The sequence below is a fragment of the Glutamicibacter sp. AGC84 genome (assembly GCF_053543575.1).
This window is the reverse complement of record NZ_JBLVOC010000027.1, coordinates 190,865-246,457: the sequence shown is the minus strand read 5'-3', so window position 1 is coordinate 246,457 and position 55,593 is coordinate 190,865. Positions and strand designations below refer to the sequence as shown.

The 55,593-nt window shown below is 61.3% G+C and carries 53 protein-coding genes, 3 tRNA genes and 1 riboswitch; of the genes, 31 read left to right on the top strand and 25 right to left on the bottom strand.

What is annotated here, in order from left to right; translation table 11 throughout:
- Positions 1-62: 62 nt before the first annotated feature.
- A riboswitch (SAM riboswitch) is annotated at positions 63-182 on the top strand.
- Between the two features lie 91 nt (positions 183-273).
- Both ACNPN0_RS17605 and metX read left to right on the top strand, forming a co-directional pair.
- Positions 274-1,617 (top strand): bifunctional o-acetylhomoserine/o-acetylserine sulfhydrylase, encoded by a 1,344-nt coding sequence (locus tag ACNPN0_RS17605; protein ID WP_105657299.1) that lies wholly within the window; start codon positions 274-276, stop codon positions 1,615-1,617.
- 2 nt (positions 1,618-1,619) lie between these two features.
- Complete coding sequence (gene metX, locus ACNPN0_RS17600; RefSeq protein ID WP_332498746.1) at positions 1,620-2,765, top strand: homoserine O-acetyltransferase MetX; 1,146 nt, start codon at positions 1,620-1,622, stop codon at positions 2,763-2,765.
- Between the two features lie 82 nt (positions 2,766-2,847).
- Here the strand turns inward: metX and ACNPN0_RS17595 are convergent, their stop codons facing one another.
- A complete protein-coding gene (locus ACNPN0_RS17595) occupies positions 2,848-3,705 on the bottom strand; it encodes an SGNH/GDSL hydrolase family protein (RefSeq protein WP_402472421.1) in 858 nt (285 codons plus the stop codon).
- 68 nt (positions 3,706-3,773) lie between these two features.
- The gene (locus tag ACNPN0_RS17590; RefSeq protein WP_402735536.1) at positions 3,774-4,172 is read right to left on the bottom strand and encodes an SHOCT domain-containing protein; all 399 of its coding nucleotides are present in this window, start codon (positions 4,170-4,172) and stop codon (positions 3,774-3,776) included.
- A gap of 350 nt (positions 4,173-4,522) precedes the next feature.
- Here ACNPN0_RS17590 and ACNPN0_RS17585 point away from each other — a divergent pair, with 350 nt between their 5' ends.
- A complete protein-coding gene (locus ACNPN0_RS17585; RefSeq protein ID WP_402735537.1) occupies positions 4,523-5,173 on the top strand; it encodes an alpha/beta hydrolase in 651 nt (216 codons plus the stop codon).
- Here ACNPN0_RS17585 and ACNPN0_RS17580 read toward each other — a convergent pair whose 3' ends face one another.
- Positions 5,174-5,404, bottom strand: a complete 231-nt coding sequence (locus ACNPN0_RS17580) for an RNA-binding S4 domain-containing protein (RefSeq protein ID WP_181148825.1) — start codon at positions 5,402-5,404, stop codon at positions 5,174-5,176.
- Between the two features lie 180 nt (positions 5,405-5,584).
- On the opposite strand from ACNPN0_RS17580, the gene ACNPN0_RS17575 reads away from it, so the two are divergent.
- The 4 genes from ACNPN0_RS17575 (at position 5,585) to chrA (ending at position 10,262) form a co-directional block, all read left to right on the top strand.
- The gene (locus ACNPN0_RS17575; protein WP_105657203.1) at positions 5,585-6,970 is read left to right on the top strand and encodes a glycine--tRNA ligase; all 1,386 of its coding nucleotides are present in this window, start codon (positions 5,585-5,587) and stop codon (positions 6,968-6,970) included.
- Between the two features lie 6 nt (positions 6,971-6,976).
- A complete protein-coding gene (locus ACNPN0_RS17570) occupies positions 6,977-7,906 on the top strand; it encodes a GNAT family N-acetyltransferase (protein WP_105657204.1) in 930 nt (309 codons plus the stop codon).
- Positions 7,907-7,985: 79 nt separating this feature from the next.
- Positions 7,986-8,999 carry a DMT family transporter gene (locus tag ACNPN0_RS17565; protein ID WP_448937478.1) on the top strand — a complete coding sequence of 338 codons (1,014 nt, stop codon included), beginning with the start codon at positions 7,986-7,988 and terminating at the stop codon, positions 8,997-8,999.
- Between the two features lie 57 nt (positions 9,000-9,056).
- Positions 9,057-10,262, top strand: coding sequence for a chromate efflux transporter (gene chrA, locus ACNPN0_RS17560; RefSeq protein ID WP_448937477.1), 1,206 nt, complete (start codon positions 9,057-9,059; stop codon positions 10,260-10,262).
- Between the two features lie 78 nt (positions 10,263-10,340).
- Here the strand turns inward: chrA and ACNPN0_RS17555 are convergent, their stop codons facing one another.
- The 6 genes from ACNPN0_RS17555 to ACNPN0_RS17530 form a co-directional block, all read right to left on the bottom strand.
- A complete protein-coding gene (locus ACNPN0_RS17555) occupies positions 10,341-11,309 on the bottom strand; it encodes an ABC transporter substrate-binding protein (protein ID WP_434691668.1) in 969 nt (322 codons plus the stop codon).
- 13 nt (positions 11,310-11,322) lie between these two features.
- A complete protein-coding gene (locus ACNPN0_RS17550) occupies positions 11,323-12,123 on the bottom strand; it encodes an ABC transporter ATP-binding protein (RefSeq protein WP_448937476.1) in 801 nt (266 codons plus the stop codon).
- Complete coding sequence (locus ACNPN0_RS17545; protein ID WP_434691662.1) at positions 12,120-13,166, bottom strand: iron chelate uptake ABC transporter family permease subunit; 1,047 nt, start codon at positions 13,164-13,166, stop codon at positions 12,120-12,122. The genes ACNPN0_RS17550 and ACNPN0_RS17545 overlap by 4 nt, the downstream gene beginning before the upstream one ends.
- Entirely contained in the window at positions 13,163-14,239 is a 1,077-nt protein-coding gene (locus ACNPN0_RS17540; RefSeq protein ID WP_400342716.1) for a FecCD family ABC transporter permease, read from the bottom strand. The genes ACNPN0_RS17545 and ACNPN0_RS17540 overlap by 4 nt, the downstream gene beginning before the upstream one ends.
- Positions 14,240-14,374: 135 nt before the next feature.
- Positions 14,375-16,021: a DUF5671 domain-containing protein gene (locus ACNPN0_RS17535; protein WP_434691658.1), complete on the bottom strand. Its 1,647-nt coding sequence runs from the start codon at positions 16,019-16,021 to the stop codon at positions 14,375-14,377.
- The gene (locus ACNPN0_RS17530; protein ID WP_434691655.1) at positions 16,021-16,485 is read right to left on the bottom strand and encodes a hypothetical protein; all 465 of its coding nucleotides are present in this window, start codon (positions 16,483-16,485) and stop codon (positions 16,021-16,023) included. Before ACNPN0_RS17530 ends, ACNPN0_RS17535 begins: the two co-directional genes overlap by 1 nt.
- Before the next feature lie 103 nt (positions 16,486-16,588).
- On the opposite strand from ACNPN0_RS17530, the gene dusB reads away from it, so the two are divergent.
- The 4 genes from dusB to ACNPN0_RS17510 all read left to right on the top strand — a co-directional run bounded on the left by dusB (position 16,589) and on the right by ACNPN0_RS17510 (position 21,150).
- The gene (gene dusB, locus ACNPN0_RS17525) at positions 16,589-17,773 is read left to right on the top strand and encodes a tRNA dihydrouridine synthase DusB (protein WP_105657211.1); all 1,185 of its coding nucleotides are present in this window, start codon (positions 16,589-16,591) and stop codon (positions 17,771-17,773) included.
- A 77-nt stretch (positions 17,774-17,850) separates the two neighbouring features.
- Positions 17,851-19,134, top strand: coding sequence for a deoxyguanosinetriphosphate triphosphohydrolase (locus tag ACNPN0_RS17520; protein ID WP_448937475.1), 1,284 nt, complete (start codon positions 17,851-17,853; stop codon positions 19,132-19,134).
- A 9-nt stretch (positions 19,135-19,143) separates the two neighbouring features.
- The gene (gene dnaG / locus ACNPN0_RS17515; RefSeq protein ID WP_105657213.1) at positions 19,144-21,024 is read left to right on the top strand and encodes a DNA primase; all 1,881 of its coding nucleotides are present in this window, start codon (positions 19,144-19,146) and stop codon (positions 21,022-21,024) included.
- A 53-nt stretch (positions 21,025-21,077) separates the two neighbouring features.
- A tRNA-Asn gene (locus ACNPN0_RS17510) sits at positions 21,078-21,150 on the top strand.
- A 162-nt stretch (positions 21,151-21,312) separates the two neighbouring features.
- Here the strand turns inward: ACNPN0_RS17510 and ACNPN0_RS17505 are convergent.
- The gene (locus tag ACNPN0_RS17505) at positions 21,313-22,140 is read right to left on the bottom strand and encodes a hypothetical protein (RefSeq protein ID WP_388024002.1); all 828 of its coding nucleotides are present in this window, start codon (positions 22,138-22,140) and stop codon (positions 21,313-21,315) included.
- A 456-nt stretch (positions 22,141-22,596) separates the two neighbouring features.
- Between ACNPN0_RS17505 and ACNPN0_RS17500 the strand changes: the two genes are divergently transcribed.
- From ACNPN0_RS17500 to ACNPN0_RS17485, 4 genes are read left to right on the top strand one after another with little or no spacing between them, the layout of a single operon-like run.
- Complete coding sequence (locus ACNPN0_RS17500; protein WP_133833006.1) at positions 22,597-22,788, top strand: hypothetical protein; 192 nt, start codon at positions 22,597-22,599, stop codon at positions 22,786-22,788.
- On the top strand, positions 22,781-24,301 hold the full coding sequence (locus tag ACNPN0_RS17495; protein WP_448937474.1) for an ATP-binding protein: 1,521 nt from the start codon (positions 22,781-22,783) through the stop codon (positions 24,299-24,301). The genes ACNPN0_RS17500 and ACNPN0_RS17495 overlap by 8 nt, the downstream gene beginning before the upstream one ends.
- A complete protein-coding gene (locus tag ACNPN0_RS17490; RefSeq protein WP_448937473.1) occupies positions 24,298-25,857 on the top strand; it encodes an SLC13 family permease in 1,560 nt (519 codons plus the stop codon). The genes ACNPN0_RS17495 and ACNPN0_RS17490 overlap by 4 nt, the downstream gene beginning before the upstream one ends.
- A 58-nt stretch (positions 25,858-25,915) precedes the next feature.
- Positions 25,916-27,142: a glycerate kinase family protein gene (locus tag ACNPN0_RS17485; RefSeq protein WP_448937472.1), complete on the top strand. Its 1,227-nt coding sequence runs from the start codon at positions 25,916-25,918 to the stop codon at positions 27,140-27,142.
- A 44-nt stretch (positions 27,143-27,186) separates the two neighbouring features.
- Here the strand turns inward: ACNPN0_RS17485 and ACNPN0_RS17480 are convergent, their stop codons facing one another.
- Positions 27,187-27,561, bottom strand: coding sequence for a PH domain-containing protein (locus tag ACNPN0_RS17480; protein ID WP_448937471.1), 375 nt, complete (start codon positions 27,559-27,561; stop codon positions 27,187-27,189).
- Positions 27,562-27,697: 136 nt separating this feature from the next.
- Here ACNPN0_RS17480 and ACNPN0_RS17475 point away from each other — a divergent pair, with 136 nt between their 5' ends.
- Positions 27,698-28,354 (top strand): DUF6308 family protein, encoded by a 657-nt coding sequence (locus ACNPN0_RS17475; RefSeq protein WP_448937470.1) that lies wholly within the window; start codon positions 27,698-27,700, stop codon positions 28,352-28,354.
- A gap of 95 nt (positions 28,355-28,449) precedes the next feature.
- Here the strand turns inward: ACNPN0_RS17475 and ACNPN0_RS17470 are convergent, their stop codons facing one another.
- The 5 genes from ACNPN0_RS17470 to ACNPN0_RS17450 form a co-directional block, all read right to left on the bottom strand.
- Positions 28,450-28,887 carry a 6,7-dimethyl-8-ribityllumazine synthase gene (locus tag ACNPN0_RS17470; protein WP_448937469.1) on the bottom strand — a complete coding sequence of 146 codons (438 nt, stop codon included), beginning with the start codon at positions 28,885-28,887 and terminating at the stop codon, positions 28,450-28,452.
- Between the two features lie 110 nt (positions 28,888-28,997).
- A complete protein-coding gene (locus ACNPN0_RS17465; RefSeq protein WP_448937468.1) occupies positions 28,998-30,020 on the bottom strand; it encodes an LLM class flavin-dependent oxidoreductase in 1,023 nt (340 codons plus the stop codon).
- 55 nt (positions 30,021-30,075) lie between these two features.
- Positions 30,076-30,828 (bottom strand): NADPH-dependent F420 reductase, encoded by a 753-nt coding sequence (locus ACNPN0_RS17460; RefSeq protein WP_448937526.1) that lies wholly within the window; start codon positions 30,826-30,828, stop codon positions 30,076-30,078.
- A 16-nt stretch (positions 30,829-30,844) separates the two neighbouring features.
- Positions 30,845-31,171 carry an ArsR/SmtB family transcription factor gene (locus ACNPN0_RS17455; protein ID WP_105657301.1) on the bottom strand — a complete coding sequence of 109 codons (327 nt, stop codon included), beginning with the start codon at positions 31,169-31,171 and terminating at the stop codon, positions 30,845-30,847.
- A gap of 104 nt (positions 31,172-31,275) precedes the next feature.
- Positions 31,276-31,569 (bottom strand): helix-turn-helix domain-containing protein, encoded by a 294-nt coding sequence (locus ACNPN0_RS17450; protein ID WP_332486659.1) that lies wholly within the window; start codon positions 31,567-31,569, stop codon positions 31,276-31,278.
- 46 nt (positions 31,570-31,615) lie between these two features.
- On the opposite strand from ACNPN0_RS17450, the gene map reads away from it, so the two are divergent.
- Positions 31,616-32,398 carry a type I methionyl aminopeptidase gene (gene map / locus ACNPN0_RS17445; protein WP_332594826.1) on the top strand — a complete coding sequence of 261 codons (783 nt, stop codon included), beginning with the start codon at positions 31,616-31,618 and terminating at the stop codon, positions 32,396-32,398.
- A gap of 21 nt (positions 32,399-32,419) precedes the next feature.
- Here map and bioB read toward each other — a convergent pair whose 3' ends face one another.
- From bioB to ACNPN0_RS17420, 5 genes are all read right to left on the bottom strand, one after another.
- Positions 32,420-33,652, bottom strand: coding sequence for a biotin synthase BioB (gene bioB / locus ACNPN0_RS17440; protein WP_448937467.1), 1,233 nt, complete (start codon positions 33,650-33,652; stop codon positions 32,420-32,422).
- A gap of 180 nt (positions 33,653-33,832) precedes the next feature.
- Entirely contained in the window at positions 33,833-34,600 is a 768-nt protein-coding gene (locus ACNPN0_RS17435) for an ABC transporter permease (RefSeq protein WP_448937466.1), read from the bottom strand.
- Positions 34,597-35,388 carry an ABC transporter ATP-binding protein gene (locus ACNPN0_RS17430; protein WP_448937465.1) on the bottom strand — a complete coding sequence of 264 codons (792 nt, stop codon included), beginning with the start codon at positions 35,386-35,388 and terminating at the stop codon, positions 34,597-34,599. The genes ACNPN0_RS17435 and ACNPN0_RS17430 overlap by 4 nt, the downstream gene beginning before the upstream one ends.
- A gap of 1 nt (position 35,389) precedes the next feature.
- Entirely contained in the window at positions 35,390-35,761 is a 372-nt protein-coding gene (locus ACNPN0_RS17425) for a DUF1048 domain-containing protein (protein ID WP_448937464.1), read from the bottom strand.
- Between the two features lie 2 nt (positions 35,762-35,763).
- The gene (locus ACNPN0_RS17420; protein ID WP_105661795.1) at positions 35,764-36,108 is read right to left on the bottom strand and encodes a PadR family transcriptional regulator; all 345 of its coding nucleotides are present in this window, start codon (positions 36,106-36,108) and stop codon (positions 35,764-35,766) included.
- A gap of 208 nt (positions 36,109-36,316) precedes the next feature.
- Here ACNPN0_RS17420 and ACNPN0_RS17415 point away from each other — a divergent pair, with 208 nt between their 5' ends.
- The gene (locus tag ACNPN0_RS17415) at positions 36,317-36,964 is read left to right on the top strand and encodes a maleylpyruvate isomerase family mycothiol-dependent enzyme (RefSeq protein ID WP_448937463.1); all 648 of its coding nucleotides are present in this window, start codon (positions 36,317-36,319) and stop codon (positions 36,962-36,964) included.
- A 54-nt stretch (positions 36,965-37,018) separates the two neighbouring features.
- Here ACNPN0_RS17415 and ACNPN0_RS17410 read toward each other — a convergent pair whose 3' ends face one another.
- The 3 genes from ACNPN0_RS17410 to ACNPN0_RS17400 are packed head-to-tail and all read right to left on the bottom strand — an operon-like array spanning position 37,019 to position 42,214.
- Positions 37,019-39,367 (bottom strand): GNAT family N-acetyltransferase, encoded by a 2,349-nt coding sequence (locus ACNPN0_RS17410; protein ID WP_448937462.1) that lies wholly within the window; start codon positions 39,365-39,367, stop codon positions 37,019-37,021.
- A gap of 10 nt (positions 39,368-39,377) precedes the next feature.
- Positions 39,378-40,724, bottom strand: coding sequence for a lysine N(6)-hydroxylase/L-ornithine N(5)-oxygenase family protein (locus ACNPN0_RS17405; protein ID WP_448937461.1), 1,347 nt, complete (start codon positions 40,722-40,724; stop codon positions 39,378-39,380).
- A complete protein-coding gene (locus tag ACNPN0_RS17400; RefSeq protein ID WP_448937460.1) occupies positions 40,721-42,214 on the bottom strand; it encodes a pyridoxal phosphate-dependent decarboxylase family protein in 1,494 nt (497 codons plus the stop codon). The genes ACNPN0_RS17405 and ACNPN0_RS17400 overlap by 4 nt, the downstream gene beginning before the upstream one ends.
- 353 nt (positions 42,215-42,567) lie before the next feature.
- Here ACNPN0_RS17400 and ACNPN0_RS17395 point away from each other — a divergent pair, with 353 nt between their 5' ends.
- The 7 genes from ACNPN0_RS17395 to ACNPN0_RS17365 all read left to right on the top strand — a co-directional run bounded on the left by ACNPN0_RS17395 (position 42,568) and on the right by ACNPN0_RS17365 (position 48,684).
- Positions 42,568-43,821, top strand: coding sequence for an MFS transporter (locus tag ACNPN0_RS17395; protein ID WP_448937459.1), 1,254 nt, complete (start codon positions 42,568-42,570; stop codon positions 43,819-43,821).
- Positions 43,822-43,863: 42 nt separating this feature from the next.
- Entirely contained in the window at positions 43,864-44,937 is a 1,074-nt protein-coding gene (locus tag ACNPN0_RS17390) for a glycosyltransferase family 4 protein (protein ID WP_448937458.1), read from the top strand.
- A 139-nt stretch (positions 44,938-45,076) separates the two neighbouring features.
- Positions 45,077-45,152, top strand: a tRNA-Asn gene (locus tag ACNPN0_RS17385).
- Positions 45,153-45,425: 273 nt separating this feature from the next.
- Entirely contained in the window at positions 45,426-46,271 is an 846-nt protein-coding gene (locus ACNPN0_RS17380; RefSeq protein ID WP_181149034.1) for a phage holin family protein, read from the top strand.
- An 86-nt stretch (positions 46,272-46,357) separates the two neighbouring features.
- Complete coding sequence (locus tag ACNPN0_RS17375; RefSeq protein ID WP_105657236.1) at positions 46,358-47,269, top strand: DMT family transporter; 912 nt, start codon at positions 46,358-46,360, stop codon at positions 47,267-47,269.
- Between the two features lie 51 nt (positions 47,270-47,320).
- Positions 47,321-48,508, top strand: a complete 1,188-nt coding sequence (locus tag ACNPN0_RS17370) for a glycosyltransferase (protein ID WP_388023972.1) — start codon at positions 47,321-47,323, stop codon at positions 48,506-48,508.
- Between the two features lie 99 nt (positions 48,509-48,607).
- A tRNA-Ile gene (locus ACNPN0_RS17365) sits at positions 48,608-48,684 on the top strand.
- 258 nt (positions 48,685-48,942) lie between these two features.
- On the opposite strand, the gene ACNPN0_RS17360 is transcribed toward ACNPN0_RS17365, so the two are convergent.
- Positions 48,943-49,476: a M23 family metallopeptidase gene (locus ACNPN0_RS17360; protein WP_448937457.1), complete on the bottom strand. Its 534-nt coding sequence runs from the start codon at positions 49,474-49,476 to the stop codon at positions 48,943-48,945.
- Between the two features lie 396 nt (positions 49,477-49,872).
- On the opposite strand from ACNPN0_RS17360, the gene rpsB reads away from it, so the two are divergent.
- The 6 genes from rpsB to ACNPN0_RS17330 all read left to right on the top strand — a co-directional run bounded on the left by rpsB (position 49,873) and on the right by ACNPN0_RS17330 (position 55,547).
- A complete protein-coding gene (rpsB, locus tag ACNPN0_RS17355) occupies positions 49,873-50,724 on the top strand; it encodes a 30S ribosomal protein S2 (protein ID WP_105661810.1) in 852 nt (283 codons plus the stop codon).
- Positions 50,725-50,869: 145 nt separating this feature from the next.
- On the top strand, positions 50,870-51,706 hold the full coding sequence (tsf, locus tag ACNPN0_RS17350; protein ID WP_105657303.1) for a translation elongation factor Ts: 837 nt from the start codon (positions 50,870-50,872) through the stop codon (positions 51,704-51,706).
- Between the two features lie 204 nt (positions 51,707-51,910).
- A complete protein-coding gene (pyrH, locus tag ACNPN0_RS17345) occupies positions 51,911-52,633 on the top strand; it encodes a UMP kinase (protein WP_105657240.1) in 723 nt (240 codons plus the stop codon).
- Between the two features lie 78 nt (positions 52,634-52,711).
- Positions 52,712-53,269: a ribosome recycling factor gene (gene frr, locus ACNPN0_RS17340; protein WP_105657241.1), complete on the top strand. Its 558-nt coding sequence runs from the start codon at positions 52,712-52,714 to the stop codon at positions 53,267-53,269.
- Positions 53,269-54,825, top strand: a complete 1,557-nt coding sequence (locus ACNPN0_RS17335) for a phosphatidate cytidylyltransferase (RefSeq protein WP_434691605.1) — start codon at positions 53,269-53,271, stop codon at positions 54,823-54,825. The genes frr and ACNPN0_RS17335 overlap by 1 nt, the downstream gene beginning before the upstream one ends.
- Before the next feature lie 149 nt (positions 54,826-54,974).
- The gene (locus ACNPN0_RS17330) at positions 54,975-55,547 is read left to right on the top strand and encodes a DivIVA domain-containing protein (protein WP_105657242.1); all 573 of its coding nucleotides are present in this window, start codon (positions 54,975-54,977) and stop codon (positions 55,545-55,547) included.
- The last annotated feature ends 46 nt before the right edge of the window (positions 55,548-55,593 follow it).

The following is a 55,593-nucleotide window of genomic DNA, read 5'->3' as shown; positions in this document are numbered from 1 at the left end:
TTGAGTCCAATCACCAGCCCTTGCGTTGCAAAGATCTTCGGTTTTCGGGCAAACTGGTACCAGGTCATGAGTCCCAGTAACAAGCCCCGGCTTACTGGGCGGCAACCCTCCAACCGCGGTGGGGTGCCCCGGGTGAAGACCTGGCCCTTGAACGCACAAGGCATCAAGGACAAGCGCGGGTTACCCCTGGAAGTTCTCTCGATATGGTGCTTCCTGTCGGTGTCTTTTCAGTGGCGTACCCCCATAGTCATGAAACGCTATTTGGAGGAAACCATGAGCAATAACTGGTCATTTGAAACCCGTCAGATCCACTCCGGCCAGACCCCGGATCCGACGACCGGGGCACGGGCTCTCCCGATTTTCCAAACCACCTCTTTCGTCTTCCCCAGCGCCCAGAGCGCTGCTGCACGTTTCGCGCTGCAGGAACTGGAGCCGATCTACACCCGTATCGGCAACCCGACCACCGACGCGGTGGAAACCCGCATCGCTGACCTGGAGGGCGGCGTTGGAGCACTGCTGCTCTCCTCGGGACAGGCTGCCACCACTTTCGCCATCTTGAATTTGGCCGAAGCCGGCGACCACCTGGTGGCCAGCCCCAGCCTGTACGGCGGAACCCAGAACCTGCTCAAGCACACACTCAAGCGCCTGGGCATCGAGGTCACCTTCGTTTCCGACCCGGACAACCTGGATGATTGGCGCGCCGCGGTGCGTCCGAACACCAAGGCCTTCTTCGGGGAAACCATCTCCAATCCGCGACAGGACGTCCTGGACATCGAGGGCATCTCGGCGATCGCCCACGAAGCTGGCGTGCCGCTGCTGGTGGACAACACCCTGGCCACCCCGTACTTGATCCGCCCGATCGAGTGGGGCGCGGATATCGTGATCCATTCAGCCACCAAGTTCCTCGGCGGACACGGCAGTGCCATTGCCGGTGTCATCGTGGACTCGGGCAACTTCGACTTCGCCAAGGACGCCGACCGCTTCCCGGGCTTCAACACCCCGGACGAGTCCTACAACGGCCTGGTCTTCGCCCGCGACCTGGGTGTCAACGGCATCCTGGGCGCCAATCTGGCCTACATCCTCAAGGCCCGCGTGCAGTTGCTGCGCGATTTGGGTTCCTCGGTTGCGCCGTTCAACGCGTTCTTGATCGCACAGGGCCTGGAAACCTTGTCGCTGCGCATTGAACGCCACGGCCAGAATGCCGTAGAAGTTGCCAACTGGCTCGAAGCCCGCGAGGAAGTGCAGAAGGTCGCCTACGCAGGCCTGAAGTCCTCGCCTTGGCATGAGCGTGCGCAGAAGTACAGCGATCAGGGCGCCGGCTCGATCATCGCGTTCGAACTGGAGGGCGGTTCGGAAGCCGGCCAGGCCTTCGTGGACGCACTGGTATTGCACTCCAATGTCGCGAACATCGGCGACGTGCGCTCATTGGTCATCCACCCGGCCTCCACCACCCACGCCCAGCTCTCCGAAGCTGAGCAGGTTGCGGCCGGCGTGAGCCCGGGACTGGTGCGGCTGAGCGTCGGACTGGAGAATATCAAGGATATTCTGGCCGATCTGGAACTGGGCTTCCAAGCAGTTGCAGCCCTCGAGAACAAGGAACTGCAGGAAACCCTCTAGGCATGGCATCCATTGTGACTACTGAAGATACTCTGCGCGCCGAAGAGCTCGCCGGCGGGCAAGACGGCATTTTGCGCCGTAAGTCCGTGGGGGAGCACCACTTCGAATTCGGTGGATTCCTTCCGGACGTGGTGCTGGCCTATGAAACGTGGGGGACGCTAGCAGCTGATGGCTCCAACGCGGTGCTCGTGATGCATGCGCTCACCGGTGACGCCCACGTTGCGCAAGGCGATTCGCAAAGCGCCGGCTGGTGGGAAGAGCTCGTAGGCCCCGGCGCCACGGTTGACACCAATGAGTACTTTGTCGTGTCCATCAACATGGTGGGTGGTTGCAATGGTTCCACCGGCCCCTCGTCCTTGGGCGACCAGGGCCTGCCCTACGGTTCGAGCTTTCCCTTCGTCACCATCAAGGACTCGGTGCGCCTTGAAGCGCGGCTGGCCAAGCAACTGGGAATTGATTCCTGGCATGCGGTCATTGGCGGTTCGATGGGCGGTGCGCGCGCGTTGGAATACGCCGTCGAGTTCCCCGACCAGGTCAAGAATCTCGTAGTGATGGCCTCGAGCGCGCAGGCGACTGCCGAGCAAATTGCCTTTGCACAGGTGCAAACCCAATCCATCCGGTTGGACCCGCACTTCTGCAATGGCGACTACTACGGCAACGATGCCCGCCCGGACGCCGGTCTTGGCTTGGCTCGCCGCCTGGCCCACATCACCTATCGTTCCGAGGCCGAGCTTGAAACCCGTTTCTCGCGCAACCCGCAGGATGGCGAGAAGCCGACGGGTCTGCTCGAGGGGCCTCGCGGGCGGTACCAGGTGGAAAGCTATCTTGACCATCAGGCCAGCAAGCTGGTGAATCGTTTCGACGCCAACAGCTACCTGGTGCTCACCGAGGCGCTGATGAGCCATGATGTGGCTCGCGGCCATGAATCCCTGGAAGCCGCCTTGGCGCGACTGGCGAAGATCAACGTGGTGGTTGCCGCGGTAACCACTGACCGGTTGTACTTTCCTGAGCAGTCAGTGAAGCTGGCCTCGTCGCTGGCCAAGCCAAAACCGGTGCACTACATTGATTCGCCGATTGGCCACGATGGATTCCTGACCGACGCCACGCAGCTCGATGGCGTGCTTCGGACCTTGGTGTTCGGAGACTGAGCCCCGGAAGGGGCTCGGGAAGATTTCAAAGCCTGAAGCAGTTCCGCCAGTAATCGGTGGAACTGCTTCAGGCTTTTCGTGCCTACTTGGCGCTGTCGCCGGCGCCGAGCGAGTCGTTTGGCTTGGTCTGCGCAAACGGCGTGGCCGAGGGCCGTTTCGGGGTGATGCCGTCGCCGGAGGACTGGTGGCGCAGGCGGCGCAATACCCAGGGAGCAAGATGCTCACGCGCCCACTGCAGATCCTCCTTGCGGGCTTCCCTCCAGCTGCGTTCATCCACGGCCGGAACGATTTCGGTGTCCAGCGGATGCGCGACGTTCAGCGAGTCCAGTGCCATGGCGGCAATGCGCTGGTGCCCGGCGGGGGAGAAGTGCAGGCGATCCGGTGCCCACATCTGGGATTGGTGCAACTCCTGCAAGGCCCACATGTCCGCCACGATGGCGTCGTGGCGGGCGGCTACGGTGCGCACGTTTTCGTTGTAGATCGCCACCTTGCCTCGGATGCTTCCCAAAACCGGGGTATCGCGAATATCGGGCCCGGTGAAGAGCAAGAGCGTGGCGCCCGTATCGGTGAGCTTGGCTACCGCATTGTCGAGGATATCTGCAATCTTGTCTGGATCCCCGCCCGGGCGCAGGACGTCGTTGCCGCCTGCGCAGAGCGAGATCAGATCGGGCTTCAGGTCAATGCAGGGATCGAGCTGTTCGGCAACGATCTGGCCAATCAGCCGGCCTCGAATGGCGAGATTGGCATACGAGAAGTCCGGGACGGTGCGGCTGAGCTCATGGGCCAAGCGGTCGGCCCAGCCAAGGTGGCGGCCGGTGCTCGACGGGTCGGGGTCGCCGATGCCCTCGGTGAACGAGTCCCCAATGGCGACATAGCGGCGCCACGGATGCAGTGGGGCATTGGCGGATGTTGATGGTTCAGAAGCAGAATCGTTTGGCACGAATCTATTGTTACCAAAGGGTAACTTATAGTCAATCATTCCCGAGGATGATTCCATGAGCCGCCGTGCTAGTCACTCAAAGCGTCCCGGCGCGCCTGCAAGTACTCGTCGCGGGTAATGATTCCTCGCGAGTGCAGGGAATCGAGTTCGGCAAGCTTGTCCTCAAGGGATTTTTCCGGCGTCAGCATAGCTGAATTAGCGGCTCTTGCCATCAGTTCGGTTTCCAGGGTCAGCGGATCAAAACCGGCGCTCTTGGCTTTGCGGTAATTGCGCACCGCTACGAAGATGATCAATCCGATAACGGCGATAAAGAGCATGGCGAACAGGGGAGTGCCGACTGAAAATACGGTGTCCACGTTATCGAATAGGGACGAAGCGCTTCCCGGGTCCGGTTCGATGTACCCGAAACTATCGAGATCCTCTTGCAGCTGCCCCGGAATATTTTCGCTGTATTCAATTTCGTCCATGGCGCCTATTCCTAACTCTGTCACTGTCGCTGTCGCTGTCGCCGTCTCGTCCGGCGAGAGCGGCGTTCCGGAGGACCGTGAGGCCGTTGGTCCAGTTGAACACGAAAAGCTTGGAAAGCTAAGCAATTTTTACAAGATTTATAATCTTGTAACATGTCAACTGGATTTCCAGGCCTTGGAAGACCAAGGTTCCAGGACAGTGCCGGCCAACGCCTTCAGCAGATTCGACGGCGATTACGGGAAGTTCTGCTGTACCCGGGCGCTGCCATCGCCGGTGGACGGGGACTTGATGGAATCGGGCCGCGGAAGCGCAGAGCTAGCGAGGTCCTGTTCGATAGTCTTGGGGAACTATGACTATCCCGGACCAGGCTCCAGTGGCCATCATCTCCCGTAACGACGAATCCCGCCTTGGAACTCCGCTGCTGGTGTTCCTGCACGGCTATGGCTCGAATGAACAAGACCTCATGGGGCTCTCGCAGCATCTGCCCGAAGAGTTCACTTACCTCTCGGTGCGCGCACCGCTGCAAGCAGGCCCGGGGTACAGCTGGTTCCCGCTGACCCAGGAAATCGACTACTCCATCGAGTCGGTGGCACGCAGCGTCGAAGCGCTATGGGCATTGCTGGAACCGCTGGTAAAGCAGCACTCCTCGATCACCCTGCTCGGTTTCTCCCAGGGCATGGCCATGGCCACTTCATTGGCACGCTACCAGCCCGATTCCATTGAAGCCGTCGTCGGGCTCTCGGGCTTCGCCGTGGATCCCGGGCCCCTGGAAATATTCGACGACGCGAAGCTGGCAGAAAAGCCGCTGCCGCTGTTCTGGGGCCGCGACCTGGCTGACCCGGTAATCACCCGGGACAAGATCGAATACACCCTGGGATGGGTCCTGGGGCACACCGAATTGGCCAGCGAAACCTACCGGCAGATTGGCCATTCGGTGTGCATGGAAGAACTGCAGGATGTGGCCGAGTTCCTCAACAGGGTCGTCCTGGGGAAAAGCTGACTACTGCTGCGCGGTGACCTTCACGCATTCACCATTCACGCACACCACGTCGCCGGGGCGGATCTGCGCCCCGCGACGGGTGTCCACCTCTCCATTGACGGTGACGATTCCGTCGGAAATCATTTCCTTGGCGTGGATGCCATCCTCGGCCAGGGAGGCAAGCTTGAGCAACTGGCCCAAGCGGATGGACTCGTCGCGGATTTCTAGGTCAAAAGCTTCATTGGCACTCATGGCTTCCATTCTTCCCTAAATAAGTGCGCTGCATCGTAAGAATCGGCCAAAGGCGTGGAAGTTCACGTCGGCGTTACCTGATTCGGCTTCGTCTGCAGGCCGCGGAAACGATACCCTTGGAAGGTATGTATTTTTCTACGGACCGCAACCAGCGGCCTCGTAATTCCCATTGGAGTTGATATGGCGCCACAGTCCAAGCTAGACCAGGTTATTTCCCTCGCAAAGCGTCGAGGATTCGTTTTCCAGGCTGGTGAAATCTACGGTGGTTCCCGTTCGGCATGGGATTACGGTCCCCTGGGCACCGAACTGAAGGAAAACATCAAGCGCGAGTGGTGGCAGAACTTCGTTCGCGGCCGCGAGGACATGGTTGGCCTGGACTCGTCGATCATCTTGCCCAAGGCCGTCTGGGAAGCATCGGGCCACGTGGCCACCTTCACCGACCCGCTGGTCGAATGCATCCAGTGCCACAAGCGCCACCGCCAGGACCACCTGATCGAGGCTTTCGAGGCCAAGAAGGGCCGTGCGGCCAAGGACGGGATGAGCGAGATCGCCTGCCCTGACTGCGGCACCAAGGGCCAGTTCACCGAGCCGCAGATGTTCTCCGGCCTGATGAAGACCTTCCTGGGCCCAGTGGATACCGAAGCCGGCCTGGCCTACATGCGTCCGGAGACCGCCCAGGGCATCTTCGTGAACTTCGCCAACGTGCTCACCGCCTCGCGCAAGAAGCCGCCATTCGGCATCGGCCAGATCGGCAAGGCTTTCCGCAACGAAATCACCCCGGGCAACTTCATCTTCCGCACCCGCGAGTTCGAGCAGATGGAAATCGAGTTCTTCACCGCTCCAGAAGATGCCCCCGCCTTCTTCGACCAGTGGGTCAAGGATTGCTGGGCATGGTTCCTGGATCTGGGCATCAAGGAAGAGAACCTGCGCCAGTTCGACGTGCCAGAAGACGAGCGCGCGCACTACTCGGCCGGCACCATCGACTTCGAGTACCGCTTCGGCTTCCAGGGTTCGGAGTGGGGCGAGCTCATGGGCGTTGCCAACCGCACCGACTACGACCTGTCCAGCCATGCGAAGGCTTCGGGCTCCGAGCTGTCCTACTTCAACCAGGCCACCGGTGAGCGCTACACCCCCTACGTGATCGAGCCTTCCTTCGGCCTGACCCGTTCCATGATGGCTTTCCTGGTCGATGCCTACACCGAGGACGAAGCACCGAACACCAAGGGCGGCGTAGACAAGCGCACCGTGCTCAAGCTCGATCCGCGCCTGGCTCCGGTCAAGGCCGCGGTGCTGCCGCTGAGCCGCAATGAGAACCTTTCCCCGAAGGCCAAGGACCTGGCTGCCGAGCTGCGCAAGCGCTGGAACATCGACTTCGATGACGCCGGTGCCATTGGCCGCCGCTACCGCCGCCAGGATGAGATCGGCACCCCGTTCTGCATCACCGTGGACTTCGACACCCTCGAGGACCAGGCCGTGACCATCCGCGAACGCGACACCATGTCCCAGGAACGTGTTTCCCTGGACCAGGTCACCGCTTACCTTTCCGAGCGCCTGAACGGAGCCTAGAGCCCGATGAACGAACTGGAATTCCGCCTGTGGCGCTCCGGGGACGACCTCCAGCTGCTGCAGATCTTCGGCGACCCGCGTTCCCCGCAGGCCCACCAGGACCGCACCATGCTGCGCGAAAACAGCGATGCACCGTTCTCCCGCACGCTGGTAGCCACCGTTGACCAGGTGGCTATCGGCGCCGGCGTGGTGTTCGCTTCCTCGCTGCATCCGCAGCGCCTGTGGCTCTATGTCGAGGTAGCCGCCGAGCAGCGCCGGTCCGGCGTGGGCACCGCCCTGGTGGAACAGCTGCGCAAGCAGATTCCGGCCGGCCAGGCGCAGGAGCTCAAGGCCCGCTACACGGTGACCGCGGGCGATCCTGCTGCCGCGGCGGCTGGCTTCTGCCAGTCGCTGGGCCTGGGAGAAATCCAGGTCTCGCGCGATGTCATCCTGGAGCCGGGGGCTCTGGCTGAACCGGTTTTCGACACCAATGACCGGGTGATCGAGGACCTGTCCACCGGCAGTGTCGAGCTGACCCAGCTGGTGATGGATTTCTACAACGCGGTGCACACCGGTTGGGATCCAGCCAAGATGACCGTGGGTTCGGCGCAGCGCATGCTGCTCGACGAGCACACCGGCGCGCAGGGCGCCCTGGTGCTGCGCGACAAGCCGAAGCGCGAGGGCGGTGTTCCGCTGGCTTTCGCGGTCAGCTACGTGCCCGCCCGCGAGAACGCCCCGACCGACGTGCTGGTAGGCCACAACCCGGCCTTCAGCGATGACGAAGTGGCAGAAGCGGTGCGCGACATGGTCGCCATGCTGATCCACCAGTACCCGGTGAAGCTGGAAGTCGACTCGTCGATGTTCATCCTCTCCTCGCTGATTGATGCGTTGGCCGTGGTTGACCAGGCCACCGTCATATCCACGACGCATATCCTCGCCAGCGACGCGGCGAAGTAATGCCAGCAAGAACGGGACCCGCCTGGCGGGTCCCGTTTTTGCCATTCTGCACCAACCTCCACTTATTGAAAGAACTCCGTTGACCACCAGCACCACCATGACCGCGCAGGTCCGCTCCGGCGGAAAGATCCTGTTCATCCTGCTTGCCATCGCTTCGGGCCTGCTGCTGTGCGTGCAGTCTCGCATCAACGGGGCGCTGGGCGCGAAGCTGGGGGACGCCATCGCGGCATCAACCATCAGCTTCGGTGTCGGCTTGGCGGCATTGGTACTGCTGGCCATCTTTGTTCCCGCGGTGCGCGGCTCGGTGGCGCAAGTGCCGCGCGCCTTGGCCCAGGGCCGTTTCCCGCGCTGGTACCTGGTGGCCGGCGCGGTAGGTGCCCTGATTGTCTTCAGCCAGGCTGCAGCGGTGCCGCTCATTGGGGTGGCGCTGTTCACCGTCTGCCTGGTGACCGGCCAGGCAATCGGTTCCATGTTCATGGACCGGGTGGGCTTTGGCGGGGCCGCGCCGCGCAAGATCAATGCCTTGCGCATCCTCGGCGTGGTGCTGACCATTATCGGCGTGGTTTGGGCGGTCAGCCCGCGCGGAGCCGACGCGGACCTTTCCGCGTTGCTCCTGCCAATGGCGCTTTCGGCAGCCGTCGGCATGCTCATGGGCTTCCAAGCAGCTGCCAACGGCGCGCAAGCGGCGGCTTATGGCGGCGCCACGGCGGCGACCCTGGTGAACTTTGCCGTCGGGTTCGTGGTCCTGGCGATGGTGATGCTGGTGCGGTTGCCTGCCGGCATCGGCCTGGACCCGCTGCCAGGCACCTGGTGGTACTACATCGGCGGACTGCTCGGTTGCCTGTTCGTCGGCATCACCGCCCTGGTGGTCAAGCGGCTCGGAGTGCTGGTCACCAGCCTCGCGGCCGTTGGCGGCCAGCTGGTGGGCTCGCTGCTCCTGGACGTTTTCTTCCCGGCTCCCGGTTCGTCCGTCACCCCCGCAACTGTCATGGGTACCTTGCTGACACTGCTCGCCGTTGGCCTGGCCTCGATCTCCGGAGCGCGGAACGCGAAGAGCACCAGCCCCCGGATCCCGGTGGCATCACGCAATTAGCGTGGCGCGCTATCGCTGTTTACCTTCCGTTTTCCTCCACGACTTATGCTGGAATCCATGGAATCACAGCGCATGGCACAGGGCTCGGCCAGGGAAGTCTTCAAGGTCTTCCTGAAGCTCGGCTTGACCTCTTTTGGCGGTCCCATCGCCCACTTGGGATACTTCCGCACCGAACTGGTTGATCGCCGCCGCTGGCTCGATGACCAGCAGTACGCCCAACTGGTCGCATTGAGCCAGTTCCTGCCGGGCCCGGCATCCAGCCAGGTCGGTTTCGGCTTGGGCTTGCACCGGGCCGGAATGCGCGGTGCCCTGGCGGCATTCCTGGCTTTCACCCTGCCCTCTGCGGTGGTGATGGCGGTCTTCGCCTTCGGCGCTTCGCTGTTCAGCGGCCCCATCGGTACCGGGCTGCTGGCCGGCCTGAAAATCGTTGCGGTCGCCATCATCGCCCACGCGGTACTGGGCATGGCAAGGAACCTGGCCCCGGATCGTGCCCGTGCCGCCATTGCGGTTGTCGCTGCCGGATCGGCGCTGCTTTTGGCCGGAAGCTTCGGGCAGGTCCTGGCCATTGCCTTCGGCGCATTGGCAGGATATTTCTGGTGCCGCGGCAAGGATGCCGGAGCAGCGGGGGCTATGCAGTTTCCGGTATCAAGGACCGTGGGCATCAGCTGCCTGTCGCTGTTCGCCATCCTGCTTTTCGGGTTGCCGGTGGCGGCCCTTGCCACCGGCTGGGATCTGTTGGGCTTCATCGACGCGTTCTACCGCTCCGGCGCCCTGGTCTTTGGCGGCGGGCACGTGGTCCTGCCGTTGCTCCAAAGCGCAGTCGTGGATCCCGGGCTGATCAGTTCCCAAGAGTTCCTCGCCGGCTACGGCGCGGCCCAGGCCATGCCCGGACCGCTCTTCACTTTCGCCGCGTTCCTTGGCGTCCTCGTCGATTCGGGTCCCGGCGGCGCAGCCGGAGCGCTCATCGCCTTGCTTGCCATTTTCCTTCCGGGCTTCCTGCTGCTGCTTGGCGTGCTGCCGTTCTGGAACCGGGTGAGCCACTGGCCTGCCGCCAGGGCCATCATGCATGGCGCCAACGCGGCAGTGGTCGGGGTGCTCGCCGCCGCACTGTACAACCCGGTCTTCACCTCGGCGATTACTTCGGCTCCCGCTTTCGTCCTGGCCTTGCTCTGCTTTGTTTTGCTGACCGCCTGGAAGATGGCCCCATGGATTGTCGTGGCCATCGGTGCGCTCGGGGGAGTGCTGCTGGGCGTGCTGGCTTAGGCAGGCTCAGTGAACGGCTGGGGCCGGCACCCCGGTGCGCCTCGTGGCGCCCGGGTACCGGACCTCGGCGCAATGGCCCTAGTTCAGGCTCTTGGCTGTGTTGAGCACTGCGATCAGCTCGTCGAACCATTGCGCATAGCTGCTGTAGGTGAACGGACGCTTATCATCCCATTCGACCACCTGGCTGGCCTCTACCGCTGGCAAAGACGCGAAGACGGGATGGTCCTTGACCTGCTGCGCGGTGCCCGAATAGCTCAGCACCACGTCGGCAGGGTAGTCGGCAACCTTCTCCCAGCTCATTGAAGCCCAGCCGCTGTCCTCGGTCTGGCCGACAATATCGAATCCGAGTTCATCCAGCAGGGCCAGCTGGCCCAGTGATTTCTGGCCGACGTACAGGTCGTCATACCCATTGAGCGCGATGATCCGCAACGGCTGGTCCTTGGCCAAGGCACGCAACTGTTCAAGTTTGGCTTGGTAGTCGGCCTTGGCGGCGGACTGCGAGGCAATATCCCCGCCCAATGACTTGGCCAATGATTCATAGTCCTCGATGACCTCCAGGACAGGCCGGTTGCCAAATTTGATGCCCAGGAATGGTGCCGTGGCAGTGGCCTCTGCCTGGACCTTGTCATCCCACCAGGTCCAGCCCGTGCCTTCGGCATTGCCGAAGCCCACGATCAGATCCGGGTCGAGGCCAAGCAACTTCTCCAGGCTGAACTCTCCGTCCTGGCCGATGATGGCCATCTCTGCTGGATCCGCACTGCCAAGGGCCAGGCTGCCCGACTCGTCCAAACCGTATCCGAAGACGCCCGAGGGGCGGATGCCGTAGTCCCAGAGTGCCGCAGCCGAATAGGAATCGGTGACCAGCGTTTGCGGTGCGGCATCCATGGAGATGGTTTTTCCATAGCCGGAATCGGTGAAGCTCCACGCTGCGCTGGCTTCGCCGCTTGAAGGGGAAGCGGCCTGGGTGCTCGGGCTGCAGGCGGCCAGGGCCAGGGCTGCGGCCAGCGAAGCTGCGCCGAAAAAGACGCGTCGGGTCATTGGTTGCATGTTCTTTTCCTTCTTAGTTGGCCTCGTGGCCCAGCGGGATCACGAGTGGTGTGTGCGAGACGGGATCCTGGATGATGGTGCAGGGCAAGGCGAAAACCTCGCGGATCAGTTCCTCGGTGACAATCTGCGAGGGAGGTCCTGCGGCGACGATCTCACCGGATTTCATCGCGATCAGGTGGGTGGCGTAGCGGCACGCTTGGTTCAAGTCATGGAGCACCGCAACTACCGTATTGCCCTGTTGCTCGTTGAGCCTGCGGCACAGCTCCATGATTTCGATCTGGTGGGAGATGTCCAAGAAGGTGGTCGGTTCATCGAGCAGCAGCAAAGGAGTCTGCTGGGCCAGTACCATGGCGATCCAGACGCGTTGGCGTTGCCCGCCGGATAGTTCGTCGACCAGCCGCCGGGAGAGCCCGGTGGTGCCTGTGGCGTGCATGGCACTGAGCACGGCTTGCTCGTCCGCGGCAGACCATTGGGAGAACAAGCCTTGGTGCGGGCTGCGGCCGCGGGCGATCAGATCCGCAACGGTGATGCCATCCGGGGCGATGGAGGACTGCGGCAGCAGCCCCAGCCGCTGGGCTACCTGCTTGGCTGGCAGGGACAGGATCGGTTTGCCATCCAGGATGATCCGGCCGGAGGAAGGCTTCAGCACCCGGGACAGGGCGCGCAGCAAGGTCGATTTGCCGCAGGCGTTGGGTCCAACGACGACCGTGAACGAGCCCGGGGGGATGGATAGCGAGAGGTTTTCGGAGATGGCCGATGGCCCGTAGCCCAAGGTGAGCCGGTCGGCGGATAGCTGTGGATGGGTCATGCTCATTGGCGTCGTGCCTCACGAAGTAGTAGCCAGATCAGGTAGACCCCGCCGATGCTGACGGTGACTACGCCAACCGGCAGGGAAGTGTTATCCAAAACGCGCTGGGCCAGCACATCGCTGGCCAGCAGCAGCACGGCGCCGAGCAATGCCGAGTAAGCCAACGACACGCCTGCGCTGCCCATGAGCCGGCGCGCGATTTGCGGAGCAGCTAGCGAGATGAAGGCGATGGGGCCTGCCGCCGCGGTGGCCAGGGCAGTCAACGCCACCCCGATCACCAGCAAGGACAGCTTGCTGGATTCGGTGTTGATGCCCAGCGCCACAGCGGCGTCATCGCCCAGTTCCAGCAGGCGCATCCTGCGCGTGCAGGCCAGGGCGCCCAGCGCGAGAGGCAGCGCGACCGCTGCGGCCGGTATGGCCTGGTCCCAGCCGATGGCATTGAGCGAGCCGGCACCCCAGATGGCCGCCGACATGGCGTCCTCCAGCTCGCTGCGCAAGATCAGCCAGGTGTTGGCCGACGCGAGGATCGCGCTGACCGCGATCCCGACGATGATCAGCCGGAATCCCTCAGAGCCGTTCCTGTAGGACAAGGCATACACCACGGCTGCGGTGGCCAAGCCACCGGCCAATGCACCGAGTGCCACCTGGAAATACCCGCCGCCGAAGACCAGCATGACGGCCAGAGCACCGGTATAGGCACCGGTATTGAATCCGATAATGTCTGGAGAACCCAGCGGATTGCGGGTCATGGATTGGAAAATTGCCCCGCTGGCGCCTAGCGCTGCGCCCAATAGCAGTGCCATCAGAACGCGGGGCAGACGCCATTGCAGCACCACCCGTTGGCTGCTGGCCTCCCCGGCTCCAGCCAGGGTCTTGAGCACTTCGCCCAAGCCCAGCGTGTAGTCGCCAGTAGCCAACGCGTAGAGGCCCAGGGCGGCCGCCAACGCTGAGAGCAGTGCGGCGAGAAGCAGCTGACGTGGTTGCACGCGCAACCAGATGCGTCCAATGCGCAGTACCCGGTGGCCCGGGCCGAAATCCACAGCACTCATAGTCCGCTAGCCTGCTTGCGCCGAACCAGCCAAATCAGCACCGGAGCGCCAAGCAAGGCCGTGACGACCCCCACCTGCATTTCGCCGGGCGGGACAACGATGCGGCCGAGCACATCGGAAACGAGCAACAGCACCGGGCCGAGGATCATCGAAAAACACAGGATCCATCGCTGATCCGGTCCGACGATCCAACGGCTGATATGCGGGATCATCAAGCCCACGAAGCCGATCGGGCCGGCGGCGGCGGTCGCTGCGCCGCAGAGCAGGGTGACCGCCACGATCACCACTGCGCGGGTCAGGCCGATATTGGTACCCAGCGCGAGGCTGGCCTCATCGCCCAAGGCCAATGTGTTCAGCGAGCGGGTGCACAGCACCGCCAAGACCAGCCCCAGGATAACGAAAGGGGCGATGACGCCCACCATGGGCAGGGTGCGGTTGTTCAAGGTTCCCGCGCCCCAATAGCGCATGCGGTCAAAAGCCTCGGGGTTGAGCAGGGTCATCCCATTGGAAATTCCTCCCAGCACGGCGCCCAGTGCGACGCCGGACAGGGTCAGCCTGGCCGGTGTCGCTCCACCGCGGCCACGCGATCCAATGAGGTATACCGCGAGGGTGGCCAGCACGGCCCCGGCGAAGGCGAACCAGATGTACTGGGAAATGTGGGTGATGCCCAGGAATGCCACGGCGAGCACGACGGCGAATCCGGCGCCCGCGTTGACCCCGAGGATACCGGGATCTGCCAGCGGATTGCGGGTCAGTGCCTGAATCAATGCGCCGCCAACAGCCAGGGACATTCCTGCCAGGAGCCCAATCGCGGTGCGCGGCAGGCGCAGCTCGTTGATGATCACCAGTGTTTCGGGTGTGCCAATTCCCCATAGCGCCTGCCCGGCAGCCAGCGGCGCAATCGCCTTTGCTCCAATGCCCAAAGACGCGAAGAGGGCGACTGCGAGCAAGCCGAGGCACAGGGCCAAGGCCGCTGACTTCCAAGCATTGCTGGCGGCCAATCCTGCTGATCCATGGGCGGCTTTGGTTTGATCGGACTTGTTGGCGGGTTGATGCGGCGCAAGGAGGGTCATGCGACTTTCCGTAATTAGGGAACACTCACTGAATCGCGAGCACAAAAAGTCACACTACCATGATGTTTTTAGGTTAGGGCAAAATAAGTCACAATAGACGCACCTATTTACAGATTGGTGATGAATGCGTTCCGACTAGGCGAGATTGATAAAACGCACCGACCCGTCAGCTTCGGCAAGGACCATGAAGGAATCATGATGAGTTGCCAGGTATTCCTCGATGCGCGCCAGCACCGACACCTCGGCCCGGTCGTCCAGCGCAGGGCCGGACGAAGCCATCCACGTCACCGCTAGCTCCGGGCGCGCTTTGAGCTGAGCCGCCATCGGCTCGGAAGCCGCCGGGCCAACGATCACCACTGCTCGACGTGTTATCGGCCCCTGAGAGGCAATGGATTTTCCGGAAGAACCGGCTCTGGAATCCTTATCCGAACGCCACAGCGCAAAGTGGTAGCCGGCCACGGCAGCGGTCGCAACCAGCCAGCCCAGCGGGGCTCGAACGGTGTCCAGCAGGGAATCAAGACGAGAATCGGGTTCCAGGTAGAACGCGAAAATCCGGTACCCGAAGACCAACAGGGAAACCAGCGCGACGACGGAACTGGCTCCGAAGAACAGGACCAAATAGGCGCTGCGCGAGTCTGCCGGCGAGGGCTTCCAGGGCTTGAAGTACCAAAGCCATGCGGCGGTTCCGAAGGCGAGCAAGCCGAGACCATGGCCCAGCAAACCCGCGGAGTAGCCCACCGAGACGCTGGACCCCAGTGCTGCGAAGAGCGCATTGACCACCATGCCCAGCCCGGTAGCCAGCACAGCCAGGCTGACACCGCTCAGCGCCAGGTGCGCTGCGCCAACCACGGCGGCAGGGTGCAGCCCGGAACGCAGCTGGGACTGGTGGTAGATCCAGAGAACCGCGGCCGCCACAATGGTGGCCAGCAGGCTTGGACCGCCGTCGAGGAACAGCCCGGTGCGTTCCTGCGCCGTCCATGCCTGCGGCCACACCCAGGAAACCAGCTCGGCGATCGCCAGCAGGAACGCCAACGCCGGTGCGGCCAGGCCCAATACAACCAGCAGGATGCTGTTCAGGAGATTGGACATCTTCTGGACTCTGCGCAGTTTCCAATGCCAGAACCACAGGGCCGAGGAACCTGCCAGCCAGACCAGCGCCATCAGCAGATTCGGCATGCCGGTCGGGCCCACCAGCGTGTTTTCCGGCACGACCAGGATTTCCAACGCGACCGTCAGCGTGGCAACCAGCGAAAGCGAGAAGAGCACCATGCTGAAGTAATTTCCCACGGTGGCCGCCAGCTGGGCGAATTGCCGCGGTGCAGTACGCGATGAAGTGATTTGGCGGTGCTGCCAGGCGCACACCGTGCCCCAGCCCAAGGCCACCGCCAGCGTCGACTGCCATGCACCGTCGCGGGCTGCGGAAACAAGTCCCGCCAGGAACGCCAGCGCGGCGCAGCTGCTGGCGGCCAGGGTGGCAAGATAGGCGGCCGAGGCCTGCAAGGACCAGATGGCTGAGTCGAAGGCCGACGGCCGGGCCAAGCGCTTGCGGATGGAACGCCACAACAACCAGGCCAAGGGGATTCCAACCAGGGTGAAGGTGAAGGCCATCGCCAGCTGCTCGGTGCTGACCAGCAAGGAATCGAAACCATGGAAGAGCGCGGTAAAGAGCGTAGACAGACCCGTAGCCGAGACCATCAACAGCACGAACAGCAAGCCGTGGAGGATCACCGGACGCAGCACGCTGCTGCTTTGCACGTGGAACGCCGGGGCGGTTGCGGCCATCAGTAACCCATCTCCTCAGCGGTGCACAGGCCGACCTGCCACGGCATGCGGTCAATCAGCCAGGCTCCATCGACCTTGCGCAGCTCGAACGCCTCTTCATATGAGGACAGATTCCCCAAGGGCAGGAATTGGGCGTCGCGGGTATTGAACCTGGTGCGCACGGTAGCGCTGGACTCCCCGACGGTGCTGCGCAGCAGCTGCACATCAAGCGGCTGCGGGGCATAGGGTTCGGGAGAGCACAGCGTCCTGGATTGGCCTTCAACGGTGTAGCCCTGCATGGCCGGCAAATCCTCGGCCTCGAAAGCCATCAGATATCTTTGCACGACCCCTTCCGGAGTGTTCTCCCCGTGGACCTCTGGTGCCGAACGCAGCGAAACCACGAGCAATGCGGCTATAACCAAAGCCACAATGGCGGCGGCAAGGGCCAGCAGAACCACCCGCGCCGCCGAAAATTTACTTGTCATTGCATCATTTTGGTCCACATCAGGACAATAATCCAGCGCCTCGGCATCAAGATTTGATGAAGATCTCAGTTACTGTTTTGCGTTCGTGCGGGATAATGGATGGGTGACGACCCTGACTGATGCGCCAACCAACACCCCGACCCTCAAGCTGCCTCCATTGCAGCTGGGCAAGCTGACCATTGATACCCCGGTGGTTCTTGCTCCGATGGCTGGGGTGACCAACCGCGCCTTCCGCCGCCTCTGCCGCGAATATGGCGGCGGGCTGTACGTGACCGAAATGGTGACCGCCCGGGCACTGGTGGAACGCAACCCCGAATCCTTGCGCATCATCTCCCACGATCCCGACGAGGAGATCCGCTCCATCCAGATCTACGGCGTGGACCCCGGCACCGTGCGCGCTGCCGTGCGCATGGTGGTTGACGAAAACCTGGCGGACCACGTTGACCTGAACTTCGGCTGCCCAGTTCCAAAGGTCACCCGCAAGGGCGGCGGCTCGGCCCTGCCCTGGAAATCGGATCTCTACACCTCCATCATCGAAGCCGCGACCTCAGAGGCCGCCAAGGGCGATATCCCGCTGACCGTGAAGATGCGCATCGGCATCGACAAGGACCACCTGACCTACCTGGAATCAGCGAAAATTGCCCGGGACCACGGTGCGGCCGCAGTCACCTTGCACGCGCGCACCGCCGGCCAGTACTACGCGGGGCACTCCGACTGGGACGCGATCACCACCCTGCGCGAAGCCATGGATGACATGCCGGTGCTGGGCAACGGCGATATCTTCAGTGCCGAGGATGCCATTGAAATGGTTGAGCAGACCGGTGCCGCCGGCGTCATGGTAGGCCGTGGCTGCCAGGGCCGGCCATGGATTTTCGGCGACCTGCAGGCGGCCTTCGAGGGCCGTGAAGACCGTTTCCGCCCGGGCGTGCGCAAGGTCGCTGACACCGTATACCGCCATGGCGAACTGCTGGCCGAATTCTTCGAGGACGAGGGCAAAGGCATGCGCGATATCCGCAAGCACATTGCCTGGTACTTCAAGGGCTACCCGGTAGGCGGCGAAATCCGCTCGCAGCTGGCCCAGGTGCCATCCCTGGCAGTGCTGCGCGAACTGCTGGACCAGCTGGATCTGGACCTGCCGTACCCGGGCGTTGCCGCAGAAGGCACCCGCGGACGTGCGGGCCACCCGAAGAAGACGCACGTCCCCGACGGCTGGCTGGATAACCGCGTGATGAGCGATGCCCACCGCGAAATGATCAAGGCCGCCGAGCTGGATATCTCCGGCGGCTAGCCACCCCTGAATAGCCACGGCTACGCCACTAGTGGATAACTCCTCAATGCCGGCAAAGAGTTACTAGACTGGGAACTATGACTCAGATCCCCGGATATACCGAAGCCGACCAGCAGCGGTGGGTGCCTGAACCAGCGAAGAAGTCCTACCGTACTGCCTTTGAGCGGGACCGTGCCCGCGTGCTGCATTCCTCCGCCTTGCGCCGTTTGAGCGCCAAGACCCAGGTAGTGGCACCGAACCAGAATGACTTCGTGCGCAACCGGCTCACCCACTCATTGGAAGTGGCCCAGGTGGGCCGCGAGCTCGGTGCGGCCCTTGGCTGCGATCCGGATGTTGTCGACACCGCCTGCTTGGCGCACGACCTGGGTCATCCGCCCTTTGGCCACAACGGCGAGAAGGCGCTGGACAAGGCAGCCAAGGACATTGGCGGATTCGAGGGCAATGCCCAGACCTTGCGTTTGCTCACTCGCTTGGAAACCAAGACCTTCCGGCACAACGGGCATTCGGCCGGGTTGAATCTTTCGCGGGCGTCGCTGGATGCAGCTTGCAAGTACCCGTGGCTCAAAACCGATGCGCCAGAGGTCAACGGCGAGAAAACCAAGAAGTTCGGCGTCTACGAGGATGACGCCACCGTCTTCAACTGGTTGCGCAACGTCCCGGAAGCCACCGCCGGAGCAGTCTGCATGGAAGGCCAGGTCATGGACTTGGCCGATGACATTTCCTACTCGGTCCATGACGTGGAAGACGCAATTGTCGGCGGCAAGCTGCAGCTGCGTTGGCTCAAGCAGGATCTGCAGCGCGAGCGTGCGTTGCAGGTGACCAAGGACTGGTACTTGCCGACCACTGGGGAGGCCGACATCGATGCGGCGTTGCGCCGCCTGGAAATCAGCGATGAGTGGGTTTCGCATTTTGACGGCTCACGGCGTTCCATGGCGGCGCTGAAGGACATGACCAGCCAATTCATTGGCCGCTTCGCCGCCGCGGCAATGGATGCCACCCGGGCACGCTTCGGGGAAGGCAAGCTCACCCGCTATAACGCGAACCTGATTGTGCCCGAGGAAACCGAACACGAGATCGCCGTGATGAAGGGCATCGCGGCCAGCTACGTGATGGCTTCGGAAGTGCGCCAGCCGCTCTACCTGGATCAGCGCACGCTGCTGACCGAGCTGGTCGAACTGCTCTTTGAAACGGGCCGGGATAATCTGGAGCCGATCTTCGCAGCTGACTGGGAAGACGCCGCTGATGAAGCGGCCCAGCTGCGTGTGGTGATTGACCAGGTCGCCTCGCTCACTGACGTCTCAGCCACCGAATGGCACTCGTATCTGGTCAAGGGCGAAGCCCCTGACGCAAAGTTGTTCTAGAAGGGAATCATGGCAGGGCTGATCAAGCGTGAAGATATCGACGAGGTGCGTAACCGCACCGACCTCCGTGAGGTCGTCGAATCCTATGTCACGCTCAAATCCGCGGGCATTGGCTCGTTCAAGGGCCTGTGCCCTTTTCACGACGAACGCAGTCCGTCCTTCCATATTCGCCCGCAGCTAGGAACCTTCCACTGCTTTGGCTGTGGCGAGTCCGGCGACGTGATCGCCTTCATCCAGAAAATGGACCACTCCTCGTTCACCGAAACTGTGGAACTTCTGGCTGCCCGGATCAACTACGAGCTTCGCTATGAAGACGGGGGACCGGGACCGCGCCGCGAAGACTACGGCAAGCGCCAGCGCCTGGTCGACGCGCACAAGGTCGCCGAGGAATTCTTCCGCGCGCAACTGGCTACCGAGGAAGGAGCCGCCGGCCGCGAGTTCCTTGCCGGTCGCGGTTTTGACCAGGAAGTCACAGCCCAATTCTCCGTGGGCTATGCGCCCAAGGGCTGGGATTCGCTGCTCAAGCACCTGCGCTCCAAGGGCTTCGTTGATGATGAGCTGAAGCTGACGGGCATGTTCTCCGAGGGCAACCGCGGAATCTATGACCGATTCCGCGGACGTGTCATGTGGCCGATCCGCGACCTGTCTGGTGCCACCATCGGCTTCGGTGCACGCAAGCTCTACGAGGATGACCAGGGCCCGAAGTATCTGAACACCCCGGAGACCCAGCTCTACAAGAAATCCCAGGTTCTCTATGGCCTGGACCTGGCCAAGAAGCAAATTTCCAAGAGCCGCCAGATCGTTGTGGTGGAAGGCTACACCGACGTGATGGCCTGCCATCTGGCTGGCATTACCACCGCGGTGGCCACCTGCGGTACCGCTTTCGGCACGGACCACATCAAGATTGCCCGTCGCCTGCTGCAGGATGACGGCACCGGTGGCGAAGTCGTCTTCACCTTCGATGGTGACGCCGCAGGCCAGAAGGCCGCGCTGCGCGCCTTCGAAGAAGACCAGCGATTTATTGCCCAGACTTACGTTTGTGTTGAACCAACCGGTGCTGACCCGTGCGACTTGCGTTTGCACCGCGGAGACGAAGCTGTACGCGAGCTCATCGAGCTCAAGCGTCCGCTGTTTGAATTCGCCATCCGTGCCGAATTGAAGAAATTCAATCTGAACACCGTTGAAGGACGTGTCCAGGCCTTGCGCCAGACCGCTCCGATCGTTGCGCAGATCCGCGACTCGGCCATTCGTCCGGCATATGCCCGTGAGCTTGCCGGCTGGCTGGGAATGAATAATGAGGACGTCAACCGCTCGGTGGGCGCCTCCATCAAACGCGCCCGGTTGCCGAAGAACGCCGACCTGCAGGCACCACACCCGCAACCGGGGGAGGCTGAACAGGCAATCCCGGCGGCGGCCTTTGAACGCCCGGATCACCGCGACCCGGTGATGCGCCTTGAACGACAGGCCCTGGAAGTGGTGATCCAGCAGCCGCAACGGTTGAAGGACGAGCAATGGCAGGCGTTCTACGAGGCTCGTTTCCTGGCCCCGGCGCACTCTGCTGTCCACGATGGCGTCGTTGCCGCGTCCAGTGCAGGCGCGTCGGCGACCTCCTGGGTTGAAGTCATTCGCGACGAAGTCCCCGAGCAGTTGCGCAGCTTCGTTTCAGAACTCGCAGTGACCAGCATTCCGGCATCCGACGAACACAGCCTGAACCGCTACTGCGCCGACATCATCAACGGCTTGATTGAGCTTCAAATCACACACCGCAAGGCTGAGCTGATCGGCCGCTTGCAGCGTGCTGAAATGGCACCCGAGGGTGAAGAATATGCCCAGATCAACCGGGAACTGATGGAACTGGAGATGCGCCGGAGGATCCTTCGCGGAACCTAGGATCCCGATTTTGCATTCGCGGGAATCTTCGGTAAAGTTATATCTCGTTGCAATCCTCCATAGCTCAATTGGCAGAGCATTCGACTGTTAATCGAAGGGTTACTGGTTCAAGTCCAGTTGGAGGAGCTTACAAGAAGGTTCCGGCTCGCATTCGCGAGTCGGAACCTTTTATTTTCGCCTGAAACAGGAATTCTGGCACCTAGCCCTGACTAGCCTCGCCAGGAAAAAGCCGAGTTAGGTAGCAGGGGCCGGTTGCCGGACCAGCGGCGGGTATTTTGCCTAGCGGACTCAGGCAGCCGGGTTCCACAAGCGCCGGGATTCCAGATACCAGAAGTACGAGAAAAGGCTGATCTCGAACCATTCGACAATGAATAGTGCCTCCTGGATGCCCGCGGCCAGCAGGATCGGCCAGGCAATCAATCCGATGAGCATCAGCACCAGGATGATTGCGTAGTGAAGCTTCTTGCCTCCGCTGGTGTCCATCGCGCACAGCGGCTTGTGGTCCAGGTGGCTGGCGATGGCGATGCCCATGGAGAAGATCAGCAGGAATGCTGCGCTGGCATGCACGCCGGCGAACTGCTTGCCTTCCACGGTTCGCCACAGCAGCAGCAGGACAAAGCCGACCAGGAGCAGGGTGCTCAGCAAACCGAGCGCTTTGGTCGCGGTGCTGTGGAACAGCGCGCGGTGCGGAGCGCGGCTAGTCCTGATTCCCAGCCAGATGAATACCGAGCTGACGACGAGAACCGCAATAACCGATACCTGCACGGAGAAGATGAGCCGCCTCTGCTCGCCCAGGTGCAGCTGCGCCAGCGTTTCACCCAGCTTGGTGGGAACCAAGGCGACGAACATGGCGTAGAAGCCGGCCAAATTCAGTGCATAGTCCTCCAGCTCGTCTCCGGTGTAAACCACGAGCAGTACCCCGGTTGTCACCAGCATCGCAACGAACAAGTCCCGTGCCGGACCCAGGTAATAGGAACTCAGGGAGTCTTCAATGCGCTGGTTGGCAATGCCATAGATGACGATGGCAACGACAAGGAGCAGGGGCACCGCGAGCAGCATGAGGCGCACATAGCGCAATGTACTGCGGCCCGGGGAGTGTTCAAGGGAAGTGGCCATAAGTGCATTCTGTAATGAATCGCCCAGGTATTGCCAACGGGCCCGCCTAGCGCAGGAAAATTTCCGGGAGAATCGCAGGCATCGGGCGGCCGAGGCCGTGGCAGATGCGAAAATCCGCATGAGCGAAACGCTCTCGTTCACTGACGACTCGGTGCTCTGGGCTGCGAAGTAGCTCGAATTCGCAGAGGTTCCGCTATCCCATCAGGGGTGGCGGAACCTCTTTTCTTTTGCCCTGGCGGCGAGGAAGCCCGCACCTCGCGGATTGCGACCACAACATGAACACCGGAAATAGGAAGATCGGGAAAATTTTCAAGGAATTCCCCGCGCTGCCGGACCTCGGAAATACGCGAGAACCCGGGGCGATTCGCTCGCTCTCATTTGCTTCTCATGGACGCGCCATAATCCTCTCACCACCGCCTAATGCGCTCCTCACAAGGGTCTTTTAATGTTCAAAGCATGAATCGCCGCATACTTCTCATCCTCATGGTGTTGGCCGTGCCAGCGGGACTGGCCGGCGCCAGCCAGGCACTTGCCGACAAGGCCAATCCGCCCATCCCGCATCAGCAGCCAATCATTGTCCAGCTCTCACCGGCTCCCGAGCCCGCTGCTGCACAAGCGCAAGCTGAGGAGCTGATCGCCAATGGCTGACATCCATGAGCACCAGGGATCAACGGTGTCGGCACGGTTGCGCATTGTCGGGTGGATCGTGCTCACTACTGCACTGGCCCTGCTGGCCGTAACGGTTTCGATGCGTTCGATCATGTCCGGCCAGGTAGCCGAAGCTGCCAACGTGGGCATCGCGCAGGAAATCGAGGAGTTCCGGACCTTCGCCGCCGAGGGACTGGACCCGAAGACAGCTCGCCCGTTTTCCTCAATCGGTGAATTGATGGAACGCTATCTGGCCCGCCAGCAGCCGATGGCCGGCGAAGCGATTCTCGCGCAGGCCAATGGACGGGTGCTCACCGCAGGCACCGCAGGCAACCAGGCGGGGACCTGGCTGGCTGATGACCCCGTGCTCCTGGGCCGTATTCTCGATGACGCGAAGACCTCCGGAATCCTGGAGAGCAACCACGGGACGGTTCGCTGGGCGAAGGCCGAGGCCAAGGATGCCTCCGGAGCCAGCGGGGCGGGGCACCAAGCCCATCTGGTCGTAGCGCACTTCATTGGCGGGGCCCAGGAAGAAGCCAACCGGCAGGCAACCATGCTCTTCGGCGTGGCCGCCGGGGGACTGGCCTTGACCGCGGGGATCGCCTGGTTGGCAGCTGGGCAGATCATGCGTCCCATCCGCACCATGAGCGAAACCGCCGCCTCGATTAGCGCCAATGACCTCTCGGCCCGTGTTCCGGTCGAAGGACGCGACGACTTGGCGCAGCTGGCCAGGACGCTGAATGCGATGCTTGACCGGGTTGAAGCTTCGCATCTGGCCCAACGCCACTTCATCGCCGAAGCACGAGAGCACCTGGGAAGCCCGCAACGCAAGATGGCAGCTGCCTTGCAGAAGCTCAACGAGGAAGATCTGCCCCGGAAGCAACGCGGCAGGATCATCAGCACCGCGCAGGCGCACATTTCGCTGATGGGACAGACACTTGCCGACCTGGAATTGCTGGCGCAAAGCTCGGACCCGGACTTCATCCAGCGCCGAATGGTGCCCGTCGGCGAAGTCACGGCGGACGTTGCCGCGGCAGCCGCCCGCCCGGGTGCCTACCCGGACCGCCGATTCCGCATAGCCGAGTCTGCCAAGGCCCAGGCGTGGCTGGATCCGCTGCGCGTTGCCCAGGCCATGCACCAACTGATCCAAAATGCTGTCGCGCATACCGAGGATGGAGAAAGCATCCGGATCGGTTCCGCAGCAGCACAGGGCATGGCCAGCTTCTGGGTTGCCAACGATGGACCGGCGTTGGACCCGGAGCAGGCCCGTGCCCTGCTGGAAAACTATCGCAGTGCCCCGGAAGCCGGCCAGCAGGGATCCGGCATGGGCTTGGGCCTGGCCGTGGTGAAAGCGGTCGCGCAAGCCCACGGCGGCACGGCCTGGGTGGAATCCGGAAACGGCAACGGGACCAGTTTCGGATTTTCCCTCCCGCAAGCTGATGCCGGACAAGGCATCCGCTGCGAAGAAGAATTCGCCCAATCCATGGCCAGCAGCCTGGGCGGTGAGTCATGAGCATCAAGCCAACCGCACCACGCTCGGGATTCCGCTACACCGCCCAGCGGTCCATGGACCAGGCCGCGGAACAGGGCAACGCCGGTGCGGCACGAAGCCGCTGGAGCAAGCAGAACGCAGCGCGAATCATCGCCGCACTGGTCTTGCTGGGCTTTCTCGGCTGGTGCGCCTATGGAGCCTTCGGCCCAGATGCGGGGACAGTGCAGGCATTGCCGGCACAAGGGGCCCTGACCCTGGCGGTCTTCGCCTTGGCCATCTGGCTCTGGGTCTTCTCGCCAGTAGGCGATACCTTTATCGCCTTGGGCGCAGCAGTGGTGCTGGTGCTCATGGGCGTGCTGCCCGAAGCCGACCTGTTCTCCTCGCTGGGAGAAGACACCATTTGGCTCTTGCTGGCCGCCTTCGTGATCGCGGCGGGGATCACCGCCACGGGACTTACTACCCGCGCCGCAGCATGGATAGCCGCAGGGGCGAACACCCCGCGGCAGCTGATCCACCTGACCACCGGGGTGCTGGTCGCTACCGCATTCGCGGTGCCCTCTACTTCCGGGCGCGCGGCCCTGGCCATTCCGGTCTTCATTGCCCTGGCCAAGGCGCTGGCGGATCGCCGCCGCATCGTCCTGGCCCTGTCCCTGGTTTTCCCCTCGGTTATCCTGCTTTCGGCCGTGGCATCCTATCTGGGCGCCGGAGCGCACCTGATCACCAGCCAGATCCTCGCCACCGCGGGCCATGAAGGATTCTCCTTCGCCGGCTGGCTGGTCTACGGATTGCCGCTGGCTTTCGTTTCCTCCCATCTGTGCGCCGAACTGGTGCTGTGGATGTTCACCCGCAAGAAGGACCGCGCAGAACCGCTGGCGGTGGGCATCGAGCGGCTGCAGCAGTATTCGCCGGTGCCGCTCTCGGGCCCGCTCACGGTGGGGCAATCCAGGGCAGCGCTGCTGGTCTCGGCTGTGGTGGTGCTCTGGTGCACCGAGCCCCTGCACCAGCTCCATCCCGCCATCGTGGCCCTGCTTGGTTCATTGCTGGTAGCCAGCCCGGGATTTGGCTCTGTAGGCCTGGCCAAGGCATTGAAGGCGGTGCCGTGGTCGATGCTCATCTTCATGGCCACGACACTCACCCTGGGTACGGCGCTCGCCGGAACCGGAGCCGCCGAATGGCTGGCCCGCAAGGTGCTTGGCCCCGTCGAGCAGCTCGGCGCTGCCGCACCCTGGGTCTTCACCGTCCTCGTGGTGGTGGTCTCTGCCGCGGCGCATCTGGTCATCCAGTCCCGTTCGGCCCGCTCAGCGGTGCTGATTCCGCTGGTGGTCTCGCTGGCCCCGGGCGTCGGGGTCAACGCGGTAGCCATTGCCCTGGCTTCCACCGCCGCCGCCGGTTTCTGCCACACCCTGACCAGCAGCGCGAAGCCGGTGAACCTGTTCTCCGAGATCGAGGGCATCGAAACCTATAAGCCGGCAGACCTGCTGCGCCTGAGCGCGGTGCTCGGACCGCTCATGGTCCTGCTGGTCCTGGTCTTCGCCTTCTGGATCTGGCCGGCCATGGGACTGCCGCTGTTCCTCTGAACCACCTTGTAGCTTCACATCTCATCGCATTCATCCTCACTGAAAAGGACAACGAATCATGGCACACGCACTTCCACAACGCATCCTGGTAGCCCCTTCCGGATTCAAGGAATCCCTCGACGCGGCGGCAGTCGCGGCGGCCATCGGCGCCGGGGTTCGCCGGGCCTTGCCCGGAGCCACGGTCAAGGCAGTGCCCATCGCCGATGGCGGCGAAGGCACCGCAGAAACCCTGGCGTGCGCTACCGGCGGCCACCTGGTGCCAATGGCAGTCACCGGTCCGGTCGGCCAGCAAGTCGAGTCCCACTATGCCATGCTCGGTGGCGAAGCGGCCGGAACGGCAGTCGTCGAAATGGCCGCCGCTGCGGGCCTGCGGCTGGTTCCCCGCGACCAGCGGGATCCGGGAACCACCACCAGCTACGGTGTGGGTGAGCTGATCGCGGCCGCCATTGATGCCGGGGCCTCCAAGATCCTCGTGGGCTGCGGCGACTCGGGTACCTCGGATGGCGGCATGGGGGCATTGCAGGCGCTGGGTGCACGAATCCTTGATGCCAACGGCCATGAGGTCAAGGCCGGCGGCAACTACCTCGGATCGGTGGACCGGTTGGATCTGTCCGGCCTGCACCCGGCCCTGGCCGCCGGGAATGTCCGGATCACCATGGCGCTGAACCCGCACAATGTGCTGACCGGCCCGCGCGGAGTGGCCCGCGTTTTCGGTCCGCAGAAGGGGGCAACTCCGGAACAGGTCGAAATCATGTCAGCAGGTTTCGAACGCTGGGCCTCGATCCTGCGCCGCGATGCGCTGGAGCCCTCGCGCTCCACGGATTTCGCTTTGGCCCCGGGGACGGGTGCTTCGGGCGGGCTGGGCGCTGGCTTGGCGGCGGTGGGGGCGGTGCTCTTGCCTCGCTTCGAGGCGATCCTGGACTCGGGCTTGGCCGGCATCGATCTGGACTCGATGCTGCGCGGAGCGGATCTGGTCATCACCGCAGAAGGCGCCATCGACTTCCAGACGCCCAAGGGCAAGGTGCCGGCGGAGGTAGCACGGCGCGCGGCGCTGCATGGGGTGCCGGTAGTGGCCCTGGCAGGAACTCTGGGCCGCGGCTGCCGAGACGTGCACGATATCGGAATTGACGCCATTGCCTCGATCATGCCCATCCCGATGACGCTGCAAGAAGCAGTGGATGACGGGGAGCGGCTGCTGATCGAAGCGGCCGAACGCTTCATGCGCACCATCATCCTGGGTGCATCAATGGCAGCAGCCCGGCTCAGCCCGCGCGAGGCTTGGTAGCAGCCAGCGGTCGCGCCCTGAATAGGAATAGGCGTGCTGCCTTGCTAGAGCACGTAGGAGGCGATGAGCTGAGAGAGGGCCCGGACATCAACTTTGCCCTTGAGCTCCAGACGAACTTTGCCCAACCCGCTGAACCACAGGTCCAGCTCCGCATCCAGATCGAAGGTTCCAGCTGTTTCAACGGAGAACGACTGGACTTTCGAATACGGTAACGAGGTGTAATCCCGCTTTTTGCCGGTCATGCCTTGCACATTGACGGCGATGAGTCTCTTGTTGCTGAAGACCACGTAGTCGCGTGCACCCTTGAAAGCGCTTAGTAGCTCTTCGCCAGCGACCATCATGGGTACGATCTCCGGTGCGACTTGTGAAAGGTCCCATGGGCCCAATTTGAAGACAGAGGAATTATTGAAATCAATCATGTAAAGAGCGTACGAAGGATGAGGGACAAATAGGCGACGACTAATTTCCCGAATCATGGCTGAGAGCCCAACTTGTCGGTACTTTCAGGTACGGTGAAATAATCAAATCTTCAACCAACAATGGGGGTCAGCGTAAATGCAACTTCGATCAAAAGTAGACTTCAGCACTGCGGTAGAAGATGTAAGGGACTATTTCGGGACCATGGGAAACGGTCGGCCCAAGTATTCTGGATCGCGCTTTGAAACTCTGGGTGAAGGTGTCGATACTGATCCACATCGAATCACTGCGACCGACTTGGTGGCGGTATCGATGCTCTCCGTTGACGTGCCAGCGCAGGCTTCCTTGGGAATCCTCGAAACGCTAGCCGAGCAAATCAGCGAATTGCTGTCCCAGATTCCGCAGGACTTGAAGTTTGAGAATTTGACACCAGAATCATTCGAGAAATATCTCGCTGAGGGATCGCCTGCGGATAAATTGTGGTCGCTTCTACGGCAACATGAAGACCCTTGGAAGGTTGGACAAACCACGGCAAGCAAGATCATGGCTCGCAAGCGGCCGGACTTGATTCCGGTTTACGATTCGGTTGTCGAAGCAGTTGCCGGGATCAAAGGCAGTGGAGAACAGTGGATCGTCTGGTACTCCGCCTTCCACGACGGTTCTTCCGAGGCCGCGGAATTTGTAGACAAGCTCAGAGCGATCAGGGCTGAGGCTGGCCAACCTCACTTGTCGTTATTACGAGTTTTGGATATTGCATTATGGAAGCAAGGAAAGCGCGAAATAGGGCATTCGTAGATCGCGCCTAGGGCTTGGCCCTGAATAGGAACAGGCGTGCCGCCTTGACCGTTGACAACGGCGTTCAAGGCAGCACGCCTGTTTTCGCGTATTCCCTAGAGCACGATAGCTGCCACGGCCTGAACCGCGCGGGCCGCCTCGGCGCCCTTCTTCAGGAAATGCTCGAAGTAGAAGGTCTGGTGCTCATCATTCGAGTGGAAGTGGTGCGGGGTCAGGCTGACCGAGAAAGTAGGTACATCGGTATCCAGCTGGACCCGCATCAAGCCGTCCACTACCGCCTGGGCAACGAAGTCGTGGCGGTAGATGCCGCCGTCAACCACGAGGGCTGCGGCTACCACGGCATCGTACTTGCCGGTCTTCGCCAGGCGCTGGGCCTGCAACGGCATTTCGTAGGCGCCGGGTACGCTGACGACATTGATGGTGTATTCCTGCCCGGAAGAATCCATCTCGGCCTCGAAGCCGGCCAGGGCCTGGTCGACGATATCCGCATGCCAGCTGGCCTTGATGAAGGCGATGTTCAATGGCTTGCTCATGAGTTGCTCCCTGATTCTGCGTGCAAATGTCTAAGTCTTTTGATCTAGCCTAGTGGCGTGGGTCTCAATGGAATAAATGGGGAAGGGATCTGCGTAACGAATGAGCCGGTTCAGCGCCAGCCCATCAGCGGGGCCACGTGCTTGAGCACTGATTCGATGACGTGGGCGTTGTAGTCCACGCCCAACTGGTTTGGAACGGTGAGAAGGAGCGTATCCGCCGCGGCGATGGCTTCGTCTTCGGCCAGCTTCTTGGCCAGTTCATCTGGCTCGCCGGCATAGGACTTGCCGAAGACCGCACGGGTCTTCTCATCGATGTTGCCGATCTGGTCCGAGCTGTAGCGGTCGCGGCCGAAGTACTGCCAGTCGCGCTCATCGGTCAGTGCGAAGATGCTGCGGCTCACCGAGACGCGCGGTTCGCGTGAGTGGCCGGCTTCCTTCCACGCATCGCGGTAAAGCTGGATCTGCTCGGCCTGCTGGACGTGGAAGGGCTTGCCCGATTCATCGTCCTTGAGCGTGGAGCTCTGCAGGTTCATGCCCAGCTTCGCGGCCCACACTGCAGTGGCATTGGATCCGGAACCCCACCAGATGCGTTCGCGCAAGGTGTCCGAATGCGGCTCGACGCGCAGCAGGCCCGGGGGATTGGGGAACATCGGGTTCGGGCTAGGATCGGCGAAGCCTTCCCCGGAAAGCACCTCGAGCAGGCGCTCAGTATGCCGGCGGCCCATATCGGCATCCGATTCGCCTTCGCGCGGCTCGAAGCCGAAGTGGCGCCAGCCGTCAATGACCTGCTCGGGCGAACCACGGCTGATGCCCAGCTGCAGGCGGCGATTGGAAATCAGGTCGGCGGAGCCTGCATCCTCAGCCATGTACAGCGGGTTCTCGTAGCGCATGTCGATGACGCCGGTACCGATCTCGATGCGGCTGGTTCGCGCGCCGATGGCAGCCAGCAGCGGGAACGGGGAGGCGTATTGCTGGGCGAAGTGGTGCACGCGGAAATAGGCGCCGTCCGCGCCGAGTTCCTCGGCGGCGACCGCCAGATCGATGGCCTGCAGCAGGGCGTCGGAGGCAGTGCGGGTGCCTGATTGCGGGTGGTCGGTCCAGTGGCCGAAGGACAAGAATCCGATGTTCTTCATGCTTGAGGCAACAAGTAATCTCGAATGGTTATTCCAGTCCTAGCCTCGTGGTCTGCTAGAACTGGCGGGCGGCGACGTCGGCTCGATGCGCAGTGGCGAGCGCCTCTTCGAGCTGCGCGATAGTCACTGGCTGACCGCGATCGGCAAGGTGCGCGGAGTAGAAATTAGCGGGATCCTGGGCGTAGACGTGAGTGTAGCCACCGGATTCGGGCTCGGCGCGCCACGAATCAGCCAAGGTTCCGGCATTAACCGTGTTGAAGCCCAACGCTTGGACAAGTTCCAGCACTTCGGTCTTGGCAGCAAGGTCATCGCCATATATTGGCAACGCGGTCCTCGGAGCTGAATTGACCAGAAGCGGGATGTGATGCGCCACGATGTTGTTGAAGGCTTTGGTGATGCGGGCGCCGGGAAGGAGCGATGCTTCCAACTGCGCAGTAGTGGACTTCAAGGAATCGAGAACTTCTATGCGCCCGTCGCGGGATGGGTAGTAGTTGCCGGTGGATAGGACCGTCTTGTTGGCAAGCGCCTGGGTTGGAAGGTCCGAATAAGCCGACAGCGGGATGGCCAACACGACGATATCGCCATATTCAGTGGCTTCAGCAACGGTTGCCGCGTGCGCGTTGTCGCCGAGTTCTTCCACCACGTCGGCGAGCGAGGCGGGGCCGCGTGAGTTCGCGATGGCCACGGTGGCGCCAGCGGCCACTGCTAGGCGAGCAATGGCCTGGCCGATATTTCCGCTACCGATAATCCCGATCTTGGTTGTGCTCATGGGTTGCTCCGAATTCTTATCTTGTGGTCGATGAGGTATCTAAGGGTGAAGAATTTTATGTGGTGCGGGCAAGTTCCTGGCGAACCGTATCCATGAGTCCAGGGAATCGATGATCCAGTTCTTCGGTGCGCAACCAGTTGCGGTGCCGGGTGCCATCAACCTCTTGCCTGATCAAGCCGGATTCCCTGAGGATGCGCCAGTGCCGGGTGAGTGCCGACTTTGAGACACCAAAGTCCGAGCTGCTGCACGCTCCACCGGGGGTTGCGCCAATGTGAGCGATGATGGCGCGCCTGACCGGATCGGCCAGAGCGGCCATGATTTCGAATAGGTCCATTTCCTCTTCGGAGGGAATGGTTAGAGGTCGAGTGAGGCGGCTTGCCACGTTCATTTCCTTAACTCCGACAGGCGTGCATGTACGCAAAAAAGTGTACATACTGGTTATGTACGCGTCAACATGTACATGCAGAAGGGGTCAGGCCCTGCGAATTAGCGGTGCGATAGCTGTGAGGGGTGAAGCGCTGGAGAGCCGCAGGTTTTCTGCGAGTTGATGGTTGACCAGATCTCATCGAGCGATAGGCTCAGCGCGGCCGCGACGGCGGCGATGGTGGAAAAAGCGGGAGTGGCGACGCGGCCGGTTTCGATTTTCCGCAGGGTTTCGGGGGAGAGGCCGGCTTGGATCGCGACGTCGAGGATTGTTCGTTCGCCGCGTGCCTGCCGAAGCAGCGCGCCGAGGTTCTTGCCCTGTTCGATTTCCCGGGCGGTAAGCGGCAGTCTGACCATAATGAGACCATTATACCGGTATTAAAATACCGGTATAGTAATTGGAATGATTGAGATTCTCACAGCCAGCGAAGTAGAGCGCGCCCGCGAGACCGGACGCCTTGTCGGAAACATCCTCAATACGCTCAAGCACCGCGTGCAGGTCGGCACCAATCTCTTGGAAATCGACGCCTGGACCAAGGAAATGATCGAGGAGGCCGGTGCGGTCTCCTGCTACGTCGACTACGCCCCGTCCTTCGGCAGCGGCCCCTTCGGCCATTACATCTGCACGGGAGTCAACGATGCGGTGCTCCATGGACTTCCCCGCGACTACCAGCTGGCCGATGGCGACTTGCTCACCCTGGATCTGGCCGTCACCTTGAAAGGCATCGCCTCCGACGCGGCGATCAGCTTCATTGTCGGCACGGCTGCGCGTGCAGAAGACCTGAAAATGATCGAGACCACGCAGCGCGCCCTGGCCGCCGCCATCGCCGAGGCGCGTCCCGGAGCCAAGATCGGCGACCTGTCCTTCGCCATCGGGTCGGTGCTGACCGCCGAAGGGTACAAGGTCAACATGGAATTCGGCGGCCACGGCATCGGCAGCACCATGCATCAGGATCCTCACGTTTCCAACGACGGCCGCCGCGGACGCGGGTACACGCTGCGACCCGGTCTTCTGCTGGCCATCGAACCGTGGGTCATGGCCGATACCAGCAAGCTGGTGACCGACCGCGATGGCTGGACCCTGCGCAGCGCCACCGGCTGCCGCACCGCGCACACCGAGCACACCATTGCCATCACGGAAACTGGCGCGGAGATTCTCACCCTGCCCACCGACCTCTCGGCATAGGCGGAGGCCGCATGGCCGCGATCAGGCGTTCGGGCTTTCCCCGGTCCCGGCACCGCGGCGGCGGAGCACCGGTTCGGCACTGCCGGTGCCGCAGCCCGAGGAGGCGCTGCCGCAGGCCGGGGAAGCAACGGAGGTGCAGCACGATCCGCTGCACCCGCTGGCCCCGGCGTTGCCCGCATCCTCCGGCTGGCGCGAAGCATGGCCGGCGGCTTCGCGCAGCGTCCTGGCCAGCTGCGCCGGGTCCTGGCCTTCTTGGCCCAGGACCACGAACCCCGCGTCGGCAATCATTGCCAGGTCGGCTTTCGCATCCTGCCCTTCGCTGGTCAGGTAGTCGCCGAGAAACAGCGAATTGGCCACTTCCAGGGCATTGGCCTGCAAGGAACGCAGGTGCATTTCGCGTCCGCCGGCCATCCGGATTTCCTTGTCCGGGCAGGCTAGCCGCGCTACGGCCAGGATCCGCAGGCACGCGCGCGGGGTCAGGTTCCAGGTGCCTTCCAGCGGGGTGCCGTCGAAAGGCATCAAGAAGTTCACCGGAATGGAATCGGCTTCCAGTGCGCGCAAGGAGAAGATCGCCTCGACCAGCTGCTCAGGAGTTTCGCCCAGTCCAACGATGAGCCCGGAGCAGGGGGAGAGGCCGGCGGACCTGGACTGCTGGACGGTGGAGACGCGCTCGGCGAAGCTGTGGGTGCTGCAGATTTCCGGGTAGAGGGACTCGGCTGTATTCAAGTTGTGGTTGTAGGCGTCGGCGCCGGCCTCCTTGAGCCGCTGGGCCTGCCCCTGCTTCAGGATGCCGATGCAGGCGCAGACCTCGACCTGCGGATGCTCTTCCTTCAATGCGCCGATCATGTCCGCGACGCGTTGCACATCGCGGTCCGTGGGTCCCTTGCCGGAGGCGACCATGCAGACCCGCGAGGCGCCGCCGGCGATGCCCAGACCTGCCTGGCGCACCGCTTCGCCGGGCTTGAGCCAGGTGTATTTCAGGATTTCGGCCTTGGAGCCCAGGCGCTGGGAACAGTAGGTGCAGTCCTCGGGGCACAGGCCGGACTTCAGGTTGACCAGGTAGTTGACCTTCACGGTGTTGCCGAAATGCTTGCGCCGCAGCACCCCGGCCGCACTGACCAGCGCCGACGTCTGCGCGTCGCTGGTGGCCAGCAGCTCGAGGGCCTCTGCTGCGGTGAGCTGGTGGCCAGCGGAGATGCGTGCGGTCAGCTCGGTGAAATCTGCGGTGTCGGTGCGCTGCGCGGGGATGCTCATGGGTTCCTTCGCCTGGTTGGATGGTTGCCTGCCAAGGTGCAGCCATTCTTGAACGGTGTTCAATTGCTGGCACCAATGTACACGAAAAGCCCCCGACTTGAACAATGTTCAAGTCGGGGGCTTGCGCTGCTTTCCACGGCAGCTGCAGACGGCGCGCGTCCCGTGCAGCGCGCCCGCCGCTCAGCTGGAGGTCTTGCTCCGGTAGATCCGCGTGGCCAGCGCCCAAGCCAGGATCAAGATACCTGCCAGCCAGGCCAGGGCGGTCCAGAGCTCGGAACCCACGGGTTCTTGCGATAGCAGGGCGCGCAGCGAATCGACGATGGCAGTGATCGGCTGGTGCTCGGCGAACCAGGCCACCGGCCCGGGCATTGACTCGGTGGGAACGAACGCCGAGGAAATGAAGGGCAGGAAGATCAGCGGGTAGCTGAAGGCGCTGGCGCCATCCACCGATTTCGCGCACAAGCCGGCAAGCACCGCTACCCAGGTCAGGGTCAGGGTCACCAGGCACAGCAGCGCGAGCACGGCGATCCACGCTTCCATGGAGGCGGAGGAGCGGAAGCCCATGGCCAGGGCGACCCCCAGTACCAGCGCCAGGGAGAGGAGGTTCGCCGCCAACGAGGTCGCCACATGGCTCCAGAGCACGCTGGAGCGGGAGATCGGCATGGAGCGCAGGCGCTGCACCAGCCCATCGCGCAGGTCCAGGAACAGCCGGTAGGAGGTGTAGGCGACCCCGGAGGCGATGGTGATGACCAGGATCCCGGGCAGCAGGTAGTTTATATACGGCCCCGTGGCGCTGGTGCCGATGGCCCCGCCGAAGACGTAGGTGAACAGCAGCATCATGGCCACCGGGGTGATGGCCGTGGTGATGATGGTGTCGGGGCTGCGCACAACGTGGCGCATCGAGCGCCCGGTGAGGATTCTGGTTTCCTGCAGTGCCGCGATGCTCATGGCTTGCTCCCTTCGGTTCGCTGGTGGTGGCCGATCAGTTCCAGGAAGATCTCCTCCAGGCTCGGCCGCTTGGCCACCAGTTCGGTGGTGGCCGGCGGCAGCAGGGCCTGGAGTTCGGCCAGCGTGCCCTGGTGGATGATGGTGCCCTCGTGGAGGATGGCGATTTGATCGGCCAGGTGCTCTGCTTCATCCAGGTACTGGGTGGTGAGCAGGATCGTGGTGCCGGACTCGGCCAAGTCGCGGATCACCTGCCAGGTCTCGCGGCGCGATTGGGGATCCAGTCCCGTGGTCGGCTCATCGAGCAGGAGCACCGGCGGGTTGCCGGCCAGTCCCATGGCGATATCAAGGCGCCTGCGCATCCCGCCGGAGTAGGTTCCTGCGGGCCGGTCCGCTGCGTCGCAGAGGTTGAAGCGCTCCAGCAAGCCGTTGGCGATGGACCGCGGATTCTCCAAGCGGAGCAGCCGCGCGATCAGCAGCAAGTTTTCGCGCCCGGTCAGGACCTCGTCCACTGCGGCGAATTGCCCGGTCAGGCCCAGTGACCGGCGGACCTGGACCGGGTTCTCGCGCACTGCAGCTCCGCAGACCCGGGCGGTTCCCGCATCGGCGGGAAGGAGGGTGGCCAGGATCCGCACGAGCGTCGTCTTGCCGGCGCCATTGGAACCGAGCAAGGCGAAGATGCTGCCGGGCTGCACGGTGAAGTCCAGTCCGCGCAGCACGGGCAGCTTCTTGAATGACTTGACCAGTGCGGTGACCTCGATGGCCGGTTCCGAGGCCAATGCGGTATTCATGTCATTGCTCCTTCGATTCGTTCTCTGCTTCGGAAATGGTGTCGGCCAGGCGGGTGCGTTCCTTGTCGGTCCAGCGCTTGCCCCCGTAGGCCTGGGCGAAGTCATCGGCGAATTCAGCCGGGTCCTGGCCAAGCAGTTCGCGCAGCGCGGTGCCGTTGGCGGCTGCTCCTTCGAAGAGGTCGGCCAGGTCCGAATACATGGAGATCATCGTTTCGGCGTCGGTGACCCCGCTCTGGTTCAGCAGGTAGCGCTGCACTCCTGCAGCGGCCTTGGCATAGGGCTGGGGCAGGGCCTTGAGGCGTGCCATGCTCTGCTTGTACTGCTTCTTCTGCTCCAGTGAGCCGGTGAAAGTTTCAATCCATTTGGCGACCATGATCAGTGCCCTTTCTGCGGGGTGCTCGGGTGGGGGAGGTTGTTGATGCGGGAGACGAGCAGGTTCCAGGTGGTCCAGAAGTCGTCGAGCTGCTGCTTGCCGCTGGGGTTGAGGGTGAAGACCTTGCGGGGAGGCCCTTTTTCGGACGGGACTTTCTCCACCGAGACGAGGCCTTTCTGCTCGATGCGCACCAGCAGTGCGTAGATGGTTCCCTCGGCCAGATCGGTGAAGCCGCGTTCGCGCAGTTCCGTGGTGATCTCGTATCCGTAGGCCGGGCGTTCGGCCAAGATCGCCAGGACGATCCCTTCCAAGGTGCCTTTGAGCATCTCGGTCATCTGTGTGGCCATGGTGCACCCCTCTCTACTTAGTGACATTGAGTACAAGTAGATAGTAGAACTAAGTAGCGGTATTTAGCAATACTTAGTACCAAGATTTTCCAGATATTTTTCGGGGCTTTGGAGAACCACCATTTGACCAGTGGCAAGATGGGGCAACCGGAAATCCGGTATGCTCCTGGAAGCTGAGCCGGTACTGGATCTATGGGGATGAGGCGCCATGAAGGATGCGAGATGGCATTGGGAGCTGGTCCATGCCGAGCGTGCGCGGTTGGCAGGATTGCTGGGCAGCTTGGCTCCGGAGCAGTGGAACGCCCCATCGCTATGCGCGAACTGGCAGATCCGCGATGTGGCGGCGCACCTGGCGGCCGCCGGATCCACCTCGACCGCCCGCTGGCTGGTGAATATGGCTCGTTCCGGATTCAATGCCGACCGGCACAACGAGCGGCTGCTGCGCTTGCAGCTCGGGGACAGCCCCCGGCAAACGCTGGATAATTTCAATCGTTCTGCCAGCAAATCCATTGCCCCGCTGAACTCGGTGACCGGTTTGCTGGGCGAAGTGGTAGTGCACGGGCAGGACATCGCCCAGGCGCTCGATCTGATCCTGCGGCCTGAACCCACAGCACTGCGAGCGGCGGCAGGATTCTTCGCCTCCAAGGACTTCGCGGTCAATAGCAGCACCCTGGTCAAGGGCTTGCGGATGTCGGCGGCGGACGACGCTTTCAGTTGCGGGAACGGTCCCGAGGTGCTTGGCGAACTGCTGGATCTGGTCCTGGCGATGGCCGGAAGGGAACAGGTCCTCCCGCGGCTTCAGGGCGCAGGGGTCGGCGAGCTGACACGCAGGATCACGGCACAGTCGCGGAAATAGCAAGCATCGCGCCGCACGATGACTGTACGGCGCGATGCTGGGGAAGCTGGCAAATCAGCCAGCGGGAATGAGGGCGGTGGCCAGCGGGTTCTCCAGATCGCCTGCGTAGAGCAGGCCTCCGGACTGGTCGGCGAGATCCAGCATCTGCTGGTTGTTGCGCAACTGCAGGCGGTTCAAGCACGACAGCGGGAAGTTCTGCGCAAAAAGTCCCAGCTGATCAAAGCGTTCAGCGAACTGCGGATGCTGCTCGCGATAATCCAGCAGCCGTTGAACTACGGTCTTCCAGAAATCTGCTTCGGAAAGCAGTCCTTCGGCATCCAGCAGCGGCGCGAGGAAGCGGAAGAACGAATCAAAGACATCCGTGAAGACCGACAAAACCGGATCTCCACCGGTGCGTACCCGGCGAATCTCCTCCGGGAGTTCCACCCGGTCCGAGAGCACAGCAATCTCTTCGCCCAGATCCTTGAGCAGGACCTTCTTCACAGCACCGTTCTCAAGCACCATGATCACGTTTTCGCCATGCGGCATGAACACCAAATCATAGGCAGCCAGGCAATGCACCAGCGGAATGAGGTAGGCATCGAGGTAACGGCTTAGCCAGTCGGCCGGTGCTAGCCCGCTGCGGCGAATGAGGGCGCCGGCAAAGGACCTGCCGGACGCATCGACACGCAATAGGCTGGCCATCGTAGCCAACTTTTCTTCCGGGCCCAGCAGGCTGATCGGGGACTCCCGCCACAGCGCGGCCAGCATCTTCCGCTGCGGATCGCTCTTGCCGGTGGCTGCTTCGAACTGCGGGTTGCGGTAGCCTACGGCGGCAATTTCACGCAGCAGGGCGACCGGCTGGGTCGAGAGCACCGGGTCCTTTGCGAACAGCTCGCCCAACCACTGGTTGATCGCGGGAGTCACCTTCATGTACTCGGCACTGAGCCCGCGCATGAACCCCATATTCAAGATCGACATTGCCGTCTTGACGTAGTGGCGTTCCGGGTTGGACAGGTTGAAGAAGGTGCGGATCGACTGCTGCGCCTGGTACTCGTCAACGCTGGTGCCCAGCCAGATCAATTGCTTGCGGGCAATATCATTGGCGAACGTGATCGACAGGCGGTTCTCCCATTGCCAAGGGTGCACCGGAATGAAGATGTAGTCCCCGGCTGCATAGCCGGTGCCGAACAAGGAGGCCTCCAGGGCCGCATCCAAGCGCTGGCGCTCGGCTGGATCCAGCTCGGTGGCCAGCAGCCCTTCGTAATCCAGCGAATCCACGGCGTCGAATTGTGCTCGGGACTTGTGGGCGGCAGCCCAGCCAAGGTGCAGGGCGGAACCGGTTTCGGGGGCGTACCTCAGGTAGTCGGTGCGCCCGATGCCCATTCTTCCGTTGTTGGCTATGAAGCACGGGTGGCCCTCGGTCATGGAAGATTCGATGAGCTGGAAGGACTGTGCGGCTGTGCCGTCGAACCGCGCCAGCTGTGCTGAATTATGCGTTGCATGAACCTGCTTGTAGCAGTGGCTGGCCAGCGTGGATGAGAGCTCTTCAAGGTAGGTGGGCAGCTGCACCGGGGAAAGCGTGAGTTCCTGGCAGAAGTGGGTGATGAACTCAATGGCGTCCACCTCTGCCTGCTGCCAGCTGCCGTCAACGAAGTGGTGGTGTTCCACGGACTGCGGTGAAACCAACCAGTGGTTCAGCTGGTACCGCTGGGCGCTGAAGCTGTAGCGGTGGGCATCCTTATGGACTGAGTAGCGGTTTTCTCCATGGCCGGCAGGCTCCAGGAGGCGCTCATGCGAAAATTCGCCCAGGGCCTTGGCCAAGACATGGCGATTGGCGATGTCCCAACGTGCAGGGGAGAGGAATGAGGATTCCAAGCGGCGGCCGGTAGCGGTTTCGAAGTCCTGTCGAGTGCAGATGGACAGCAGTGCCTGCTTGATTGAGCCGTCTGCTTCGGAGAGCTCCACTGGACGTACCGGGCGGAAGCCAACTCGGGCGTTCAGGGCATGGATGGCTTTGTTGCGCAGGTCAGGTTCCACGATGATTCGTTCGGTTCCGGGCAGGGCGAAAGCCTGGACCATGGCCGAGGAGAGAGCTTCGAGGGTGAACCCAGGCTGCGGCTCGGTGGCTGCCGGAGCCAGGAAGTGCAGTCCACGGTCGCCGCGGACGCAGTTGTATGCATCGGCCAGTGGCGATGCTGCGGGGTCGTAGAGCTCGACAAGGAATTTCTCGTCCCCTGATGCGTCGATGCCGAAGAGGACTTCGTAGCCTGGGGTGCCAAGCAATGTGCGGTATTCTGCTTCGATTTCCTTTTCGGTTGCATTGGCCATGCCCCAGAAGGAGGCATGCGCGGTGGCAATCCACGAATGCAGCAGCGCAGTATCCCCGGGCAACGTCACGGAACGGAAAGTGTAGTTGGTCATCGGAAGTTCCTTAGGCTCGTGCGCTGGCATTGGCGGAAGTGGGCAAGCCGCTGAGTTCAGCGGCGCCGAATCGCTGGAAAGCGATCCGTCGCTCGACCGGGTAGACCTCGCGTCCAGCCAAGCGGTTGATAATTACTGAATTGCGGTAGGCTCCCATGCCCAGATCCGGAGCGGTGAAGCCGTGGGTGTGCAGTTCAGCGTTCTGCACGAAGATGTCCTGGTCCAACCCGATGGAATATTCGCGATCTACATTGAAGCGGCCATCGGGAAGGTAATCGATGCGTTGGCTGATGCCTTGCAAGAAGTCCGGAGTGCCTGCGCGGTAGCCGGTTGCCATGACAAGGTGGTCGGCGAGGAATTCCAGGTCTTCTCCGGTGCGTTCATGGCGCATGCTGATGGCCAGGTGATCCGTGTCAGCGCCGATGCTCGTGGCCGCGCAGCCGGTACGCAGGTGCACATTCGCTGCGCCATTGACGCTTCGCTGGTAGAGCTCCTCGTGGATTTCGTTGATCAAGTCCGCGTTGATCCCCTTGTAGAGCCCCTTTTGCTCTGCAGACAGGACATCCCGCTGATCCATGGGCAGGGCATGGAAGTGGTCGATGTATTCCGGAGATGTCATCTCCAAAGTGAGCTTGGTGTATTCCAGCGGGAAGTAGCGTTCTGAACGCGTTGCCCACACCAGATGATCCTCTTCTGGCAAGCTGCGCAGCAGATCCAAGAAGATTTCTGCGGCGCTCTGGCCGCTGCCGAGCACAGCAGTTACTTTCGGGCCGGAACTAGCGGTCCGGGAGGATAGGAGTTGCTCGCGGTGGAAGGCGTAGTCGCTTGAGTGCACCACGTTGCCGGTGGCTTGTGCTTCCGTGGTGAGAACCGGCGGCAGATACGGCTGGGATCCGGTGCCCAGCACCAACTTGCCTGCGGTGAAGCGGGTCAGTCCTGCGGCAGTGAGCACCGATAACCGGTAGGCCCCGTCATGGTATTCGGCTTCGAGCACCCGGTGCCCGAATCGTACGCTTTGAATATTTTCTGCGGCCCACGCCAGGTAGTTGGAATACTCCTCGCGCAGCGCGTAGAAGTCTTCGCGGATATAGAAGGGGTAAAGCCGCTGTTTTTCCTTGAGATAGTTCAAGAACGAATGCTTGCTGGTCGGGTCCGCCATGGTCACCAGATCTGCCATGAAGGGAACCTGGAGATGGGTTCCGGGAAGCATCATGCCAGGGTGCCAGACGAACTTCTCTCCGGCTTCCAGAACTGCAACGTGCAGATCATCCAATCCATCGACCAAGGCGGCAAAACCCAGATTGAAAGGGCCAGCGCCAATAGCGATGACGTCAAAGTGCTCGGTAGGTTCAATCATTTCTTCTCTCCAAGGGTGCGTTCGGCCAGCAGTCCGGAACCAATCCGGCAGATAGCGTCGAGGATCTCGCTGATATCGGCCAGAGTCGTATTCGGATTGAGCAGCGTCAGTTTCAGCAGGCGTTTGCCTTTGACCGTGGTGGCGGCGATCATCGCTTCGCCGCTGGCATAGAGGCGTTGGCGGATCTGGTTGGCCAGGGCATTGTGCTCGTCCAGTTCCAATGGGTGCTGTGGATCTTCAAAGGAGAAGACCAGTGTGCTCAGCTGCACGTCGGCTGCCATCCGTAGCTGGGCGCGCATGGCAACTTCCTGTTGAGCGTCCTCTGCCAAGGCGATGACCTGGTCGAACATGGAACCCAAACGGCTAGCCCCCAAAGAGCGCAACGTGACCCATAGCTTCAGCGCATCGAAGCGCCGTGTGGTCTGCAGGGACTTCGAGACCTGGTTGGGGGTGGACTCGGCCTCCGCACGCGGGTTCAGGTACTCGGCATAGTGGGCGATGGATTCCATGGAGGCCGCCGAGCGGACCACCAAGGCGCTGGAGCCGATGGGCTGGAAGAAGGACTTGTGGTAATCCACGGTGACCGAGTCGGCCAATTCAATGCCGTCCAGCCGGTGGCGGTGGGAGTTGGAGACGAGCAGGCCGCAACCGTATGCGGCATCAACATGGAACCACGCGCCTACTTCTGTGGCGATAGCACGCAGCTGGGGCAACGGATCGATGGCCCCGAAGTCGGTATTCCCGCTGGTGGCGGAGATGGCCATGGGCACCAAGCCGGCGGCGAGGTCTGCGTCCAGGCGCACGCGCAATGCATGCGCATCCATGCGGTGCTGGGCGTCCGTAGGGATCGCCACGGCCGCGTCGTAGCCCAAGCCAAGGAGCATCGCGGCGTTGCGAATCGAGAAGTGCGCATCTTCCGAGCAATAGATCCGCAGATTAGCCAGCCGTTCAGGCAAGGTGCCCCGCAGCTTTGCGGTTGCGGTGTTTCGCGCGATCAGCATGGCCTGAAGGTTGGATTGAGTTCCGCCAGAGGTAAAAATTCCGTCGGCCTGCCCGGTCCCGAAGCCGATCAGATCGGCGGTGAAATCGATGAGCTTGCGCTCGATCAGTGTTGCGCCAGCGCTCTGGTCAAAAGTGTCCATCGAGGTGTTGATGCTCGTGACGAAATTCTCGGCGACCACCGCAGGGATCACGACGGGGCAGTTCAAGTGCGCCGCGTACTTCGGATCGTGGAAGTAGACCGCGTCGTTGAAATACAACTCATTCAGCTCGGTGAACGAGTCCTGGGTTGAACCCAACGGACTATGCAGGTCGACCAGGTCGATGCGTTCCTGCAACTGCTGCGGAGTCGGACCGGTCGTCGGCGCGTTCACCGATGCCAATCGGTGGGCCACGCGTGAAATGGCTTCACGCGACTCGTTTTCGTAGACACGGGCGGTGTCTGCGCAGAGCAACGAATCATCGTAGATCGGCAGTGGTAGATCAGGCATTTGCAGGGTAGGCAGTGAGGCACCCAAAAGCATGCTCCTCAGATAGAGACAATCAATAGTTGGTCAGGCTCACCTAACAAGAATCTATTAACAACACACTTCAATTAGTTAATGCAAACCGAGTAATTCACTCTCTCCGCCAGGAGAAAAGTTTCTACATTTTCCTGCGAGTGGCGCCCGGCTGTGATAAGTTACCCGCTGACCTGCATCTGAGCGGGGCTGAAGCTGGTCCCCTGCGAGGTTGAAGTGGAGAGAACTTCTCGACTTCCAATGCCCCGGAATTATCACTAATCGTTTGATTGCACTTTCAAGCTAGAACTGTATGATCAAACAGTTAGAACAAGGGAGGGCAAGTGGCCACGGCAAGCCCAGGAAAAGTCCAGCGATCCCAGCGTCTGCTCCTCGGATCGAACGCAACGGACGCGGCAGGACGCTCACTTTCTGATATCACGATTGATCTGCTGTTCGTGGGTACCCTTGGCGCAACTGCCATGCAGATGGGAGTGCTCAATGCGCTTGGCTCCCTTTCCTTTGTGCTCGCGAGCATCCCCGCGGGCCATTTGGTCGACAAGTATTCCGCGTTGCGGGTCCTGCGTATCGGTCTCGGGGCCAAGCTTTTCCTGCTGGGGTGCCTAGCGGCACTGTCCTTCGCCGAGGAGCTAACGATCCCGCTGGGAATGCTGTTGTGCGCAGTGCTCGGCTTCTGCAATGTTTTTTCCGAAACTTCCCAAACCACTGCCGTTCCGCAGCTCATCGGAGATGAGCCTGAAGTCCGAGCGGCGAGCATTAGCAAGCTGATCGCCTCGCTGGGAGCTGCGGACCAGTCAATGACCGTGATTGTCCCGGCCTTGGCGGGAACCGGCTTCGCGCTGTGGGGAGCGCCAGCGCTGCTGAGCATCTCGGCGGCTCTGGGCCTGCTGGCGATGCTGATGGCGTTGCAGGTGCGTTCCTCTCGCCTGTCGCCAGGCCCTGGCCGCCGCCCCGGGCCGTCGACCGAACAGGGTGGCATCCTGGCTGGCCTCAGGTATCTGGCCCGGCACCGCCTGCTCTTGGCGATTACCGTTGCAGTGATGTTCTCCAACTTGGGGCTGGCCATCGGGTCATCGGTGGAAGCGATCTTCATTATCAACGAGCTCGGCTTTGGCGAATTCGGGTACGGCCTTTTCGCCTCGGTGGGTGGCGTTGGCGGGCTAATTGGAACTGCTATCGCAGGAACGCTGGCTGGAAGATTCGCTCCGGCAACCTTGCTGATCTACACCGGTTCGATGCAGGCAGTTTTGGCGGGCTGCGTATTGTCCGCGGCTTATGCAACCGAAATGTGGTCCATGGTGCTGCTGGGAGTTTTCGCGCTGGGATGGGGAATCGTCGTGCTGCTCTTCAATATTGCTGCCTCGTCCTGGATTGTGCAGATCATTCCGGAGCAGCTGCTGGGCCGGGTCCTAAGCGCACGCCGGTTATTCACCTTTGGAGTAGTTCCCGTTGGCGGATTGGCGGGCGGCGCATTGGCCAGCGCGTGGGGGATTACCGCTGGACTGCTTGCTTGGGTCGTTGCCGCAACCCTCTCAGTTATTAGCTACCTAGTGATGCGCGGCCCCGCAAGCCGTTAGGCTGGAAAGCATACGCACCACGAAGTAAAGGCAACCGCGCACGTGAAACTCGTTATCGACGCTCGATACACCCGCATCACCCACCATGATGGCATTAGCCGGTATACCGCCGGGTTGATCGAGGCCGCCAGCAAGCTTGCCGAGGTCACGATGCTGGTCAACGACACCAGGCAGCTGGCAATGCTCCCCGATGTTCCGTATCTGAAGATTTCCGGGCCCACGAGCGTGCTCGAGCCATTCGTCGCCCTGCAGATCAACAAGCTCAAGCCTGATGTCGTGTTTTCGCCCATGCAGACTATCGGATCGTTGGGGCGGAAATATCCCTTGGTCTTGACCCTGCATGATTTGATCTACTACTCGCATCCGCATGCACCGAAGTTCCTTCCTGCTCCGATTCGCGCTGGATGGTTCTTGTTCCATCAGGTCTACTGGCCGCAGCGGATGCTCCTGAATCGTGCCGACGCGGTGGCTACCGTTTCCAACACCACAGCCGAACTCATGCGCAGGCATCGACTGACCAAGAAGCATATTGGACTGGTGTCCAACGCCCCCACCGGAAATTTTGCTCGTCGAGACCAAGCGAAGCGCCCAAAGAAGACCTTGGTCTATATGGGGTCCTTCATGGAATACAAGAACGTCGAGACACTCATCCGCGGTATGGCGCACCTGCCGGACTATGAGCTGCACCTGCTAAGCGGGATCAACGAGCAACGTCATGCTGAATTATCCAAGCTCATCCCCTCGCAATCCACAGTGGTATTCCACCGCGGTGTCAGCGATGAGGAATACGAGCAGCTGCTCAGCGAATGCACTGCCTTGGTAACCCTTTCGCGAGAAGAAGGCTACGGGCTTCCCCTGGTCGAAGCGATGAGCATGGGAACTCCGGTGATTGCCACCGATATGCCGATTTTCAGGGAAGTCGCGGATGACGCCGCGCTGTACGCTTCGGCAGATGATGCACAAGGCTTCGCGGACCAAGTACGCACTTTGGATGAGCAGGCTACCTGGAGACAGTATTCGCAACGCGCCGTGGAACGAGCCGGGCACTACTCATGGGAACAATCAGCGCAGCAGCTGCTGGATTTGGCCAGATATGCGGCAGATCACAGAAAGTAGTTTGCTGCTGCCTGGTGGATAAGCAGCCGGTCTCGCCCGGAAAATGGCGGAAATTCGGGGCAGGGAACGCACGGTCTGCAACGGGAACTTCCGATTTGAAAACCGCACTTGGCCAGTGCTAAAGTATTACTCGTTGCATTCCTCCATAGCTCAATTGGCAGAGCATTCGACTGTTAATCGAAGGGTTACTGGTTCAAGTCCAGTTGGAGGAGCCAAAGAAACCTCCCAGCTCCGCAAGTAGCTGGGAGGTTTTGTTTTACCCAAAAGCGGTCGTTGCCATGCGCAAATTCGAAGTGAAAACCCAGCAACACCCGAACCTCCTATAACCACAGGTGATTAGACGATAGACTTTCGAATCGTTAACAGTTACACCCACAGCATGAGATAAATGCAGTGGGTTTTACGCCTGAAGACTGAGTCGTATGCGGCAACCGGGGTGTTAGCGTTTGATGTACCGGTTGCTGAGCGATCGAGAATATGGAGAAACCATGTCTGAAGCTGAATCGACGCAAGCTGACGAAAGCCTTAAGTCGAGTGTCAAGAGTGCTAAGACGCAGGTTGATGGTCTCAAGGAGCTTGTTCCACAACAGCTCTCGGACGAGATCAAACTCGCGACTACGGTACTCAAAGGCAAGGGAATCAGCATTGGCATGGCGGCGGCGCTCGCCGGAGCTGCACTGCTCGTAGTGTTGCTCTTCGTCATTGCTGTTGTAGTTACCCTGGTCAATGTATTGGCTCTCTGGTTGCCCGGTTGGGCAGCCGCATTGATCGTTGCAGGATTCTTCTTGCTGGTTGCTGCCATCTTGGGATTGGTTGGATATGCCAAGGTCAAGAAGGCACTGCCGCTGAAACCGGAAGCAGCTATTCGCGGACTCCGCCACGACTTGGGCGTGCTCAAGGACGGCAGCGCCTTCGATGTCAGCACTCTTGATGAGCCGCTGAAGAAGAAGTCGGCTGAGGATGACGAGAAGGCTGAAAAGAAGAAGGAACCGAAGCCTCCGGCACCGAGTGCCGATGAGCTGATCCTTCGCACCAAGCGTCGCCGCCGCCAGATCCAGGCTCTGCGCGACAACCTGGGCGAGAGCGTGCAAGCGCCACTGGCCAAGATCGACAAGATTCGTTCCTTCACCCAGGGAGCTGGGGAAAAGTTCTCCGGAGCAGCTGCCAAGGCGAAGGGATTCGTTCGCCCTTCCTCGTCTTCGTCTTCCGAAGACCAATCGGAGGCTGACAGAGCCGGCTCAAACCGCTTAGAGCAGGCACGACCGTATATCGTGATGGCAGGTTCCGGGCTGGCGCTGATGGCTGTTGTCCGCGCATTGTTCAAGCGCTCCTAGGTCTTTCGCCGACGGGGCCAGGCATTAGCCGTACCAAGCGTGCGCGTGCCCCGTCGTATGAAAACTTAGGCTAGAAAGGCACTGACATGGTTTGGATCGCTATTGCAGCGGCACTATGCAGTGCCTTTTGTCTTGCCTTTGGAGCGCACTTCCAATCGCAGGCAGTCCGCAGTGCTGTTGGCGGTCTGGACCTGACAATTAAGAATGTCGGGAAGCTGGCCCGCAACAAACGCTGGATGAGCGGACTGGGGCTGATGGCTCTTGGCATGGCCTTGAATGTTTTCGCGCTAGCCAGCGCGCCCTTGACGGTGGTGCAGCCAATTGGTGCCATTGCATTGGTGATCACTGCGATGGTCAATGCCAAGGAAACCGACCTGACGATGAATCGTCCCACCGTTTTGGCGATCATCAGCTGCATGGTGGGTTCGGTTGGCTTCGTGCTTCTGGCCGTCACTGCCACTAGCAGCAACCAGGAAGTAAACGACTACGAAGCGCACTTGATTGAAATGATCTTGGCGGTAGTCGTTGCCATCGTGGGATTGGCCACCATCTTCTTCCACAAGAAGCTCGGTGCGTTCTTCTTCATCCTCGGTGCTGGCGTCCTATTCGGATTCGTCGCCGTACTGGTTCGAACCATTGCAATCGCCGTGATGAATATCGGCGACGGCAGCTTTGTCCAGCTACCTTGGTTGGCTGGCCTAGCGGTAGTTGTAGCTGGCCTTCTCGGCTCGTATTTTGTGCAAAAAGCCTACTCAAAGGGACCTCCTGACCTTGTCATCGCAGGGTTGACGGTGATTGACCCAATAATTGGTATTGCCATTGGAATCGGCATCCTCGGGGAGCTGCGTCCTGATGTTCCGGTACTGGTCACCGTGCTGATGCTGGTGGCTGCTGGTTTGGCTATCGTCGGTGTGACCGCACTGTCCAGGCATCACCCGGATGTTATTGAACGCCGGAACCAGTCTGAAGCAGAAAAATCCATGCCTGATTCCAAATAGACTAAAGCTGCAGATTTTAATAGAAACTACAACGCGTGTGAACGCCGAAGGATGCTCGTGGCCAAGGAAAAACCGCTGACCATCGTCATTGCTGCTGACACTTATCCGCCAGACGTCAACGGTGCAGCGATGTTTTGCTACCGGTTGGCTACTGCGATGCATGCACGCGGCCACCGGGTGCATGTGCTGGCGGCCCGTGGAGATAAGGGCAAGACCTACACCGAGATCCGTGATGAAGCAATTGTGCATCGTCTGGAATCGCATTCGGTACCTACCCACGAGTACTTCCGTATCGTGTTCCCATGGGAAGTCAATCGGCAGATCAGCAAGCTGCTCTCGGATATCAAGCCCGATGTAGTCCACGCCCAGAGCCACTATATGATTGGCCAGCGCACGATCGGATGGGCTCGCAAGAACAAGGTTCGTTCCATCGCCACGAACCACTTCATGCCGGAAAACCTTGACCCCTTCCTGCCTTTCCCGCAGTGGTTCAAGCGAATTGTCGCGCAGAATTCGTGGAGAGACATGGGGAAGATCTTTGGGCGGGCAGACGCCGTCACGACCCCGACTCCACTGGCGGCCAAGGCAATGCGTGAGCGTGCCAAACTGAACCGGGTGCTTCCGCTGTCTAACGGGATCGAGATCGGCAACTACGAGCTGGCGGCAGGGGAAGAAATCATTAAAAACGAGTTCCCCACGATCTTGTTCGCAGGCCGTCTTGCCGTTGAGAAGAACATCAATGAACTCATCGAGGCATTGCCTTTAATGAGCCAGGTGCCGGATGCCATCATTGAAATTGTTGGCGGGGGAGAGCAGCGCGCTCACTTGGAGAAGATCGCCGACGAATTGCAGCTGCGAGACCGTGTCCGTTTCCTTGGGCATGTAAGTGATGAACAACTGCGCCAGGCCTACCTGCGTTGCGATGTGTTCTGTCAACCAGGCACCGCCGAACTGCAGTCATTGGTAACCCTGGAAGCACTCTCGGCTTCCAAACCCGTCGTTCTGGCCAACGCGATGGCCCTGCCGCACCTGGTAGACGAAGGCATCAATGGTTACATGTTCACGCCGGGAGACCGGCAGGATCTGGCCAACAAGCTAGACCAGGTTCTGGCTCTGGATGAGCAGCGCCGTGCCAAGATGGGTGAAGCCGGGCATGAAAAGGTGAAGAACCACGCGCAGGAAAAGACGATGAACTCCTTCGAAGCCCTTTACCGCGGCCACGAAGTTTCCACCCATTAATAGGTTCATCGTCATCGGGTGCGTCAAATCGGTGTTTCGGCTAGTGATGCCCTAGAATATTTCGAGTGTGGTTACACCGCTTCGGCGATGGGCCCATGTGGGGAGTTAGCTCAGTTGGTTAGAGCAGGGGACTCATAATCCCTTGGTCATGGGTTCAAGTCCCATACTCCCTACCAAACAAGATCGTCCAGCAGCTTATGCAAAAAAGCTGCTGGGCGATTTTTCGTTCCGGGGTCTGGAAACTGGAAGAAGCCAGTTCCCGGCCCATTGTGCGGTGCCAACTTGCAACTCTCATGGCAGTCCAGGGAACTGGCCACGCGGCTGCGCGGCGGGGCACGATCTCGCCAGGGGCAAGAACACGCAGAGGATCCGGTCTGCAAGACCCGCGACAGTAACCACAGCTCTTCATGGTGCACCCCTGGGAGCCTTCACGGTCATTCGTGCAGCGGCAAGAGTATTGATGGACGCATGTCGCGGATCAGCAACACCGGGTCAATATATTCGCCTTCGAGCCGCACGCCCCAGTGAATGCATCGGCCCGAGCAGTGCGCCCCGGTTGCTACCTGTCCCACCTTCGCGCCAGCCTCGACCCAATCGCCCACCGAGACTCCGGCGGCTACCGGTTCGATGCTGGTCTTGAATCCGGAACCGTGGTCGATGACCAGCACGGGTCGATCCACGATCACTGAAGCGAAGGCGACTTGGCCGCGCTGGGGCGCGAAGACCGAGTCTCCGGAGCTGGCAGCCAAATCCACGCCGCGATGACCGGGAAGCCAATTCTCCTCCGGCTTATCGAAGGGCTCCAGAATTTCCGGTTCGCCAGCTAGCGGCCAGCGCCAGCCGTTGCCGGCGGCGAGTGCAGCTTGTGCTTGGACTGGTTGTGGCGCCGCAATCAGGGGCGAGGCCGGAGGACCACTGAAGGCCAGCAGCAAAACCTGCAGCCCGGCGACTAGATACTTGGATTTCATCCTCTCAGGCTGGACCCAATAGCCGGATCTTGAGCAGTTGGAAGAGCGAATTGTGGGCAAGCGAATGGGCTGCAGATCACCGATATCGCCGTGTAAAGCGTTGAGTTCTCTGTAGTACACTTGAAACAGCAGTGTCCTGTCACAGGTGTGTCCAAAACTGGGTGCGTCGGGCAGGGGATTGACTTCGCGTATGAGTATCCACAGCTTCTTTAGCTGTGGCCTGAGGTTCCAGTGGTCCGAGAGAATCGGTGGACCGAAGGCGAGATGCCAAGCATCTATCGGTATTCATGCTAGGGCGGATATCCACAATGGCTATCTGCATCAACCCGAACAAACAAGAGCAGTTACCGCGGGCGCATGCGCGTCCGGTCCGCCACTGCTGAAAGGAGTTGCGACATGCCAGTCGTAACCATGCGAGAGCTGCTTGACAGCGGCGTCCACTTCGGCCACCAGACCCGTCGCTGGAACCCAAAGATGAAGCGCTTCATTTTCACCGAGCGCAACGGCATCTACATCATCGACCTGCAGCAGTCGCTGTCGTTCATCGACCGCGCTTACGAGTTCGTCAAGCAGACCGTTGCCCACGGCGGCACCGTACTGTTCGTCGGTACCAAGAAGCAGGCTCAGGAATCGATCGCCGAGCAGGCTAACCGCGTTGGCCAGCCATACGTGAACCAGCGTTGGCTCGGCGGTATGCTGACCAACTTCCAGACCGTCTCCAAGCGCGTTCAGCGCATGAAGGAACTGGAAGAGATCAACTTCGAGGACGTTGCTGGCTCCGGTCACACCAAGAAGGAACTGCTGCTGCTGAAGCGCGAGCTGACCAAGCTGCAGAACAACCTCGGTGGTATCCGTAACCTGACCCGCACCCCTTCCGCTATCTGGATCGTTGACACCAAGAAGGAACACTTGGCTATCGACGAAGCACAGAAGCTGGGCATCCCAGTTGTGGCCATCCTGGACACCAACTGCGATCCGGACGAAGTTACCTACCCGATCCCAGGCAACGACGACGCAATCCGCTCCGTCAACCTGCTGACCCGCGTTGTCGCTGACGCTGTGGCCGAAGGCCTCATCGCCAAGAACAACAAGGCTGCCGGCAAGACCGAGGGTGCTGCTGAGCCAATGGCTGAGTGGGAGCGCGAGCTGCTTGAGGGCGAGAAGGCCAAGGCCGAAGCTCCAGCTGCAGAAGCTGCAACTGAAGCACCAGCTGCAGACGATGCAACTGAGGCACCAGAAGCCAAGTAGTCACCTCGGTGACTCCAGAAGTTTGCCTGGGCGCACTAGCGTGTAGCTCGGGGTGAACTTCACCAAGTCTTGTGGGACGGGCCGGAAATCCGACCCGTCCCATAAGCAAAATAAACTTGAAACTCCTAGCTGAATGGGATTGCACGTGGCAAACTACACCGCTGCTGATATCAAGGCACTGCGCGAGCGCACTGGCGCCGGCATGATGGACGTTAAGAAGGCACTGGACGAGGCTAACGGCGACGCCGAGAAGGCCATCGAGATCATCCGCGTCAAGGGCCTGAAGGGCGCTACCAAGCGCGAAGGCCGTTCGACCGCTGAAGGCCTGGTTGCTGCCAAGGTTGAAGGCAACGTCGGCGTCATGATCGAGATCAACTGCGAGACCGACTTCGTTGCCAAGAACGAGAAGTTCATCGCACTGGCCAACAAGGTCCTGGATGCCGCTGTGGCTTCCGGTGCTGCAGATGCAGAAGCACTGCTGGCTTACGAGCTGGACGGCAAGACCGTTGGCGACATCGTTATCGAAGAGGGCGCAATCCTCGGCGAGAAGGTTGTTGTACGCCGTGTTGCACGCATCGAGGGTGCCAAGGTTGCTTCGTACCTGCACAAGACCAGCAAGGACCTGCCAGCTCAGGTTGGCGTTCTGATGGCTGTTGACGCTGACAGCGAAGCTGCCGCAACCGTCGCACACGACGTTGCTGTCCACACCGCTGCAATGGCTCCTACCTTCCTGTCCCGCGAGGAGGTTCCAGCTGACAAGGTTGCCGACGAGCGCCGCATCGCAGACGAAACCGCTCGCGCGGAGGGCAAGCCAGAAGCTGCACTCACCAAGATCGTTGAAGGCCGCCTGACCGGTTTCTTCAAGGAAATCGTCTTGGTTGACCAGGCTTTCGCCAAGGACGCAAAGAAGTCCGTAGGCAAGGTCTTCGAAGAAGCTGGCACCAAGCCAGTTGCCTTCGCACGCTTCCGCGTTGGTGCCTAAGCTTTTACAGCTCTAAGCATTAGCCGTACGCATTAAGCGAACCGCGTTCAGGGCAACCTGAGTGCACAAGATCAAAGGGAGGTGAGCACCGAGAGAAAACTCGGTGACTCGCCTCCCTTTTCTTGAGCCCGGATCTCACGATAGCTTGGGATCTGGGAAGTAGTACCCCCAGCTTGATTCCGACCTCCAGGAGTAAGACACCTCATGCCAAGCACCCCAGAAACCAAACGACGCCGCGTACTGCTCAAGCTCTCCGGTGAAGTATTCGGCGGCGGCAAGATCGGCGTTGACCCGGATACCGTTCGCGGCATCGCCAAGCAGATCGCTGAAACCGTAGGCGAAGTAGAGGTCGCAATCGTGGTTGGCGGCGGCAATTTCTTCCGCGGCGCAGAACTCTCGGCCTCCGGCATGGACCGCTCGCGCGCAGACTACATGGGCATGCTTGGCACCGTCATGAACTGCCTGGCACTGCAGGACTTCCTGGAACAATGCGGCGTCGAAACCCGCGTCCAGTCGGCCATCGCCATGGCCCAGGTCGCAGAGAACTACATCCCACGCCGTGCCATCCGCCACATGGAAAAGGACCGCGTTGTCATCTTCGGCGCGGGCGCAGGCCTGCCGTACTTCTCCACCGACACCGTGGCCGCGCAGCGTGCCCTGGAAGTCGATGCTGACGAAGTTCTGATGGCCAAGTCGGGCGTCGATGGCGTGTACACCGCGGATCCGAAGAAGGATCCGACCGCCAAGAAGCTGGAGACCTTGACCTACAGCGACGCGCTGGTCAACGACATCCGCGTGATGGACCAGACCGCCATGACCATGTGCCAGGACAACAAGCTCAATATGCTGGTCTTCGGCATGGAAGGCGAAGGAAACGTGGCCGCGGCAATTCGCGGCGAGCGGATTGGCACCACCGTCACCGTCTAATCGGTGATCGTGGCTTAGGATTGAAGTAGATTTAATTTCCCGTAGCGGAAACACAGATGAAGTACTTGAGGAGTACCGGTGATTGACGAAACGCTGGCGGAAACCGCCGAAAAGATGGAACGCACCATTGAGGCCGCCAAGGAGGACTTCGCGACGATCCGTACCGGTCGCGCCCACCCAGGCATGTACTCGAAGGTCATGGTGGACTACTACGGTTCCCCGACCCCACTGCAGCAGTTGGCTTCCTTCGCAGTGCCAGAAGCACGCACCATCACCATCACCCCATTCGATGTGACCGCTATGCGCGCAATCGAAAAGGCTCTGGGCGATCCAGAAGTTGGGGCAAACCCATCTTCGGACGGAAAGATGATCCGCGTTGTCCTTCCAGTGCTGACCGAAGAACGCCGCAAGGAATACGTCAAGCTGGCCAAGGCCAAGGGCGAGGACGCCCGCGTTGCGCTGCGTAATCACCGCCGCAAGGCCAAGGACTCCATCGACAAGTTGGTCAAGGATGGCGAAATTGGCGAGGACGAGGGCACCCGTGCAGAAAAGGACCTCGACGCGCTGACCAAGAAGCACGTTGACGCAGTTGACGAGATCTTGAAGAAAAAAGAAGCAGAGCTGCTGGAAGTCTAATGCCAGGCTCGACAGACAACACTGAGGGCAACGCTTCGGCGGTGCCCTCAGTGGCATCCGGAGAATCCCAGCCCCTGACCCGACGTGAAGCTCGTGCCCAGCGCGAGGCTGCCGCCAAGGGGAAAAAACGCGGTTTCATGAAGAACCGCGCGGCCAGGGAAACTCCAGAACCTGCCACTGGAATCCAAGAAACGGTCGCGACTGAACCGGCCAATCCGGTAGCTGCTCCAATGGCCACGCCAGCACCGGCACCAGCCGTGGAGCAAGTTGCCGGCACCGATGGCGCTTTGCCGACCCCTCAGCCAGGGGCTGGCGCGAACCCGGCAGCCGAGACTTCCCCCAGCAAGGATGCAGCCGCTACGGCTGATACCGGGCAAGCGAAAGAGCGTGCCAAGGCAGCCTTCAAGGCCGATACGTCCAAGCCAGTGACGGCTCCGGGGCCGGTCGCTGCCCAGCAGGCCGGACCAGCCGAGGAACCGGCTGAGCCCGTGGAATCGGCGGAACCCGGCAAAGCCAAGATCTTAGCTGCCCCAGCTGCCCAGGGTGGTAAGCCAGCGAAGGGCGAAGCGACCAAACCGGACGCCGAATCAGCGGCGCAGAATCCAGCGCCTGCCGAGGGCAAGGTGCCTGCTCCACCGGTTTCCGACTCCACGGACCTGGCCGAGACCGGCCAGCCCGACGCGGCAGAAGCAGACATCCCTGCCGAACTGCTGGTAGGAACCCCGGAGCCGAAGAAATCGCGCGCAGGACGCAACCTGCCCGCGGCAATCGGCGTAGGCTTGCTGATGCTCGGCGTCGTCCTCGTTGGCCTGATGTGGTCGCAGCCGTTGCTGGTCATCGCGCTGATTGCGCTCAGCGGCATTGGCTGCTGGGAAGTTGCGAGAGCTACTACTCACGCCAAAACCGCGGTGCCTCAATTGCCGTTGTACCTGTCCTCGGTCTTGCTGCCGGTCAGTGCCATCTGGGGTGGGGTGGAAGCCCTTGGATTCAGCTACATTGCCTGTATCCTCATCGCTTTGCTCTTCCGGCTCATGGAAGGACTCAAGGGTGCTGTGGCCTCGGTGATGAGCAGCGTGTTCATCATCAGCTGGGTGCCGCTGCTGCTTTCCTTCGCCCTGCTGATTCTTGATTCCGAGAATGGCCAATGGCTCATTGCCACGCTTTTGCTGCTCGCGGTCGCCAACGACACCTTCGGCTACATCGTGGGTGTGCTAATAGGCAAGCATCCGATGGCGCCAAAGATTTCTCCGAAAAAGTCCTGGGAGGGCTTCGCCGGATCAATGATCGGTTCGATGGCTATTGGTGCTTGCGCAATGCACTTCTGGCTGGAAATGCCATGGTGGACGGGCGTCATCTTGGCGTTCTTCACCACCATTGCCGCGACCACTGGCGACTTCGCGGAATCCATGGTCAAACGTGAACTGGGCATCAAGGACATGAGCAACTTGCTGCCGGGCCATGGCGGAATCATGGATCGCTTGGACTCGATATTGTTTGTCATTCCTCTGGGCTACGTGATTTCGCATGTGCTGGCCTGGAGCGTCGAAGTCTTCTGACCGGTCCCGCCAGCGGGTGTGATCCTCTACTGGAATACACTGGCTGGTGTGGCCATTAAGCCAACTATTGGCCCAAGCCAATAGAATATGAGGGGTATCGCCTTACCGGGGTACCCAACTGATATCTCTCTAGAGAAAAAGGAACTGTCGTGTCGCAGCAGCAAGATGCTCCGTTTTCCCGCGTACCGGACTCGGAATTCGGCTACAACGCAAAGCAAGTTGATGCATTCCTGAGCCGTGCCCGCGCCACCTTCAACGGTGGAGGAAACGACGACAGTGTGGTCACCAGCCACCTGATCCGCCGCACCACTTTTGCGCCGCAGAAGGGCGGGTACCAGGCCCGCGAAGTCGATGGTGCGCTGGACCGCTTGGAAGATGTCTTTGCCAAGCGCGAGCGCGACGACTTGATTGCCCATCAGGGCGAGGAGGTCTGGCTGCAGCAGGTAGGCCGCCTGGCCGCGATCCTGCGTGGCCGCCTGCACCGTGCCAAGGGTGAGCGTTTCCGTCGCCCGTCGCGTTCCAACGCGTCGAGCTACAACATCGAAGATGTCGATCGCCTATGCGATCAGCTCATCGACTATTTCGAGAACGACGTGCCCATGGCCGTTGACACCGTACGCCGCGTGGAATTCCGCTCTTCGCAGGGAACCGATGGCTACGAGGAATCGCAGGTCGATGCATTCCTTGACCGCGTGGTCGAGCTGATGGCTTCGATCGACTAGCAGCTGTCTCCAGCGCAAACGCATTGCCGCGCAGGGCAGTGGGAAA

What these genes read in the sequence shown, in the direction of transcription:
- ACNPN0_RS17605 (WP_105657299.1), top strand. Translation starts at nt 274, where the DNA reads ATGAGCAATAACTGGTCATTTGAAACCCGTCAGATCCACTCCGGCCAG.
- metX (WP_332498746.1), top strand. Translation starts at nt 1,620, where the DNA reads ATGGCATCCATTGTGACTACTGAAGATACTCTGCGCGCCGAAGAGCTC.
- ACNPN0_RS17590 (WP_402735536.1), bottom strand. Translation starts at nt 4,172, where the DNA reads ATGGACGAAATTGAATACAGCGAAAATATTCCGGGGCAGCTGCAAGAG.
- ACNPN0_RS17585 (WP_402735537.1), top strand. Translation starts at nt 4,523, where the DNA reads ATGACTATCCCGGACCAGGCTCCAGTGGCCATCATCTCCCGTAACGAC.
- ACNPN0_RS17580 (WP_181148825.1), bottom strand. Translation starts at nt 5,404, where the DNA reads ATGAGTGCCAATGAAGCTTTTGACCTAGAAATCCGCGACGAGTCCATC.
- ACNPN0_RS17575 (WP_105657203.1), top strand. Translation starts at nt 5,585, where the DNA reads ATGGCGCCACAGTCCAAGCTAGACCAGGTTATTTCCCTCGCAAAGCGT.
- ACNPN0_RS17570 (WP_105657204.1), top strand. Translation starts at nt 6,977, where the DNA reads ATGAACGAACTGGAATTCCGCCTGTGGCGCTCCGGGGACGACCTCCAG.
- chrA (WP_448937477.1), top strand. Translation starts at nt 9,057, where the DNA reads ATGGAATCACAGCGCATGGCACAGGGCTCGGCCAGGGAAGTCTTCAAG.
- ACNPN0_RS17555 (WP_434691668.1), bottom strand. Translation starts at nt 11,309, where the DNA reads ATGCAACCAATGACCCGACGCGTCTTTTTCGGCGCAGCTTCGCTGGCC.
- ACNPN0_RS17550 (WP_448937476.1), bottom strand. Translation starts at nt 12,123, where the DNA reads ATGAGCATGACCCATCCACAGCTATCCGCCGACCGGCTCACCTTGGGC.
- ACNPN0_RS17545 (WP_434691662.1), bottom strand. Translation starts at nt 13,166, where the DNA reads ATGAGTGCTGTGGATTTCGGCCCGGGCCACCGGGTACTGCGCATTGGA.
- ACNPN0_RS17540 (WP_400342716.1), bottom strand. Translation starts at nt 14,239, where the DNA reads ATGACCCTCCTTGCGCCGCATCAACCCGCCAACAAGTCCGATCAAACC.
- ACNPN0_RS17535 (WP_434691658.1), bottom strand. Translation starts at nt 16,021, where the DNA reads ATGGCCGCAACCGCCCCGGCGTTCCACGTGCAAAGCAGCAGCGTGCTG.
- ACNPN0_RS17530 (WP_434691655.1), bottom strand. Translation starts at nt 16,485, where the DNA reads ATGACAAGTAAATTTTCGGCGGCGCGGGTGGTTCTGCTGGCCCTTGCC.
- ACNPN0_RS17520 (WP_448937475.1), top strand. Translation starts at nt 17,851, where the DNA reads ATGACTCAGATCCCCGGATATACCGAAGCCGACCAGCAGCGGTGGGTG.
- dnaG (WP_105657213.1), top strand. Translation starts at nt 19,144, where the DNA reads ATGGCAGGGCTGATCAAGCGTGAAGATATCGACGAGGTGCGTAACCGC.
- ACNPN0_RS17505 (WP_388024002.1), bottom strand. Translation starts at nt 22,140, where the DNA reads ATGGCCACTTCCCTTGAACACTCCCCGGGCCGCAGTACATTGCGCTAT.
- ACNPN0_RS17500 (WP_133833006.1), top strand. Translation starts at nt 22,597, where the DNA reads ATGAATCGCCGCATACTTCTCATCCTCATGGTGTTGGCCGTGCCAGCG.
- ACNPN0_RS17495 (WP_448937474.1), top strand. Translation starts at nt 22,781, where the DNA reads ATGGCTGACATCCATGAGCACCAGGGATCAACGGTGTCGGCACGGTTG.
- ACNPN0_RS17490 (WP_448937473.1), top strand. Translation starts at nt 24,298, where the DNA reads ATGAGCATCAAGCCAACCGCACCACGCTCGGGATTCCGCTACACCGCC.
- ACNPN0_RS17485 (WP_448937472.1), top strand. Translation starts at nt 25,916, where the DNA reads ATGGCACACGCACTTCCACAACGCATCCTGGTAGCCCCTTCCGGATTC.
- ACNPN0_RS17480 (WP_448937471.1), bottom strand. Translation starts at nt 27,561, where the DNA reads ATGATTGATTTCAATAATTCCTCTGTCTTCAAATTGGGCCCATGGGAC.
- ACNPN0_RS17475 (WP_448937470.1), top strand. Translation starts at nt 27,698, where the DNA reads ATGCAACTTCGATCAAAAGTAGACTTCAGCACTGCGGTAGAAGATGTA.
- ACNPN0_RS17470 (WP_448937469.1), bottom strand. Translation starts at nt 28,887, where the DNA reads ATGAGCAAGCCATTGAACATCGCCTTCATCAAGGCCAGCTGGCATGCG.
- ACNPN0_RS17465 (WP_448937468.1), bottom strand. Translation starts at nt 30,020, where the DNA reads ATGAAGAACATCGGATTCTTGTCCTTCGGCCACTGGACCGACCACCCG.
- ACNPN0_RS17450 (WP_332486659.1), bottom strand. Translation starts at nt 31,569, where the DNA reads ATGGTCAGACTGCCGCTTACCGCCCGGGAAATCGAACAGGGCAAGAAC.
- map (WP_332594826.1), top strand. Translation starts at nt 31,616, where the DNA reads ATGATTGAGATTCTCACAGCCAGCGAAGTAGAGCGCGCCCGCGAGACC.
- bioB (WP_448937467.1), bottom strand. Translation starts at nt 33,652, where the DNA reads ATGAGCATCCCCGCGCAGCGCACCGACACCGCAGATTTCACCGAGCTG.
- ACNPN0_RS17435 (WP_448937466.1), bottom strand. Translation starts at nt 34,600, where the DNA reads ATGAGCATCGCGGCACTGCAGGAAACCAGAATCCTCACCGGGCGCTCG.
- ACNPN0_RS17430 (WP_448937465.1), bottom strand. Translation starts at nt 35,388, where the DNA reads ATGAATACCGCATTGGCCTCGGAACCGGCCATCGAGGTCACCGCACTG.
- ACNPN0_RS17425 (WP_448937464.1), bottom strand. Translation starts at nt 35,761, where the DNA reads ATGGTCGCCAAATGGATTGAAACTTTCACCGGCTCACTGGAGCAGAAG.
- ACNPN0_RS17420 (WP_105661795.1), bottom strand. Translation starts at nt 36,108, where the DNA reads ATGGCCACACAGATGACCGAGATGCTCAAAGGCACCTTGGAAGGGATC.
- ACNPN0_RS17415 (WP_448937463.1), top strand. Translation starts at nt 36,317, where the DNA reads ATGAAGGATGCGAGATGGCATTGGGAGCTGGTCCATGCCGAGCGTGCG.
- ACNPN0_RS17410 (WP_448937462.1), bottom strand. Translation starts at nt 39,367, where the DNA reads ATGACCAACTACACTTTCCGTTCCGTGACGTTGCCCGGGGATACTGCG.
- ACNPN0_RS17405 (WP_448937461.1), bottom strand. Translation starts at nt 40,724, where the DNA reads ATGATTGAACCTACCGAGCACTTTGACGTCATCGCTATTGGCGCTGGC.
- ACNPN0_RS17400 (WP_448937460.1), bottom strand. Translation starts at nt 42,214, where the DNA reads ATGCCTGATCTACCACTGCCGATCTACGATGATTCGTTGCTCTGCGCA.
- ACNPN0_RS17380 (WP_181149034.1), top strand. Translation starts at nt 45,426, where the DNA reads ATGTCTGAAGCTGAATCGACGCAAGCTGACGAAAGCCTTAAGTCGAGT.
- ACNPN0_RS17375 (WP_105657236.1), top strand. Translation starts at nt 46,358, where the DNA reads ATGGTTTGGATCGCTATTGCAGCGGCACTATGCAGTGCCTTTTGTCTT.
- ACNPN0_RS17370 (WP_388023972.1), top strand. Translation starts at nt 47,321, where the DNA reads ATGCTCGTGGCCAAGGAAAAACCGCTGACCATCGTCATTGCTGCTGAC.
- ACNPN0_RS17360 (WP_448937457.1), bottom strand. Translation starts at nt 49,476, where the DNA reads ATGAAATCCAAGTATCTAGTCGCCGGGCTGCAGGTTTTGCTGCTGGCC.
- rpsB (WP_105661810.1), top strand. Translation starts at nt 49,873, where the DNA reads ATGCCAGTCGTAACCATGCGAGAGCTGCTTGACAGCGGCGTCCACTTC.
- pyrH (WP_105657240.1), top strand. Translation starts at nt 51,911, where the DNA reads ATGCCAAGCACCCCAGAAACCAAACGACGCCGCGTACTGCTCAAGCTC.
- ACNPN0_RS17335 (WP_434691605.1), top strand. Translation starts at nt 53,269, where the DNA reads ATGCCAGGCTCGACAGACAACACTGAGGGCAACGCTTCGGCGGTGCCC.